General features: G+C 70.0%; 50 protein-coding genes and 2 tRNA genes (2 of these 52 only partly in view). 35 read left to right on the top strand and 17 right to left on the bottom strand.

Annotation, left to right across the window (positions count from 1 at the left end):
- The 4 genes in view from OV207_RS37285 to aroF are tightly spaced (each overlapping or abutting the next) and all read right to left on the bottom strand, a layout consistent with a single transcriptional unit that may run on beyond the window.
- Positions 1-431, bottom strand: the beginning of a protein-coding gene (locus tag OV207_RS37285) for a shikimate dehydrogenase (RefSeq protein ID WP_267559808.1). 820 nt of this gene lie to the left of the window's left edge; the window shows 431 of its 1,251 coding nt (coding positions 1-431); it begins with the start codon at positions 429-431; its stop codon lies off the left edge, out of view.
- Positions 428-1,027, bottom strand: a complete 600-nt coding sequence (locus tag OV207_RS37280; RefSeq protein ID WP_193430161.1) for a shikimate kinase — start codon at positions 1,025-1,027, stop codon at positions 428-430. Before OV207_RS37280 ends, OV207_RS37285 begins: the two co-directional genes overlap by 4 nt.
- Complete coding sequence (ubiE, locus tag OV207_RS37275; RefSeq protein ID WP_267559807.1) at positions 1,008-1,697, bottom strand: bifunctional demethylmenaquinone methyltransferase/2-methoxy-6-polyprenyl-1,4-benzoquinol methylase UbiE; 690 nt, start codon at positions 1,695-1,697, stop codon at positions 1,008-1,010. Before ubiE ends, OV207_RS37280 begins: the two co-directional genes overlap by 20 nt.
- Complete coding sequence (gene aroF, locus OV207_RS37270) at positions 1,694-2,590, bottom strand: 3-deoxy-7-phosphoheptulonate synthase (RefSeq protein WP_324291603.1); 897 nt, start codon at positions 2,588-2,590, stop codon at positions 1,694-1,696. The genes ubiE and aroF overlap by 4 nt, the downstream gene beginning before the upstream one ends.
- A 119-nt stretch (positions 2,591-2,709) precedes the next feature.
- On the opposite strand from aroF, the gene OV207_RS37265 reads away from it, so the two are divergent.
- From OV207_RS37265 to OV207_RS37235, 7 genes are all read left to right on the top strand, one after another.
- Positions 2,710-4,020, top strand: a complete 1,311-nt coding sequence (locus OV207_RS37265) for an isochorismate synthase (protein ID WP_324291602.1) — start codon at positions 2,710-2,712, stop codon at positions 4,018-4,020.
- Positions 4,004-5,773, top strand: coding sequence for a 2-succinyl-5-enolpyruvyl-6-hydroxy-3-cyclohexene-1-carboxylic-acid synthase (menD, locus tag OV207_RS37260; protein ID WP_193430158.1), 1,770 nt, complete (start codon positions 4,004-4,006; stop codon positions 5,771-5,773). The genes OV207_RS37265 and menD overlap by 17 nt, the downstream gene beginning before the upstream one ends.
- Positions 5,764-6,624, top strand: coding sequence for a 2-succinyl-6-hydroxy-2,4-cyclohexadiene-1-carboxylate synthase (menH, locus tag OV207_RS37255; RefSeq protein ID WP_267559805.1), 861 nt, complete (start codon positions 5,764-5,766; stop codon positions 6,622-6,624). Before menD ends, menH begins: the two co-directional genes overlap by 10 nt.
- Entirely contained in the window at positions 6,621-7,541 is a 921-nt protein-coding gene (locus OV207_RS37250) for a 1,4-dihydroxy-2-naphthoate polyprenyltransferase (RefSeq protein ID WP_267559804.1), read from the top strand. Before menH ends, OV207_RS37250 begins: the two co-directional genes overlap by 4 nt.
- Positions 7,542-7,550: 9 nt before the next feature.
- Positions 7,551-8,705, top strand: coding sequence for an o-succinylbenzoate synthase (menC, locus tag OV207_RS37245; protein WP_267559803.1), 1,155 nt, complete (start codon positions 7,551-7,553; stop codon positions 8,703-8,705).
- Positions 8,706-8,761: 56 nt separating this feature from the next.
- Positions 8,762-10,225, top strand: a complete 1,464-nt coding sequence (gene menE, locus OV207_RS37240; protein ID WP_267559802.1) for an o-succinylbenzoate--CoA ligase — start codon at positions 8,762-8,764, stop codon at positions 10,223-10,225.
- 193 nt (positions 10,226-10,418) lie between these two features.
- Entirely contained in the window at positions 10,419-11,657 is a 1,239-nt protein-coding gene (locus OV207_RS37235; RefSeq protein WP_227028031.1) for a cytochrome P450, read from the top strand.
- A 60-nt stretch (positions 11,658-11,717) separates the two neighbouring features.
- On the opposite strand, the gene OV207_RS37230 is transcribed toward OV207_RS37235, so the two are convergent.
- Positions 11,718-11,918 carry a hypothetical protein gene (locus tag OV207_RS37230; protein ID WP_193430152.1) on the bottom strand — a complete coding sequence of 67 codons (201 nt, stop codon included), beginning with the start codon at positions 11,916-11,918 and terminating at the stop codon, positions 11,718-11,720.
- A gap of 107 nt (positions 11,919-12,025) precedes the next feature.
- On the bottom strand, positions 12,026-12,820 hold the full coding sequence (locus OV207_RS37225; protein ID WP_193430151.1) for a class I SAM-dependent methyltransferase: 795 nt from the start codon (positions 12,818-12,820) through the stop codon (positions 12,026-12,028).
- A 426-nt stretch (positions 12,821-13,246) separates the two neighbouring features.
- Here OV207_RS37225 and OV207_RS37220 point away from each other — a divergent pair, with 426 nt between their 5' ends.
- Positions 13,247-14,920: a bifunctional 3-(3-hydroxy-phenyl)propionate/3-hydroxycinnamic acid hydroxylase gene (locus OV207_RS37220; RefSeq protein ID WP_324291601.1), complete on the top strand. Its 1,674-nt coding sequence runs from the start codon at positions 13,247-13,249 to the stop codon at positions 14,918-14,920.
- A 58-nt stretch (positions 14,921-14,978) separates the two neighbouring features.
- Here the strand turns inward: OV207_RS37220 and OV207_RS37215 are convergent, their stop codons facing one another.
- Entirely contained in the window at positions 14,979-15,725 is a 747-nt protein-coding gene (locus tag OV207_RS37215) for an iron-containing redox enzyme family protein (RefSeq protein ID WP_267559800.1), read from the bottom strand.
- Between the two features lie 13 nt (positions 15,726-15,738).
- Positions 15,739-17,889 (bottom strand): hypothetical protein, encoded by a 2,151-nt coding sequence (locus OV207_RS37210; RefSeq protein ID WP_267559799.1) that lies wholly within the window; start codon positions 17,887-17,889, stop codon positions 15,739-15,741.
- Between the two features lie 444 nt (positions 17,890-18,333).
- Between OV207_RS37210 and OV207_RS37205 the strand changes: the two genes are divergently transcribed.
- The 18 genes from OV207_RS37205 to rsmI all read left to right on the top strand — a co-directional run bounded on the left by OV207_RS37205 (position 18,334) and on the right by rsmI (position 35,081).
- Entirely contained in the window at positions 18,334-18,837 is a 504-nt protein-coding gene (locus tag OV207_RS37205; protein WP_227028030.1) for an ATP-binding protein, read from the top strand.
- Between the two features lie 177 nt (positions 18,838-19,014).
- Positions 19,015-20,310 carry an NADP-dependent isocitrate dehydrogenase gene (gene icd / locus OV207_RS37200; protein ID WP_193430146.1) on the top strand — a complete coding sequence of 432 codons (1,296 nt, stop codon included), beginning with the start codon at positions 19,015-19,017 and terminating at the stop codon, positions 20,308-20,310.
- A gap of 30 nt (positions 20,311-20,340) precedes the next feature.
- Complete coding sequence (gene mdh, locus OV207_RS37195) at positions 20,341-21,282, top strand: malate dehydrogenase (RefSeq protein ID WP_193430145.1); 942 nt, start codon at positions 20,341-20,343, stop codon at positions 21,280-21,282.
- Between the two features lie 233 nt (positions 21,283-21,515).
- Entirely contained in the window at positions 21,516-23,393 is a 1,878-nt protein-coding gene (gene sdhA / locus OV207_RS37190) for a succinate dehydrogenase flavoprotein subunit (protein WP_193430144.1), read from the top strand.
- A gap of 92 nt (positions 23,394-23,485) precedes the next feature.
- Entirely contained in the window at positions 23,486-24,292 is an 807-nt protein-coding gene (gene sdhB, locus OV207_RS37185; protein WP_267559796.1) for a succinate dehydrogenase iron-sulfur subunit, read from the top strand.
- Positions 24,293-24,581: 289 nt separating this feature from the next.
- Entirely contained in the window at positions 24,582-25,742 is a 1,161-nt protein-coding gene (gene sucC, locus OV207_RS37180; protein ID WP_193430142.1) for an ADP-forming succinate--CoA ligase subunit beta, read from the top strand.
- A 30-nt stretch (positions 25,743-25,772) separates the two neighbouring features.
- A complete protein-coding gene (gene sucD / locus OV207_RS37175) occupies positions 25,773-26,672 on the top strand; it encodes a succinate--CoA ligase subunit alpha (protein ID WP_120530930.1) in 900 nt (299 codons plus the stop codon).
- A gap of 38 nt (positions 26,673-26,710) precedes the next feature.
- Complete coding sequence (gene ndk, locus OV207_RS37170) at positions 26,711-27,136, top strand: nucleoside-diphosphate kinase (protein ID WP_267559795.1); 426 nt, start codon at positions 26,711-26,713, stop codon at positions 27,134-27,136.
- 196 nt (positions 27,137-27,332) lie between these two features.
- Positions 27,333-28,148, top strand: coding sequence for a siderophore-interacting protein (locus tag OV207_RS37165; RefSeq protein ID WP_267559794.1), 816 nt, complete (start codon positions 27,333-27,335; stop codon positions 28,146-28,148).
- An 88-nt stretch (positions 28,149-28,236) separates the two neighbouring features.
- Positions 28,237-29,367, top strand: coding sequence for a 23S rRNA (adenine(2503)-C(2))-methyltransferase RlmN (rlmN, locus tag OV207_RS37160; RefSeq protein ID WP_193430139.1), 1,131 nt, complete (start codon positions 28,237-28,239; stop codon positions 29,365-29,367).
- Positions 29,368-29,467: 100 nt separating this feature from the next.
- On the top strand, positions 29,468-29,728 hold the full coding sequence (gene rpsP / locus OV207_RS37155; protein WP_014397299.1) for a 30S ribosomal protein S16: 261 nt from the start codon (positions 29,468-29,470) through the stop codon (positions 29,726-29,728).
- A gap of 23 nt (positions 29,729-29,751) precedes the next feature.
- Positions 29,752-30,036, top strand: a complete 285-nt coding sequence (locus tag OV207_RS37150) for a KH domain-containing protein (protein ID WP_193430138.1) — start codon at positions 29,752-29,754, stop codon at positions 30,034-30,036.
- Entirely contained in the window at positions 30,033-30,578 is a 546-nt protein-coding gene (rimM, locus tag OV207_RS37145; protein WP_193430137.1) for a ribosome maturation factor RimM, read from the top strand. Before OV207_RS37150 ends, rimM begins: the two co-directional genes overlap by 4 nt.
- Positions 30,575-31,312 (top strand): tRNA (guanosine(37)-N1)-methyltransferase TrmD, encoded by a 738-nt coding sequence (trmD, locus tag OV207_RS37140; protein ID WP_193430136.1) that lies wholly within the window; start codon positions 30,575-30,577, stop codon positions 31,310-31,312. The genes rimM and trmD overlap by 4 nt, the downstream gene beginning before the upstream one ends.
- Before the next feature lie 117 nt (positions 31,313-31,429).
- Positions 31,430-31,828, top strand: a complete 399-nt coding sequence (gene rplS, locus OV207_RS37135; RefSeq protein ID WP_193430135.1) for a 50S ribosomal protein L19 — start codon at positions 31,430-31,432, stop codon at positions 31,826-31,828.
- A 101-nt stretch (positions 31,829-31,929) separates the two neighbouring features.
- Positions 31,930-33,834 carry an ATP-binding protein gene (locus OV207_RS37130; RefSeq protein ID WP_267559793.1) on the top strand — a complete coding sequence of 635 codons (1,905 nt, stop codon included), beginning with the start codon at positions 31,930-31,932 and terminating at the stop codon, positions 33,832-33,834.
- 37 nt (positions 33,835-33,871) lie between these two features.
- The gene (locus OV207_RS37125) at positions 33,872-34,237 is read left to right on the top strand and encodes a YraN family protein (protein ID WP_193430133.1); all 366 of its coding nucleotides are present in this window, start codon (positions 33,872-33,874) and stop codon (positions 34,235-34,237) included.
- A gap of 10 nt (positions 34,238-34,247) precedes the next feature.
- Positions 34,248-35,081 (top strand): 16S rRNA (cytidine(1402)-2'-O)-methyltransferase, encoded by an 834-nt coding sequence (rsmI, locus tag OV207_RS37120; RefSeq protein WP_193430132.1) that lies wholly within the window; start codon positions 34,248-34,250, stop codon positions 35,079-35,081.
- A gap of 27 nt (positions 35,082-35,108) precedes the next feature.
- On the opposite strand, the gene OV207_RS37115 is transcribed toward rsmI, so the two are convergent.
- The 5 genes from OV207_RS37115 to OV207_RS37095 form a co-directional block, all read right to left on the bottom strand.
- Entirely contained in the window at positions 35,109-36,386 is a 1,278-nt protein-coding gene (locus tag OV207_RS37115) for a hypothetical protein (protein ID WP_267559791.1), read from the bottom strand.
- Between the two features lie 80 nt (positions 36,387-36,466).
- Entirely contained in the window at positions 36,467-37,498 is a 1,032-nt protein-coding gene (locus tag OV207_RS37110; RefSeq protein ID WP_193430130.1) for a peptidoglycan DD-metalloendopeptidase family protein, read from the bottom strand.
- Between the two features lie 79 nt (positions 37,499-37,577).
- Entirely contained in the window at positions 37,578-39,002 is a 1,425-nt protein-coding gene (locus tag OV207_RS37105) for a sigma-54-dependent transcriptional regulator (protein WP_193430129.1), read from the bottom strand.
- 20 nt (positions 39,003-39,022) lie between these two features.
- Entirely contained in the window at positions 39,023-39,895 is an 873-nt protein-coding gene (gene encA, locus OV207_RS37100; RefSeq protein WP_193430128.1) for an encapsulin nanocompartment shell protein EncA, read from the bottom strand.
- 57 nt (positions 39,896-39,952) lie between these two features.
- Complete coding sequence (locus OV207_RS37095) at positions 39,953-40,453, bottom strand: ferritin (RefSeq protein ID WP_267559789.1); 501 nt, start codon at positions 40,451-40,453, stop codon at positions 39,953-39,955.
- A gap of 197 nt (positions 40,454-40,650) precedes the next feature.
- Between OV207_RS37095 and murJ the strand changes: the two genes are divergently transcribed.
- The 6 genes from murJ (at position 40,651) to OV207_RS37065 (ending at position 46,343) form a co-directional block, all read left to right on the top strand.
- Positions 40,651-42,285 carry a murein biosynthesis integral membrane protein MurJ gene (gene murJ / locus OV207_RS37090; protein WP_267559788.1) on the top strand — a complete coding sequence of 545 codons (1,635 nt, stop codon included), beginning with the start codon at positions 40,651-40,653 and terminating at the stop codon, positions 42,283-42,285.
- A gap of 353 nt (positions 42,286-42,638) precedes the next feature.
- Positions 42,639-42,848, top strand: coding sequence for a hypothetical protein (locus OV207_RS37085; RefSeq protein WP_267559786.1), 210 nt, complete (start codon positions 42,639-42,641; stop codon positions 42,846-42,848).
- Positions 42,836-44,530 (top strand): S1 RNA-binding domain-containing protein, encoded by a 1,695-nt coding sequence (locus tag OV207_RS37080; protein WP_267559785.1) that lies wholly within the window; start codon positions 42,836-42,838, stop codon positions 44,528-44,530. Before OV207_RS37085 ends, OV207_RS37080 begins: the two co-directional genes overlap by 13 nt.
- Before the next feature lie 102 nt (positions 44,531-44,632).
- Positions 44,633-44,706: transfer RNA gene (locus OV207_RS37075), tRNA-Met, on the top strand.
- Between the two features lie 81 nt (positions 44,707-44,787).
- Positions 44,788-44,861, top strand: a tRNA-Met gene (locus OV207_RS37070).
- Positions 44,862-45,128: 267 nt separating this feature from the next.
- Entirely contained in the window at positions 45,129-46,343 is a 1,215-nt protein-coding gene (locus tag OV207_RS37065) for an esterase/lipase family protein (protein ID WP_267559784.1), read from the top strand.
- 55 nt (positions 46,344-46,398) lie between these two features.
- Here OV207_RS37065 and OV207_RS37060 read toward each other — a convergent pair whose 3' ends face one another.
- From OV207_RS37060 to OV207_RS37045, 4 genes are all read right to left on the bottom strand, one after another.
- Entirely contained in the window at positions 46,399-47,463 is a 1,065-nt protein-coding gene (locus OV207_RS37060) for a patatin-like phospholipase family protein (protein WP_267559783.1), read from the bottom strand.
- Positions 47,464-47,522: 59 nt separating this feature from the next.
- A complete protein-coding gene (locus OV207_RS37055) occupies positions 47,523-47,723 on the bottom strand; it encodes a hypothetical protein (protein WP_267559782.1) in 201 nt (66 codons plus the stop codon).
- Positions 47,724-47,840: 117 nt separating this feature from the next.
- Entirely contained in the window at positions 47,841-48,572 is a 732-nt protein-coding gene (locus OV207_RS37050; RefSeq protein ID WP_267559781.1) for a 2OG-Fe(II) oxygenase, read from the bottom strand.
- 87 nt (positions 48,573-48,659) lie between these two features.
- Positions 48,660-49,784, bottom strand: coding sequence for a DNA topoisomerase IB (locus OV207_RS37045; protein ID WP_324291600.1), 1,125 nt, complete (start codon positions 49,782-49,784; stop codon positions 48,660-48,662).
- Between the two features lie 208 nt (positions 49,785-49,992).
- Here OV207_RS37045 and OV207_RS37040 point away from each other — a divergent pair, with 208 nt between their 5' ends.
- The 3 genes from OV207_RS37040 to OV207_RS37030 form a co-directional block, all read left to right on the top strand.
- Positions 49,993-50,871 carry a hypothetical protein gene (locus OV207_RS37040; protein ID WP_267559780.1) on the top strand — a complete coding sequence of 293 codons (879 nt, stop codon included), beginning with the start codon at positions 49,993-49,995 and terminating at the stop codon, positions 50,869-50,871.
- Between the two features lie 115 nt (positions 50,872-50,986).
- On the top strand, positions 50,987-53,146 hold the full coding sequence (locus OV207_RS37035; protein WP_267559779.1) for a flotillin family protein: 2,160 nt from the start codon (positions 50,987-50,989) through the stop codon (positions 53,144-53,146).
- Between the two features lie 61 nt (positions 53,147-53,207).
- Positions 53,208-57,462: the 5' portion of a DNA repair ATPase gene (locus OV207_RS37030; RefSeq protein ID WP_267559778.1), read on the top strand. Its footprint extends 1,286 nt past the window's final position; 4,255 of the gene's 5,541 nt are visible here — the first part of the coding sequence; its start codon is at positions 53,208-53,210; its stop codon lies off the right edge, out of view.

The following is a 57,462-nucleotide window of genomic DNA, read 5'->3' as shown; positions in this document are numbered from 1 at the left end:
TGGCGCTGCGTCTCCAGCAGCACGTCCAGGTCCGCCGGGACGTCCATGGGCTCCACGTGCTTCACCAGCGCATCCGTGGGGAGCGGGCGGGACCAGCGCCGCAGCGCCTCCGCCGTCGTCAGCGGCCCCTCCGCGTGGTGCGACGCGAGCAGGCGGCCCGGGGGGGCGTCCAGGTCGTTGGCGCGCTCCACGTCCTTGTCCACGCGCCACGCGGCCTCCACCCAGGCGCCAGGCAGCGGCTTGCCACGCTCGGAGACCAGCAGCGGCATCACGCGGGCCAGGGCCCCGGGGTCGATGGCGCCGGGGGCGTGCAGGTCGGTCCTCACCTCCAGCACGTCCGCGCCCCTTCGCAGGCCATCCCGGGCGAAGGCCAGGGCCTCCTCGCCGGTGAGGGTGGGGGGCAGGGTGATGATGCGCCGGGTGGCCCTCACGTGGACTCCTGGGCAAGACAGCCCCGGAGGAAGTCCGCCAGGGCAATGGTGGGAACGCGGGCGTGGAGGGCTTCGCGCTCGTGGAACATCGAGTGCAGCTCCTCCTCCAGCGACACGTCCGCGCGCAGGCGCGGGCGCGTGGTGTCCGCCGTCAGCCGCTCGCGGTACGTGTCGAAGCTGACCGGGACGACGAGCGTGAAGTGCTCCCGGAGCGCGTCCGGGTGGTGTGACAGGAAGCCGCCGCCCACCGCCACCACGCCGCCGCCGGGCAGCAGGCCCAGCGTCTCGCGCTCCGCGGCGCGGAAGGTGGTGGGGGACTCCGCGACCCAGGTGCGGAGCGGGCGCCCGTGACGGCGCTCCAGCTCCGCGTCCAGATCCAGCCCGGTGCGCCCCAGCAGGCGCGAGACGAGCGGAAGCAGGCGCGTCTTGCCCGCGGCGCGATGCCCGGCGAGCACCACGGTCTGCGCCTCCTCCGGACGGGGGCAGGGCCCCGGGGACGCGAGGGCCTGCTGGAGCACCGGCTGGAGCCGGGGGTCTACCGACGCGACGACCTGGGCGACGAGGAGGCGCCGGGCCTCAGCGGACGGTTCCGACATAGACGTAGGCGGTTCCAAACAGCAGGGGGTGGGCGGCGCGCTCGGAGTAGGCGCCGGCCTGGTCCATCAGGGAGAGGAAGCGCTCGCCCGCGGGGAAGGCCGCGGCGGTGCGAGGCAGGTACGCATACGCGGCGCGGTTGCCCGTCAGCAGCCCGCCGACCGCCGGCATGATGGTCTTGCTGTAGAAGCGGAACAGCGCGCCGTATGGGCCGGTGGGCTGGCCGAACTCCAGCACCACCACGCGGCCGCCCGGGCGCACCACGCGCGCCATCTCCTGCAGGCACTTCACCGGATCATCCACGTTGCGGATGCCGAAGGAGATGGACGCCACGTCGAAGCTGTTGTCCGGGAGGGTGAGCGCCATCGCGTCCTGCACCTGGAACTCCACCTCCAGGCCGGCCTTGGCCGCCTTGGCGGGCGCGCTCTCCAGCATCTCCGGGCAGAAGTCAGTGCCCACCACGCGGCCGGTGGGGCCCACCTTGCGCTTGAACGCCAGCGCCAGGTCACCCGTGCCGGTGGCGCAGTCGAGCACCTGGCTGCCTTCCTTCGCCTGGCTCAGCTTCACCGCCGTGCGCCGCCACAGCCGGTGCACGCCGAAGGAGAGGACTTCGTTCGTCACGTCGTAGCGCGTGGCGATGGAGGAGAACATCTGACGGACTTCGGTGCTCATCGCGCCCCCGCGATCTGTGCCGGACCCGCCGGCGTCCAAAGGTGACGGTCCACCGCGGCGAGCACGCCGGGCAGCCGCCGCATCAACGACGCAAAATCCTCGGGCGACAGCGCCTGCTGCCCGTCGCACAACGCCTGCTCCGGCTTCGCGTGGACCTCAATCAACAGCCCGTCCGCGCCCGCCGCCGCCGCCGCCAGCGACATGGGCGCGATGAGCGACGGAATCCCTGTCGCATGCGAAGGATCCACGATGACGGGCAGGTGCGACTTCTCCTTCGCCCACGCCACCGCGGCCAGGTCCAGCGTGTTGCGCATCGCGGTCTCGAAGGTGCGGATGCCGCGCTCGCACAGGATGACCTGCTCGTTGCCGCCCGCGAGGATGTACTCGGCGGCGTTGAGCCACTCCTGCACCGTGGCGGACAGCCCGCGCTTGAGCAGCACCGGCTTGCGCAGCCGGCCCAGCGCCCGCAGCAGCCCGAAGTTCTGCATGTTGCGCGCGCCCACCTGGAGGATGTCCGCGTGCTGCGCCATCAACGGCAGCTGCTCCGTCTCCATCACCTCGCTGATGATGGGCAGCCCGTGCCGCCGGCCCGCGTCCACCAGCAGCTTCAGCCCCGGCTCGCCCATGCCCTGGAACGCGTAGGGGCTGGTGCGGGGCTTGAACACGCCGCCGCGCAGCAGGTGGGCGCCCGCGTGGGCCACCGCCCGCGCTGAGAGCTCCAACTGCTCCGCGCCTTCCACGGCGCACGGCCCGGCCATCACCACGAAGCCCCGGCCTCCCACCTCCACGCCACCCACCCGGACCCGCGTGCCGTCAGGATGCGCCGACCGCAGGACGCGGTGTGCGCCCGGCTCACGCCGCGTGGCTGGGTCGTCTGCTTGCTGGCCTCCCACGGCGACTCCTTCGGTCGGTGGAGTTCAAGCGGTTTTGAACTCCTTGGTGCATGTATAGCCGAGATCGCTTAGAAGACAATCGAAGGTAATGGCTCGCGCAGCCTCCAGGAGAATTGCTGATGACGCCGCTCAGTCCCGCTGAGGGCCCGCATTGGGTCGCCGGGATGATGCCTCTGGCGGGGGTGGATCCGCTCGCGGGGGCCGGAAGCCTGGGCATTCCCTCCTTGTATTGGGAGCGCCCGGTGGCCCGTGAGGCGGCCGCGGGGTGGGGCGAGGCCGGGGTGCGCGAGGCGCAGGTGGCGGCGGAGCTTCCCTCGGTGCTGGGCGCGCTGGGGCACGAGAGCGTGCGGTGGTTGGGGCCCGTGCCCACCCGCATGCCCGGGCCCTGGTTCGGCGGCATGCGCTTCAGCCCTACGGGGCAGGTGGATGGTGCCTGGCGCTCGCATGGGCTCGCCCGCTGGACGTTGCCGGAGGTGCTGGTGTGGCGCGAGGACAATGCGCTGTACGTCGCGGCCTTCGCGTCCGAGGCGCAGGGTGGGGCGGACGCGGTGCGCTCGCGGCTGGCGCGCGTGCGCGCGTCCTTCCCGGAGGAGTACCGCCACGCGGCGGGCGCCCCGGTGGCGCTGCGCATGTCGTCGTCGCGGCGGGACTTCGAGGCGCTGGTGGACCGGGCGGTGGAGGCCATCCGCACGGGCCAGTTGCACAAGGTGGTGCTGGCGCGGGCGATGGACGCGGAGGGGCCGGAGCCCTTCGACGTGGTGGACGTGCTGGCGCGCCTGCGCGAGCAGAACCCCCGCTGCGCCACGTTCCTGTTCCGCGCGCCGGACGGGACGGGCTTCCTGGGCGCGACGCCGGAGACGCTGTGCCGGGTGGACGGGCGCGTGCTGGAGACGGAGGCGCTGGCGGGGTCCGCGGCACCGGGCGGCGAAGCGGTGCTGGATGCCAGTGACAAGGACCGGCGCGAACACGAGGCGGTGGTCCGCTACATCCTCCAGGCGCTGGAGCCGGTGGCGGCGAGCGTGTCCGCGGACGCGCAGCCGTCGGTGCTCGCGCTGAAGAACGTGATGCACCTGCGCACGGGCATCCGCGCGCGGCTGGGCGAAGGCGTGGACACCGCGCAGGTCGTCACCGCGCTGCACCCCACGCCGGCGGTGGGCGGCACGCCGAGGGAGCTGGCGCTGTCGTTCCTGGTGGAGCACGAGGCCCTGGACCGGGGCTGGTACGCGGGGCCGGTGGGGTGGGTGGGGCCGGGGCGGGCGCACCTGGTGGTGGCGCTGCGCTCGGCGCTGGTGCGCGGCGCGCATGCCCGGCTCTTCGTGGGCGCGGGCATCGTCGCGGGCTCCAGCGCGGAATCGGAGTGGCGGGAGACGGAGATGAAGAGTCTGGCCATGCTGCGCGCGCTCGGGGGCGGCGATGTCGTCGGACGCTAACCTCAACGTGTTGTGGGCGCGCGCCCTGCTGGAGGAACTGGTGCGCGGCGGGGTCCGGCACGCGGTGGTGTGCCCGGGGTCGCGCTCCTCGGCGCTGGCGCTCGCCTGCGTGCACACGCCGGGGCTGCGCACCTGGTCGGTCATCGACGAGCGCAGCGCGGGGTTCTTCGCGCTGGGCATGGCGAAGCAGTCGCGGCAGCCCGTGGTGGTGGTGGCGACCAGCGGTTCGGCGGGCGCGCACTTCTATCCAGCCATCATCGAAGCGGCCATGGCCCAGGTGCCGCTGGTGGTGCTGACCGCGGACCGGCCGCTGGAGCTGCAGGGCTGGGGCGCGCCGCAGACGGTGCCGCAGGCGCGCTTCTACGGTGAGTTCGCGCGGATGTTCGCGGACGTGGGCCTGCCCGAGTCGCACAGCGCGGCCATCGCGCACCTGCGGGCCACGGCCGCCCGCGCGGTGAGCACCGCCTGCCGCGCGCCCCGGGGCGCCGTGCAGCTCAACGTCCCGTTCCGCGAGCCGCTGGCGCCCGTCGCCCAGGACTTCGGCGTGGAGAAGCTGTCGGCGCTCGCGAGGGAAGGGCGCCCGGACGCGCCGCTCACCCGCATCCTGCCGCCGTCGCGGATGCCGGATGCGGCGGCGCTGGACATGGTGCGGGCGCGCATCGCCGCCACCGAACGCGGGGTCATCCTCTGCGGTCCGCGCGACGAGGACGACGGCTTCGCGGAGGCCATCACCGCGCTGAGCCAGGCGACCGGCTACCCGGTGCTGGCCGAAGCCGCCTCCCAGGCGCGCTATGGCGGCGGCCCGTTGACGGTGTCGCTCTACGACGCGCTCCTCCGGCACGAACCCTTCGCGCGGGCCCACGTCCCGGAACTCGTCCTGCGCTTCGGCGGCGGGCTGACGCCCAAGTCCCCGCAGCAGTGGATGGATGCGTCCAGCGCGGACGTCATCGTCTTCAGCGACGAGGGCGCGCTGTATGATCCGCCGCACCGGGCCTCCGTGGTGGTGGAGGGCTCCGCGGTGCTCGCGTGCCGCGCGCTGACGGCAGGTGTGGCGCGGGGCGCGGGCCGCTGGGCCCAGGGGTTCATGGCCGCGGAGCGCAAGGCCCGTCACGCGCTGGAGACCGCGCTCGCGGAGCGTCCGGACGCGCTGACCGAGCCCCGGCTGGCGCGCGAGGTGGTGGCGGCGCTGCCGGCCGGAGCGCTCTTCTTCGTGTCCAGCAGCATGCCCATCCGCGCGGTGGACGCCTTCGCGCAAGGGGGCGGGGTGCCGCTGCGCGTGCTGGCGAACCGGGGGGCCAACGGCATCGACGGCATCGTGTCCAGCGCGGCGGGCATGGCGGCGGCGGCGGGGCGGCCCGCGGTGCTTTTGTCCGGCGACCTGGCGCTCTTGCACGACCTGGGCGGACTGGTGACGGCGGCGCGGGCCCGGGTGCCCCTGACCATCGTCGTGGTGAACAACGACGGGGGCGGCATCTTCTCCTTCCTGCCGCTGGCGCAGTCCGCGAAGCCGGACGAGTTCGAGACCCTCTTCGGCACGCCGCACGGCGTGGACCTGTCGCACGCGGCGGCGCTCGCCGGCGCCCGGTTCCACCGCCCCACGACGCCCGCGGCCCTGCGCTCGGCGGTGCGCACGGGGCTGGAGGGTGGCTTCCACCTCGTGGAGGTCCAGGTCGACCGGGCCACCAACGTGGACGAGCATCGCAACCTCTTCGCGCGGATGGCCACCGCACTGGGAGAAGGACCATGGGTGTGAAGCTCGCGCATGACACCTGGGGCGAAGGCCCCCACACGCTGCTGGCGCTGCACGGCTTCACCGGCAGCGGCGCCTCGTTCGAACACCTGAAGCCGCTGCTTGGTCGCTCCGTGCGCTTGGTCGCGGTGGACCTGCCTGGCCACGGGCGCACGCCGCTGCCCGACAAGACGGGGCGCGACGGCTTCCTGGAGACGGTGGACGCGGTGGTCCAGCTCGCGCGCGAGCTGGGCGGCGGCGCGGACTCGGTGGACCTGCTCGGCTATTCGCAGGGCGCGCGGCTGGCGTTGGCCGCCTCGGTGCAGGCGCCGGAGTGCTTCGGGCGGCTCATCATGGAGAGTGGCTCGCCGGGCCTGCACCGCCGTCAGGAGCGCTCCGAACGGCGCGAAGCGGACGCGAAGCTCGCGGGCTTCATCCGGACGAAGGGCGTGGAGGCCTTCGTGGAGCGCTGGGAAGCGCTGCCGCTCTTCGACGGGCTGCGCCGCCTGCCCTCGCCGCAGCAGGACGCGCTGCGCGAGCGCCGCAAGGCGTGCACGGCCGCGGGGCTGGCCGGGGCGCTGGAGTGCCTGGGCCTGGGCGTGCAGCCGGACTACTGGCCGTCGCTGCACCGGCAGCGGCTGCCCACGCTGCTGCTCACCGGAGATCAGGACGCGAAGTTCACGAACCTGGCGCGGCGCATGGCGGCGGAGCTGCCGGTGGTGTGGCGCCACGCGTTCGCGGGCAGCGCGCATGCCCCGCACCTGGAGGCCCCGGAGGAGTACGTGCGGGAAGTGCTCTCGTTCCTCCAGACGCCCTGGTACGAAGCGCCGCAGTTCGAACCCGCCATCCTGGCGCGAGAGGCGTCCCACTCGTGAGCACCCTGGTTTCGAGTCACTCCGACGCCGCGCCTCCCCGGCCCACGGTGAAGACGTGGCTCATGGCCATGCGCCCGAAGACGCTGACGGCGGGCGCGGTGCCGGTGCTGGTGGCCACGGCGCTGGCGTACGGCGAAGGCGTGGGGCGCCTGCTGCCCGCGCTCGCGGCGCTCCTGGGCGCGGTGCTGATCCAGATCGGCACCAACTTCATCAACGACTACTACGACTTCAAGAAGGGCGCGGACACGGAGGAGCGCCTGGGCCCGAAGCGCGTGACGCAGAGCGGGCTCATCGCGCCGGCCACGGTGCTGATGGGCGGGCTCACGTGCTTCGCGCTGGCGACGCTGGTGGGCGTGTACCTGGTCGCGGTGGGCGGCTGGCCCATCGTGGCCATCGGCGTGATGTCGCTCCTGTGCGGCTACGCGTACACGGGAGGCCCGTACCCGCTGGGCTACCATGGGCTGGGCGACCTGTTCGTGCTGATCTTCTTCGGCGTCGTGGCGGTGACGGGCACGTACTACGTGCAGGCCGGCACGGTGGGCCCCGCGGCCTGGTGGGCGTCGCTGCCCGTGGGCGCCATCGGCACCTGTCTCATCGTGGTGAACAACCAGCGCGACGCGAGCACGGACGTGAAGGCCGGCAAGCGCACGGTGGTGGTCCGCTTCGGCGCGGGCTTCGGCCGGGCGGAGTACGTGCTGCTGTTGCTGGCCTCCTACGCCACGCCGTTCGTGTTGTTCGCCAAGGGGCTGACGAGCGGCTGGGTGTTCCTGCCGCTGTTGAGCCTGCCGCTGGTGGTGACGCCCCTGAAGCTGATGCTGAAGTCGGAAGGGGCGGCGCTCAACCCCGCGTTGGGGGCCACGGCGAAGCTGCAACTCGTCTTTGGACTGTTGTTCGCGCTGGGCCTGTTCCTGCGCTGAAGGAGCGTCATGCGCATCACCGAGGCGACGCTCACCCCCCTGCGACTCACGCTGGCCCGTCCCCTGAAGACGGCGAGGGGAAACTACGCCACGCGCGACGGCTTCATCGTGCGCCTGACGGACGAGGACGGCCGCATGGGGCAGGGCGAAGCGATGCCCCTGCCGGAGTTCGGCACGGAGTCGCTGGCCACCACGCAGCAGGTGCTGCGCGGCTGGCTGGACACCCTCAAGGGCCAGTCGCTGGATGACAGCATCGAGGGCATCGAGGCGACCCTCGCGCCCTCGCCCGGCGACGAGCTGCGCCCCCTGGGCGTGAAGATCCGCGCGTCGAACCTGGACGAGCACGTCCCCGCGGCGCAGCACGGCCTGGAGCTGGCGCTGTTGGATCTGCTGGCCCAGCGCAAGGGCGTCCCCCTGTGCTGGCTGCTCGCGGAGGAGGCGCGGCCAGAGGTGCTGGTGAGCGCGCTCTTGATCGCGGAGGAGCCCAAGGCCCTGGCCCAGGAGGCGCGGGAGGCGGTGGCGGAGGGCTTCCAGACGCTGAAGGTGAAGGTGGCGGGCCGTCCGCTGGACGAGGATGAGGCGCGCGTGCGCGCCGTCCGTGAAGCGGTGGGCCCCCGGGTGCGCCTGCGGCTGGATGCGAACGGTGGCTGGACCGAGCCCGAGGCCAACCGCGCCCTGGACCGCCTGGGCTGGTACGAGCTGGAGCTGGTGGAGCAGCCCACGCCGCCCGAGGACCTCCAGGCGCTGTGGCGGGTGCAGCGCCGCGCCCCGTGCATCATCGCCGCGGATGAGACGCTCGCCACGCCCGCGGCCGTGCGCGCGCTGCTGACGATGGACCTGGGCGGAGGGCCGGTGGTGGGCGCCGTGGTGATCAAGCCGATGGTGCTCGGGGGACTGCTGCCCTCCATGGTCGTGGCGCTGCGGGCGGCCCGGCTGGGCATGCACGCCTACGTCACCAGCTCCCTCGACGGCGTGGTGGCCCGGGCCGGCGCGGCGCACCTGGCCTCCGCGCTGCCGTCCGGGGAGCTGGCCTCCGGGCTCGCCGTGGGAAGGCTCTTCGCGGACGAACCGCTGGACCATCCCTATCGTCCACGGCACGGCCTGTTGCGCCTGCGCGACGTGCCCGGCCTGGGGCTGACGCCGGAGCTGCTCGAAGTCCCCTGAGGAAGCAGCGCCCCAGCGCTTCACGGGGCGCGTCTGGCGCCGCGGAGTTCCCGACGATGCGTGTCACCTGTCCCATCCACGAAGGCGCGCGGCGGCACCCGGACGCGGAGGCCCTGCGCTTCGAGGGGCGGGCCTGGACCTACGGCGCACTGGACGCGGAGGTGGCCCGCTGGACCGCCGCGCTGGAGTCACGAGGCCTGGGGCAGGGCGACCGCGTGGCGCTGCTGTCGACGAGCCACCCCGCGGTGGCCTTCCTCTTCTGGGCCCTGGGCCGCGTGGGCGCGGTGTTCGCCCCGCTCAACGCAAGGCTCACGGCCGCGGAGCTGCGGCCCCTGCTGGACGCCGTCACCCCCCGACTCACGCTCGCGCTCGAACCCCTCCGTGACCGGCTTCCCGGCGCGCAGCCGCTGGAGTCCCTGGCGGCGCATGCCTCCGGGGTCTCCGACTCGCTCCAGGCCTGGGAGGAGGACCTCCCCCGGGTCATCCTGTTCACCAGCGGGACGACGGGCCGTCCCAAGGGCGCCGTGCTCACGGAAGGCGCCTTCCGCGCGTCGTGCCGGGCCTCCTCCGCCAACCTGGGCGCGCACCCCGCGCCGCGCTGGCTGGGCACGCTGCCGCTGTTCCACGTCGGCGGCCTGGCCATGCTCACGCGCACCGCCTACGAGGGCGGCTGCCTGCTCCTGCACGAGCGCTTCGACGCGGAAGCCGTCAACCGCGCCATCGACACGGAAGGCGCCTCGCACGCGAGCTTCGTCGCCACCACGCTGGAGCGGGTGCTGGACGCAAGAGCGGACAGGAGCCTGCCGGACTCCTTCCGGTGCGCGTTGATTGGCGGCGGCCCCGTGCCCACGGCCCTCCTCACGAGGGCCCGCGCCGCGGGGCTGCGGGCCCTCCAGACCTACGGCCTCACCGAGGCCTGCTCCCAGGTCACCACCGAGCGCCCCGACGAAGCGGACGGCCGCACCGCGGGCCCGCCGCTGCCGGGCCTGGAGGTGCGCATCGTCGGGACGGACGGCGTGCCGCTCGACGTGGGCCAGGAGGGTGACGTGGAGGTGCGGGGCCCCACGCTGATGGCGGGCTACTGGAACCAGCCTGCGGCCACGCACGAGGCCCTCCGCGACGGCTGGTTGCGAACGCGGGACGTGGGGGTCCTGGACGCGCGCGGTCGCCTCACGCTGCTGTCGCGCCGCACGGACCTCATCGTGCGCGGAGGTGAGAACCTCTACCCGGCGGAGATCGAAGCCGTGCTCGCAAACCACCCCGCCATCGCGGAGTCCGCGGTCGTCGGCGTGCCGGAGCCCCACTGGGGGGAGGTCCCCGTGGCCTTCGTCGTCCTGCGCCCCGGCCACGCGCTGCCGGGGGACCTGGACGCGTGGTGCCGCCAGTCGCTCGCGCGCTTCAAGGTGCCCTCGCGTTTCGTCGTCCTTGAAACATTGCCACGCAACGCGATGAGCAAGGTGGAGCGCACCGTCCTGCGCCGCCAGGCGATGTCTCAACCGATGTATCAGGCAGGGTCTTGAATCACCCGCACGACCAGTCAAGTGGGTTTAGATAGACTCGCTGAGTCGACCTGTTGGGTCGGGTAGAGTCGTCCGCCGTGGGGGGCATCCTGGGAGGGAGCTCACGGTGAGCAACACGGCGGAAGCAGTGAAGGCAGCAGGGCAGTCAGGAAGCGTTGCACCCGAAACTCACGGAAATGGGGCGCCCGGCGCGATGAAGTGCCCCCATCTGGGCGCTCAATACAACCCGTTCTCGGGCCCACACGTCGAGGATCCGCATCCGTTCTACGCGGAGCTCCGGCGGGATGCGCCCGTCAGCTTCAACCCCATGTTGGGGATGTGGCTGGTCAGCCGCTATGAAGACATTTGTCATGTGTTGAAGGACCCCACGCGGTTCTCGTCGGCGGACATGGGCAACGTGGGCTCGGTGCTGGCCCCGGAGACCCTCGCGGTGCTCGCCGAGGGCTACCCGCTGGCGGACAGCCTGTTGAACTCGGATCCCCCCACGCACACCCGTCTGCGCAAGCTGATGGGGCGGGGCTTCTCCGCGCAGCGCATCGCCGCGCAGGAGGGCCCCATCCGGCAGGTCTCGCAGCAGCTCATCGACGCGTTCGTCCATGAGGGGCAGGCGGACCTGGTGACGCAGCTGGCGTATCCGCTGCCCGTCCGGGTCATCCTGGGCATGGTGGGCGTGCCCAAGGAGGACATGGCCGACATCAAGCACTGGTGCGACGACTTCTTCCGGATGATCTTCACGCGCGTCCCCGCGGAGGAGCAGCCGCCGCTCGCGCGAAGCTGGGTCACCTTCCAGCACTACGTCGCCCGGCTCATCGCCAGCCGGCGCAATGATCCGCACGACGACCTGGCCAGCTACCTGGTCACCACCGACGCGGACGGAGAGGCCCTGTCGCTGCCGGAGCTCATCATCGCCATCGCGGGCAGCCTGCTGGCGGCGGGGCATGAGACCACCACCGCGCTGCTCGCCCAGTGCTGGAAGCAGGCCCTGCTGCAGCCTGGCCTCTGGCAGCGGCTGCGCGAGGATCGCTCGCTGGTGCCGCACCTCATCGAGGAGACGCTGCGCTTCGACTCCGTCTCGCACGGGATGATCCGCACCGCCACGGAGGACGTGCAGCTCGCCGGCGTCGCGCTGCCCAAGGGCTCCCGGCTGCTGCTGCTCTACGCTTCGGGGAGCAGGGATCCGGCGCTGCTGGCGGACGGGGATCGCTTCGACATCTCCCGTCACCACCCGTCGCACCTGGGCTTCGGCCGGGGCATCCACTTCTGCATCGGCGCGCCGCTGGCCCGGCAGGAAGCGCTCATCGCGACGAACCTGCTGCTGGATCAGCTGCCGGACCTGAGCCTCGCGCCGAACCCGGACTTCGGGACGATGCAGAACCTCACCATCCGCGCCATCCAGCACCTGCCCGTGCGGTGGACCCCCCGGAACGGCTGAGCCACCCGGCGCTCCGGCCCCGCCCGTGAGCCCCACGGGCGGACCGGGGCGCCCCGGTGCTCAGCACTCCGAGGCGGGGTGGCCCCAGGGATTGGTGCGCGGGTACTGGCGCAGCAACGTGCAGAGGCGGTGCGCGGCGAGCATCGTCGCGGACTGCCGCGGCGGCTCGGCGTGCATCGCCGTCTGTCCCAACCGGGCCGCCTGAAGCGCCAGCGCGTGCTGGACTTCCGGAGACCAGCGCTTGAATTCGAGCCATTCCATGGGCTTGCTCCTCCTTGAGGGAGCGGCCATTGAACGCCCTTCAAACCTGGAAATCACGACGCCTCGCGTTGGCCCTGGGCGTCACTGACCGCCTGCCGACAGCCCACTCAGGCCTGCGACGGATTGGCGGGTCGGCCAATGAGCATCATCAGGCCGAAGGGGTTCCCTTCGTTGGTGAGCCGGTCGATGTCCCACACGTAGTCGTCGCTCAGGCCCTGGGTCAGCTCGCGCATCTCCTCGATGGAGTAGGTCCGCAGGCAGGACACCACGCCGTCGAACGCCGCGGCGATGGGGATGAGGGGCATCAGATAGGTGAGGGCCAGCCGGTCCATCCGCACGGGCCGGATGAAGGGCGTCGTCAGGGGCACGTTGATGAGGGCCGCCGCCGTCATCGCGATGGCCGGCCCGCGCCGCTCCACCAACTCCATGATGGCGATGCCCCGGCGCTGGGCCACGGCATCCGCCAGCACCTTGCGCGCGGCTTCCGGCGGCAGGTGGTGGAACGAATTGCACATGATCCGGAAGCCCTTGTACGTGGCCGGCACCGCCGTCGCGTCCACCGGCGTCGACACGTAGTCCACGCGGCCCGGGTTCGCCGCCTTCACCTTCTCGAAGGCGGACACCTCCGGATACAGGTCCGTCAGGAGCGCCGTCGCGGTGTATTTTTCCTGCGACTCCAGCATCTCCAGCAGCTTCGGCACCGGCCCCGCGCTGCCCGACGCCATGTCCAGCAGCTGCGTCTCACCCATCGCCGCCATCGCGCCCTTGAGCCGCCGCACGAACTCCACGTAGCGGTCATCCGAAAGGCTCCACACGTAGGCCAGGAAGTCCGTCACGCCACGGCGGAGGACCTTCGGGAACCACGGCTGATCCTCTAGCTCGAAAAGTTGCAGTCTGGGCATAATCGCTGGGCGCTCCAAGGGGCTCAGGGGGAGACGGCTTCCGCCACTGTCGCCCACTCCAGGGCGACGCACAAGAGGCGCCCGACGGGTGTATCAGCGCACATCCACCTGCCCCGGATTCAAATCCAGACACCGAATCCATGCCGCTGGTGCGTAACTTTGAAGCCTTGCAGGAATATACGCCCCCTGGGACGCGCCGCAGGGGGGCACGCGCGCCGTCGTATGGGCAGACATGCAAGGTTTTTGGGGGGGTGCGTTTTAAGAATAGGTGGAAGTACTGAGGGACCGGCGCCGACACGGCCGGGGAGTGGATCACCGCGGAACATTGAAACATCGATGTTTTCGCGGGGTTGCAAGGGTTTGGCAGTATCCTTAACTACGACCGAGGGGGGGCTTCGGTCGGCAGGTCGCTCGGTAGCACGGTTGATGGATCAGCTCGCACACAACGGGAGGGGAGTAATGGCTCCGGAATCTGTTGATGTGATCGTCGTCGGAAGCGGCCCGGTGGGTGCCATGGCGGCGAACCTGCTGGGGCAGTACGGGCTGCGCACCGTGGTCATCGAAAAGGAGACGGTCCCGCACACCCAGTCGCGCGCGATCAACGCGGACGACGAAGCGCAGCGCATCTTCCAGGCGGCCGGACTCACGGGCGAGCTGGGGCCGGGCTTCCACCCGTGCTTGAAGATGACGTACGTGGACGACGAGATGCGGGTGCTGGCGGAGGTGGACTTCACCCAGGTGGAGCGCCCCAACGGGCACTTCATCGGGTCGCTGTTCAGCCAGCCGCGCCTGGAGGCGTCGCTGACGCGCGGCATGGGGCGCTTCCCGAGCGTGTCGCTGTGGCGCGGCCACGAAGTCGAATCCTTCATGCAGGACGAGGACGGCGTGTCGGTGCGGGTGAAGGAGGCGGCCACGGGCCGCACCCTGACGCTGCGCGCGCGCTACCTGCTGGCGTGCGACGGCGCGAAGAGCAGCATCCGCCGGCGGCTGGGCCTCAAGCTGGAGGGCACCACGGCGCTCGCGCACGCGCTGGCCATCACCGTGGAGACGCCGTCGTCGGCGCCGGACTTCACCTACTACCCCTGCGGCCCGAAGCGCGTGGGCATCGTGACGCGCACCGCGCACGACGAGATGCGCTTCGACACGGTGGTGCGGCCCGGGCAGGACCTGGAGCACGTGCGCAGCCCCGAGTACGTGCGCGGCATCATCGCCCCGTACATCGACCCGGACTCGGTGCGGGTCAAGAGCGTCAACCTGTACGCCTACCACAGCCGCATGGCGGAGAAGTGGCGGGTGGGCCGGGTGTTCCTGCTCGGGGACGCGGCGCACCTGATGCCGCCCTTCCTGGGCCAGGGCGTGTGCTCCGGCCTGCGCGACGCGGCGAACCTGTCCTGGAAGATCGCGCACGTGCTCAACGGCGCGGCGGAAGCGTCGCTCCTGGACACCTACGAGGTGGAGCGTCGGCCGCACGCGGCGGAGATGATGCGGATGTCGGACGCGCTCGGGTCGATGCTGTCCTCGGGCGGCCCGCTCATGGCCCGCGCGCGCAACGCGTTCATCAACCTGCTGTACCGGATGCCCGTCACCGGCCCCTTCATCCGCGAGTACAAGATGAAGCCGAACCTCTTCCACGCGGAGGGGTTCCTCTTCGGCGGCAAGCGCGGCAAGTCCAAGCAGGCCGGCGAAGGCGCCTACTTCCCGCAGCCGCGCGTGGAGCACGGTGAGGAAGGGGAGCGTCCGCTCGACGACGTCATCGGGCAGCGCTTCGCGGTGCTGACGCGGCCGGGCGCGCCCGCCGACGTGCAGCAGGCCGCGAAGGCCCTGGCGGAGGACATCGGCGGTGTCTGGCTGTCGGTGGCGCCCGCGGCGCGCTCCGGCGCGGGGCGCGCCGGAGAGGTGGTGGACCTGGAGGGCAAGCTCGGCGAGTGGTTCGCCCAGCACGCGTCCGACCTGGTCGTCCTGCGGCCGGACCGGTACGTCTACGCGGCCACGAACCGCGCGGGCGTCGCGCAGGTCCATGCCGCGCTCAAGAAGGACGTCCGGCCCTTCAGCCGCCGAAGCAGCCGCGTGTCGCGCCGCATCACGTCCATCGGGGCCTGAGCGCCAGGCCCGCGCAGGGCCTGGAGCTCCACCGTCGGCGTCTTCAGCAACAGGGACTTCAGGCCGCGGCGGCCTGGAGCATCCGCTTCGCCTTCTCCATGCAGTCGCCGTAGAAGCGCAGGTAGATGTCCAACGCGCGGGCGCCCGTCTTGCCAATGGTGTCCGCGTGCTCGGGCTTCTGGCTCAGCAGCTTGTTGAGCATGACCTCGTTGAGAGCCGTGTGGCCCACGTCCAGCTCCACGTGCTCCTTGATGAACGTCAGCGAGTTCATCACGTCATCCCCGAGCACGCGCTTGCACTGCTCGATGAGGCGGGGCGCGAACACCACGGACAGGTTCTCGATCTCGTACTCGATGGCGACCTGCGCGCCCGGCATGGCACCGTTGATGGTGTCCTCGTGGATCTGCCGGTACTCCAGCATGGCCGGCGTCGGGGCCTGGGCGAGCAACTGCTCCGCGTCCAGCTTGGGCATGCGGCGCGCGTTCCACCCGGCCACCAGGCTCTTGGTGTCCGCCACCATCATCAGGTGGTGACCGGCCTCGTGCTTGGCGTGGGAGATGAGCTGCCGGCCGACCTCCTCCAGGCCCGCGACCTTCGTACAGGCCTCACCGGCGCGGCGGATCCATCCGTCCACGGGCTCCGTCATGTACACGCCCAGGGCACACAGCTGGATGAGGAACCCCTCCAGCAGGGCGGGATCCACCTTCTCGTCCAGCAGCGTCGTCACGTGGGGGCCGGACGCGAGGACGTGGCGGACGTCGGAGACGTGGGGGAGGTACTGGGTATCGACGAGGGGCTTGCTCATGGGGGGACAGTCCTCAACGGGAGTGGGCACCGCGGCGCCCGATGGTGAGTTCGCTGATGTGCTCCAGGAAGTCCGGAACGAGCTTCGAGGAGATGATCCACATGTAGGGATCCGGCCCGTCGTGCAGGCCGCACTCCTGCACGTAGCTGCCGCCTTCGTCCTCGCGCAGGTAGAGGAAGGAGGGACGGCGGCGCGCCAGGTACCAGTTCCGGGCCGCGTCCATCAAAGCCGAATAGGCGCGCGTCCCGTCCTCGACGAGCGAGAACATGCGCGTGTTGTCGAGCAGGCGGAAGAGGTTGGCGCCCAACTGCCCCAGCTCCATCACGGCGGCGGCGTAGGGGATGCCGTGGCGGCGGGCCACGAGGATGGAGCGCTCGCGCTCCATGCCGTAGCTCTTCCACTTCTGCGTGACGGGCGTCATGTCCAGCCGGTCCCGCGTCAGGTCCAGCGACTCCACATAGCAGTTGGGGAACTGGCGGGCGACGGTGGCGGCCAGCAGGCTCAGCTCACCGGCGGTGGCGGGGCCCACCTCGAACTCGCGGTGGTCGCGGCCGCTCAGCTCGTGGCTGAACGCCTTCATCTTCTGGATCTTCCGCGTGAACGCCAGGCCCGCGCCGGTCGCCATCTGGCGCTCCGCGTAGCGCACGTGCGCCTTGGCGATCCACGGGTTGAGGGCCTCCACGTAGGCAATCACCCAGTGGAAGTCCGGGTCGCTCTGCGGGTGCTCGAACGTGCGCAGGTAGATGTCGCGCATGATCTGCCCCGCCTCCTGCACCCCCGGCGGCGGCTTGCCGGGCCGCTTCGCCACCTGGTGGCCCAGCCACGCGTGGCGGTACGGCTTGGTGAAGGACAGCGTCGCTTCGATGCCGCGCTCGGACGGCCACACCGCCTGGCAGAACAGCTGCGGCACTTCCGCGGCGCGCTTGGCGAGCGTCGCGAAGTTGTGCTTCAGCTCCTCGAACTCCTCTGGGGAGCTGCCCCCCAGGCTGAAGAAGCCGGAGCGGTTGAACAGGTCCCAGAGCTGATCCACCAGGCCCTCGCTGGTGCGCGTCGCGGGGGACATCGTCTGCGACACGAAGCGCACCCAGCGCGCCTCGTCGGACGAATAGGGCAGCACGCTCAGGCCGCACAGCACGGTGCCGTCGGCGCGCACGCCGCTGACGTAGCGGATCTCCCCGCGCACGCTGACCAGCTGACCGTCGCCCAGCTCCAGCTCGATGAGCGGCGGCAGCAGCCCCGGGAACATCAGGTCCTGCGGCGTGCAGCGCACGCACAGGCCGGAGAAGGACAGGTCCAGCACCTCGCGTCGCAGCAGGCCCTGCTCGCGCCACAGCGGGTGGTGGAAGCGGGCGCGGATGCCCTCGGGGGCGGGGACGCGGCGGTGCCAGCGGTGACGGATGCGGAACAGCTGGGCGGGCAGGGTGGTGAAGAGGCGGTCGCCCTCGCCATGGCCCGTCTCCGCGCGCAGGCGGTAGGCGGAGTTGTAGCCGATGACGTCGATGTCGTACGCCGGGTCGCCCCAGTCCGGGGTGGGCTCCTCGGTGCGCCACTCCAACTGGCCGGAGGCGGCGTGGAAGCGCTCCAGCACCATGCGCACCACGCGGCCCTGGCGGCGCAGCACGCCCTTGTTCCCGGACGCGCAGATGGCGGAGAAGATGGAGCGGATCCGCTCCGGATCCACGATGGTGTCCTGCACGGGCAGCGCGGACGCGGCCGGCTCCGCCACGCCCCGGCGCAGCGCGTCCGCCAGGAACGCCAGGATCTCCCGGCCCTGCTCCAGCGTCACGCCCACCAGCTGCAGCCCCACCGGCGCGTGCGGCATGTCCGCGTCCGTGCGGATGAAGGCGCCGTTGAGCGGCCCGATGGTCGCCCCATTGAAGGACAGGTACACGGGGAACGTCCGCGCCTCGGACGTGTCCACCTGGGGCTCCCGCGGCGCCACCCACACCACCGTCGGGCTCAGCCGGGTCACTTCACCCAGCACCGCGTCGGGACTGCCCAGCGCGCAGGTGATGGCCGTGGGACCGGTGCCATGCAGCGAATAGCCCGAGTCATCCAGGGCCGCTTCAGCGGGAGGTAGGGGGATCACGTTGCGCAGCGCATCGCCACTGCCGAACTCGATTGCGTGCCGGAACTTCGCGGATGCCGGAATCCCTCCATCCATCGTCAGGACACCCCTTCTGCGGGCAGCGACACCAGTCATGGTCGGCGATGTTGCGAGCACAACACTCCCTCCCTGATTCAGTGAAGACGCTGACGGCTCTGGATTCTGGGACCGCATCATGGGGAATCTGTCCGTAACAGTCAAATCGAATTTATGCACCTGGACTGTTTTTCCTGCCCCTGGGTTGACTCACCCAGGGTCAAAACCGACCAAGGCGGGGTACGGGTTTTCCGAGGAGTAATGCGTACCCGGGAGGCACATCTTCATCGCCAAGATGGCGCATAACTGTAAGGCCCCAAAACAGAAACCGAGAAACGAACACTGTCCGACGGCCGTGCAATGGACGCCTGTCAGAGACGGCCGTTATGGTTTCTGCTCCAGGTCAAGGGTGGGGAGACGCGAATGAGCGCAGCGCTCGAGGCGAACGGGTCACCAGGGGGCGGGATGGCACCGTCTGGCGGGCTGGAGTCCGTGGATCTCCCGGACGTCTTCCAGGTGAACGTGGCGCAGTCCGCGCGCGACGCCCTGGGGCTGCTGGGGGCGACGCGGCGGCTGCACGGGGTGGAGGTCGCGCTGGAGCTGCCCGAGGACCCGGTGATGGCCCGGGTCAGCCGGCGCCGGCTGGAGCAGGTCTTCCTGCTGCTCATCGCCCACGCGGCGGACACGGCGACCCCCGAGGCCCGCACGGTGCGGGTGGTCGTGGAGCCCCCGGACGACTTCGGGGACGTGGGACCGCGCTTCCAGGTGGTGATGCCGGGCGTGGCCCTGTCCGAGCGGGAGGTGCGCTCGGTGGTGCTGTCCCCCCTGCGCGTGGGCACCACGCACCGGCGCCTGGCGCGGGCGCGGGAGCTGGTGGACGCCATGGGCGGCGAGCTGTCCGTGGAGCGGCTGGAGGCGGGAACCGGCGTGGTGATCCAGCTGCCCGCGCCCGGCCTCGCGAGCTTCTAGCCCGCGAAACCTGGGAAACGCGGCCCCGCCTTTTCCGGCCATTGGCTGCGATAAGCGCGGCGCACTTGCGGTGCGTCCAAACCCGGTGCCGCGCGGCCAAACTCCTTGACGACCGGGGGCGGGTTCCAGAGTATCCGCCGCCTCTCAATACCCGGTCCAACTCAGGAGTTTGCGTTCATGGCGCCTCCCTCTGGCGAGAAGATCACCCTGCAGAACGGCAAGTTGAACGTGCCGGCGAACCCGATCATCCCCTACATCGAGGGTGACGGCACTGGCCGTGACATCTGGAAGGCCTCGCAGGCCGTGTTCGATGCGGCGGTGGAGAAGGCGTACGGCGGCAAGAAGAAGATCTCCTGGCTGGAGGTCCTCGCCGGAGAGAAGTCCTTCAAGCAGGTCAACAACTGGCTGCCGGATGAGACGATCGAAGCCTTCCGCACGTACCTGGTCGGCATCAAGGGCCCGCTGACGACGCCGGTGGGCGGCGGCATCCGTTCGTTGAACGTGGCGCTGCGCCAGATGCTGGACCTGTACGTCTGCCTGCGGCCGGTGCGCTACTTCAAGGGCGTGCCCAGCCCGGTGAAGCAGCCGGAGAAGGTGGACATGGTCATCTTCCGTGAGAACACGGAAGACATCTACGCGGGCATCGAGTTCGAGGCCGGCACGGAGGCCGCCAAGAAGTTCCAGGCCTGGCTGCAGCAGGAGTTCCCCAAGGACGCGAAGAAGGTCCGCTTCCAGGAAGACGTCGGCTTCGGCATCAAGCCCGTGTCCAAGGAAGGCACGGAGCGCCTCGTGCGCGCCGCCATCCAGTACGCGGTGGACCTCAAGCGCAAGAGCGTGACGATCGTCCACAAGGGCAACATCATGAAGTACACCGAAGGCGCCTTCCGCAAGTGGGGCTACGACCTCGCGGCGAAGGAGTTCGGTGACAAGGTCTACACCTGGGATCAGTGGGAGGCGACCAAGGCCGCCAAGGGCGAGGACGCCGCCAACGCCGAGCAGAAGGCGGCCGTGGGCGCGGGGAAGATCCTGGTCAAGGACTCCATCGCGGACATCACCCTGCAGCAGGTGCTGACCCGTCCGGACGAGTTCGACGTCATCGCCACGCTGAACCTCAACGGCGACTACCTGTCGGACGCGCTCGCGGCGCAGGTGGGCGGCATCGGCATCGCGCCGGGCGGCAACATCAACTACGTCAGCGGCCACGCCATCTTCGAAGCGACGCATGGCACGGCCCCGAAGTACGCGGACCAGGACAAGGTGAACCCGGGTTCGGTCATCCTCTCCGGTGAGATGATGCTGCGCCACCTGGGCTGGCACGAGGCCGCGGACCTGATCATCAAGGGCATGGACCGCGCCATCGCCGCGCGCACCGTGACCTATGACTTCGCGCGCCTGATGAAGCTGGAGTCGCAGGGCACCGTGACCGAGGTGAAGTGCTCGGAGTTCGGTCAGGCCATCATCAAGCACATGTAGTCCCCACCCGGTAAGCAAGAGGGCGAAACCATGGCTCACAAGAAGAAGAAGATCGGCCTCATCGGCGGCGGTCAGATTGGCGGCAACCTGGCCCTGCTGGCGGTCCAGAAGCAGCTCGGCGACGTCGTGCTCTACGACATCCCGGCGGCCGAAGGTCTGGTCAAGGGCAAGGCGCTGGACATCAACCAGCTGTCCGCGGTGGACGGCCTGGACTGCCGCGTCACCGGCTCCACGGACTGGAAGGACGTGGCCGGCTCGGACGTGATCATCATCACGGCCGGCGTGCCCCGCAAGCCGGGCATGACCCGCGAGGACCTGCTCGACGTCAACCTGAAGATCATGCGGGACGTGGCGGGCAACATCAAGCAGCACGCCCCCAACGCCTTCGTGATCAACGTCGCGAACCCGCTGGACGCGATGGTGTACGCACTCCACAAGATCGCCGGCCTGCCGGACAACATGGTCGTGGGCATGGCGGGCGTGCTGGACACCAGCCGCTTCAAGTGCTTCGTGGCGGAGGCCCTGGGCTCCTCCATCCGTGACGTGGAGGCGCTGGTGCTCGGCGGCCACGGCGACGACATGGTGCCCCTCGTTCGCCACAGCACCGTGGGCGGCGTGCCGCTCACCCAGCTCATCGCCAAGGACAAGCTGGACGCCATCATCGACCGCACCCGCAAGGGCGGCGCGGAGCTGGTGGGCCTGTACAAGACGGGCAGCGCCTACTTCGGGCCGGCCGCCTCCTCCATCGCCATGGCGGAGAGCTTCCTGTTTGATCGCAAGCGCGTCCTGCCGGCCGCGGCCATGCTCAAGGGCCAGTACGGCATCAGCGACTTCTTCTTCGGCGTCCCCGTGCAGATCGGCGCGGGCGGCGTGGAGAAGGTCATCACCGTGGAGCTGAACGACGCGGAGAAGGCTGAACTGAAGAAGTCCTACGAGTCGGTGAAGCAGACGGTGGAGCTCGTCAAGCTGTAGCCTTCACGCATCGGTCGGTCGGGCCCGCCGGAATGCTGCCGGCGGGCCGCCGCCTGATGCCGCGAATGATCCGGGCTTATCGTCCGGCGCACCGTCGTTGCGGCGGTATTTTTCCAAGTTAACTAGCGTGTAGGACTCGCACGGGATGATCGGGCGCGGGTGGGCTGTCGCGAAGCGGCTTCAAGCGACCCACCGCAGGCAGGGCCCGGCATCTGGCAGTCAAGGAGACGATGATGGCGGCAGCAGCGCGATTCACGGTGGTGGGCGGCGGTCTCGCCGGGCTGATGACGACGATCAAGCTGGCGGAGGCGGGTCACCAGGTGGACGTGCTCTCGCTCGTCCCGGTCAAACGCTCGCACTCCGTCTGTGCCCAGGGCGGTATCAACGGCGCGGTGAACACGAAGGGTGAGGGTGACCACCCGGACATCCACGTGATGGACACGCTGCGCGGCGGCGACTTCCTCGCGGAGCAGACGTCCGTGAAGGGCATGTGCTACGCGGCGCCCGGCATCATCTACCTGTTGGATCGCATGGGCGTGACGTTCAACCGCACGCCGGAAGGGCTGCTCGACTTCCGCCGCTTCGGCGGCACCCTGCACAACCGCACCGCGTTCGCGGGCGCCACCACCGGCCAGCAGCTGCTGTACGCGCTGGACGAGCAGGTGCGCCGCTACGAGGCGGAGGGCAAGGTCACCAAGTACGAGTACTGGGAGTGGCTGGGCACGGTGAAGGACGGGAACGGCCGCTGCATCGGCAGCGTGGCCATGGACCTGCGCACCATGGAGATCCGCACCTTCCCGGCGGAGGCCGTGTGCCTCGCCACGGGCGGGCCGGGCATCGTCTTCGGACGCTCCACCAACTCCATCATCAACACCGGCACCGCCGCGGGCCGCGCGTACATGGAAGGCGCGCTGTACGCCAACGGCGAGTTCATCCAGGTGCACCCGACCTCCATCCCGGGCGAGGACAAGCTGCGCCTGATGAGCGAGTCGGTGCGCGGCGAGGGTGGCCGCGTCTGGGTGCCGCGCAAGAAGGGCGACGTGCGCGCCCCCCGGGACATCCCCGAGTCGGAGCGCTGGTACTTCCTGGAAGAGAAGTACCCCAAGTACAAGAACCTGGTGCCCCGCGACGTCGCGACGCGGGAGATCTTCATGGTCTGCCGCGACCTGGGCATGGGCCTGGGCGGGCGCGACGGCGTGTACCTGGACGTGACGCACATCCCGGCCAAGACGCTCGACGCGAAGATCAAGGGCGTCATGGAGATCTACGAGAAGTTCGTCGGGGATGATCCGCGCCACACGCCGATGGTCATCTTCCCGGGCATGCACTACTCCATGGGCGGCCTGCACGTCTCCTTCGAGGCGGATGCGAAGACGCAGACCCCCAAGGACGGCAGCCCGGTCAACCAGACCACGCGCATCCCCGGCCTGTACGCGGCGGGCGAGGCGGACTACGCCTTCCACGGCGCGAACCGCCTGGGCGCCAACTCGCTCCTGTCGTGCATCTACTCGGGCATGATCGGCGGCCCGGCGATGGCGTCCTTCGCCAAGGCGAACGAGGTCAGCGCGGCGGCGATGCCGGAGAAGTACTTCAACGACGCGAAGGCCTACTGGGTGGACCGCTTCGCCACCATCAAGGCCATGAACGGCGCGGAGAACCCGTACCAGCTCGCCAAGGAGCTGGGCGACGTGATGACGGAGAACTGCACCGTGGTGCGCTACAACGACCGCCTGAAGAAGACGGTGGAGCGCATCCGCGACCTGAAGGACCGCTGGAGCCGCGTCAACGTGCTGGACACGGGCGTCGTCGCCAACCGCGCGCTGTCCTACACCAACCAGGTCTGGAACATGCTGGAGCTGGGAGAGGTCATCGCCACCAGCGCGCTCATGCGCGACGAGAGCCGCGGCGCCCACTACAAGCCGGACTTCTCCCTGCCGGAGCCCAAGACGAAGGATCCGCGCCAGGATCCGACCTGGATGGAGCTGTGGAAGAAGCGCCACGAGAAGTGGGCGAAGACGACCATCGCCAGCTACGCGACCCAGGGCCCGGAGATTTCCTACCAGGACCTGCCGACGCCGGTGCTGGACCCCGAGCCGCGCTGGTACGCATAGGCGCGGGCAGGCGACTGTTTCTCGGACCCGCGTGCGGTACGGCGCGGGACTCCGCTACCTGATTTGGCAGTGAAGGGAAGGGCTCGAGCACCATGGACACCGCACAGGCCAGCGCCGTCAGCACCCAGACCATCACCTTCCGCATCTGGCGGCAGGTGGATCCGAACCAGCCGGGCCACTTCGAGGAGTTCAAGGTCCCCTATCGCAAGGGCGCCAACGTCATCTCCTGCCTGATGGAGATCCAGCGCAACCCCGTCACCACGGACGGCAAGAAGGTCGCCCCGGTCATCTGGGACGCCGCCTGCCTCGAAGAGGTGTGTGGCAGCTGCGCCATCAACATCAACGGCCGGGTGCGCATGGCGTGCTCCGCGCTGGTGGACAAGCTGGAGCAGCCCATCACCCTGGAGCCGATGAAGAAGTTCCCGGTGGTGCGCGACCTCACCGTGGACCGCGAGCGCATGTTCGACGCGCTCAAGCGCGTGAAGGGGTGGATCCCCGTCGACGGCACGTACAACCTGGGCCCCGGCCCGCGCCAGTCGCAGAAGGACCACTCCGTGATGTACGTGCTGTCCACGTGCATCACCTGCGGCAGCTGCCTGGAGGCGTGCCCCCAGGTGACGGTGGACAACGACTTCATCGGCGCCGCCGCCATCAGCCAGGCCCGCCTGTTCAACATGAACCCCACGGGCAAGCTCAACGCGGAGGAGCGCACGCGCGCCCTCATGGGCCCCGGTGGCATCCAGGACTGCGGCAAGTCACAGAACTGCGTGAAGGTCTGCCCGAAGGAGATCCCCCTCACCACCTCCATCGCGGTGATGAACCGTGAGGTGTCCAAGCTGATGATCAAGGACATCTTCTTCAAGGAAGAGGATCAGAAGGCGTCGAGCGGTCCGGGCTAGGTCCTCCCGCACGCTCCCCGTGCCTGCTCGCGGCCCCGTGTCGGCGTCCCTTCCCTGGGCCGCCGGGCGGGGCCGCGGTCATTTCCGGTGTGCGCCAGCGGGGCAGGGGGGCTGAAGGTCCGCTCATCTGCCCGGACACCGGGGGTTATGTCCGGGACGGAGTGTCCGTGCCGCTTCGACGCTGGAGGCCAAACGGCCTTGCCAAGCGTCGCTTTCTGCGCAATGAGGGCCGGCGTTGACCGCCCCGTCGGGGCCGTCCCCGTCTCCCCTCGTCCCACCCGGAGATTCGATGAAGATCCACGAGTACCAGGGCAAGGAACTCTTCCGGAAGTATGGCGTGCCCACGCCGCGCGGCATCCTCGCGCTCTCCCCCAACGAAGCGGAGGCCGCGGCGAAGACGCTGGCCACGCCGGTCGTCGTGGTGAAGTCGCAGATCCACGCGGGCGGCCGCGGCAAGGGCGGCGGCGTGAAGCTGGCCAAGAGCCCCGCGGAGGCCAAGGAGCTCGCCGCCCAGATGCTGGGCATGAAGCTCAAGACCATCCAGACCGGCCCGGAAGGGCAGACGGTCCACAAGGTCTACATCGAGGAAGGGCTCGCCATCGGCCAGGAGCTGTACCTGGGCGTGACGCTCGACCGCGCCACCAGCCGCATCACCTTCATGGCGTCCCGCGAGGGCGGCGTGGAGATTGAAGAAGTGGCCGAGCACCACCCGGAGAAGATCCTCCGCGAGTCGGTGGACCCGGCGGTGGGCTTCCTGGACTTCCAGGGCCGCAAGCTGGCCTTCGGGCTGGGCCTCACGGGCCCCACGGTGAACAAGTTCGTGCAGTTCTGCTCCGCGCTCTACCGGATGTTCATGGAGACGGACGCGGCGCTCGTGGAGGTCAACCCGCTGGTCATCCTGAAGGATGGCGGCGTGGTGGCGCTCGACGCGAAGGTCACCTTCGACGAGAACGCGCTCTACCGGCACAAGGACCTGCTGGAGTACCGCGACGTCGCGGAGGAGGAGCCCCGCGAGACGCAGGCCAAGGAGTTCGACCTGGCCTACATCGCGCTGGACGGCAACATCGGCTGCATGGTGAACGGCGCGGGCCTGGCCATGGCCACCATGGACACCATCAAGCTGGTGGGCGGCGCTCCGGCCAACTTCCTGGACGTGGGCGGTGGCGCGAACAAGGAGAAGGTGACGGCGGCCTTCAAGCTCATCCTCGCGGATCCCCAGGTCAAGGCGGTGCTCGTCAACATCTTCGGCGGCATCATGAAGTGCGACGTCATCGCCGAGGGCATCATCGCGGCGGCCAAGGAAGTGCAGCTCAAGATCCCGCTCGTCGTGCGGCTCGAGGGCACCAACGTGGAGAAGGGCAAGGACCTCCTCCGCAACTCCGGGCTCGCCATCACCCCCGCGGACAACCTGCGCCAGGCGGCTGAGAAGGCCGTGGCGGCGATCCAGTAGTCGTCGCGCACTCTTTCCTGAAGGAACGCCATGAGCATCCTCGTCAACGAGAATACGAAGGTCCTCGTCCAGGGCATCACCGGCTCGGCGGGCTCGTTCCACGCCAAGCAGATGTTGGAGTACGGGACGAAGCTGGTGGGCGGTGTCACGCCGGGCAAGGGCGGCACCGACTTCGAGGGCAAGGTCCCCGTGTTCAACTCGGTGGCCGACGCCGTGAAGCAGTCGGGCGCGAACACGTCCGTCATCTTCGTGCCGCCGCCCTTCGCCGCCGACTCCATCATGGAGGCCGCGGACGCGGGCATCTCCCTCATCATCACCATCACCGAGGGCATCCCCGTCAACGACATGATCCGCGCCAAGCGCTACCTGCAGGGCAAGTCGGTGCGCCTCATCGGCCCGAACTGCCCGGGCGTCATCACGCCCGGCGCGAAGTGCAAGATCGGCATCATGCCGGGCCACATCCACAAGCCGGGTCGCATTGGCGTGGTGTCGCGCTCCGGTACGCTGACCTATGAGGCCGTGCACCAGCTCACGCAGCTGGGCCTGGGCCAGTCCACGGCGGTGGGCATCGGCGGCGACCCCGTCAATGGCACCGACTTCGTGGACGTGCTGAAGCTCTTCAACGCGGATCCGGAGACGGACGCGGTGATCATGATTGGTGAGATCGGCGGCAGCGCCGAAGAGGCGGGCGCGGAGTACGTGGCCCGTGAGTTCACCAAGCCGATCGCCGGCTTCATCGCCGGTCAGTCCGCGCCCCCGGGCAAGCGCATGGGCCACGCGGGCGCCATCATCTCCGGCGGCAAGGGCACGGCCGGTGAGAAGATCAAGGCGATGGAGGCCGCGGGCATCCTGATGGCCGCGAGCCCCGCCGAGCTGGGCACCACGCTGCAGGAAGTCGTCAAGCGCGGCGCCCCCAAGAAGAACCGCTGAACCGTCATCCCCGCGAACACACACGAGGACTCAATTCCATGGCCATCGAGCGCACGCTGTCCATCATCAAGCCGGACGGGCTCAAGAAGCACGTCGTCGGGCAGATCATCTCCCGCTTCGAGGCGAAGGGCCTGACGCCCGTCGCCATCCGTCTGCAGCAGCTGTCGCAGAAGGAAGCGGAGGGCTTCTACGCGGTCCACAGCGCCCGGGGTTTCTTCAAGGACCTGGTCGCCTTCATGATCTCCGGCCCGGTGGTCCTGATGGTGCTGGAGGGTGAGAACGCCGTCCTCGCCAACCGCGACCTCATGGGCGCCACGGACCCGAAGAAGGCCGACAAGGGCACCATCCGCGCGGACTTCGCGGACAGCATCGACGCGAACACGGTGCACGGCTCGGACAGCCTGGAGAACGCGAAGAACGAGATCGCGTACTTCTTCCGCGAGACCGAGATCCAGAAGTACTAGTCGTCACGCAGCCTCCAGCCACCGCGCTGGACAGGACTCCGGCCCGGAGCCCGTGCCCCTCACAAGGCGCAGGCCCGGGCCGTCGTCTTTTCCCGCGCCCGCCCGCCCGCCCGTGGCTTCCACGGGCGTATCCGGTTGCCCTCCCGGGCGGTCCTTGCTACCGATAATGCAAGTCACTATCGGCAAGGAAGAACGCATGAGCGGTGGATCAGAGCGCGTGAGTCGTCGGGGGCCGTTCCCGGTGAAGTTGCGGTTGCTGGAGGTGCTTCGGGTGACGCAGCTGACGCCGCACATGGTGCGCGTGACGCTGGGCGGCCCGGAGCTGGAGGGCTTCACCACCCCCGGCGCGGACGACCACGTGAAGGTCTTCTTCGCGGAGCCCGGGGTGAAGAGGCCGAACATGCCGGTGGTGGGGCCCCATGGCCTGTCCATGCCGGAGGGGCTCGCGAAGCCCGCGTCGCGTGACTACACGCCGCGCCGCTTCGACCCCAAGGCGGGGGAGCTGGACCTGGACTTCGTGCTGCACGGCGAAGGCCCGGCGTGCCAGTGGGCCGTCCACACGAAGCCCGGCGACTTCCTGGGCATTGGCGGGCCGCGGAGCACCCACGACGTGGCGGGCGACTTCGACTGGTACCTGCTCGCGGGCGACCAGAGCGCGCTGCCGGCCATCGCCCGGCGGCTGGAGGAGCTGCCGGCGGGGGCCCGCGCGTTCGCCTTCATCGAGGTGGCGGACGCCTCCGAGGAGCAGCGCATCGACAGCCGCGCGGACGTGCAGCTCACCTGGCTGCACCGGGGAGGCGCGGAGGCGGGCACGACGCGGCTGCTGGAGGACGCGCTGCGGGCCTGGACCCAGCCTCCCGGGGAGGGGTTCGTGTTCGTGGCGGGCGAGGCGACGTCGCTCAAGCCCATCCGGGAACACCTGGTGGCCGAGCGCGGTCTCAACAAGGACTGGATGCGCGTGACGGGCTACTGGAAGCGTGGCGCCGCCGAGCACCACGACTCCAAGGGGTAGGCAGGGCAGGGGGCGTGCCCTCCTTTGACTTGCCGTGCCTTCTTGTGGGAAGCACGGCCCGTTGCCTTCCGTTAGGCCAGACTGAACGATGTCCGAGTCCACCGCCACCGTCCTGCCCGTCACCGAGCCCCTGCCCGCGCCCACGCCGGCGAAGCTGGTCGACGTGGCCAGTCTCTCCAAGGAGAAGCTCGCCCTGTTCCTGGGCGAGCAGCTGGGCGAGCGCCCGTTCCGCGCCGCGCAGCTCTACCGCTGGCTGCACCAGCGGGGGGCCACGACGTTCGATGAGATGACGGACCTGTCCAAGGGCCTGCGCGAGAAGCTCAAGGTCCAGGCGGAGATCGTCCCGCTGGTGAAGGACCTGGAGCAGCGCAGCGTCGACGGCACCATCAAGTACCGCTTCAAGACGCGCGACGGGCGCTTCATCGAGTCCGTCTACATGCCGTCGGAGGACCGCAAGACGCTCTGCGTGTCCACCCAGGTGGGCTGCGCCATGGCGTGCACCTTCTGCATGACGGGCACGCTGGGCCTCAAGCGCAACCTGACGCCCGGGGAGATCGTCGCCCAGGTGCACGCGGTGAACCGCGAGGTGCGGCGCAACGAGTCCCTGGAGACGCTCCGTCCGCTCACGAACCTGGTGTTCATGGGCATGGGCGAGCCGCTGCACAACTTCGAGAACCTCAAGACGGCGCTCGCCATCCTCCAGTCCCAGGACGGCCCCAACTTCAGCCACCGGCACATCACCGTCTCCACGGTGGGCCTGGTGCCCATGATCGAGCGCTTCGGTCAGGAGACGGACGTCAAGCTGGCCATCTCGCTCAACGCCAGCACGGACGAGCAGCGCAGCAAGACGATGCCGGTGAACCGCAAGTGGAACATCGCGGCGCTGCTGGACGCGTGCCGCAAGTTCCCGCTGCGCCAGGGCCGGCGCATCACCTTCGAGTACGTGCTGCTCAAGGGCTTCAACGACACCGACGAGGACGCGCACCGGCTGAGGGAGCTGCTGCGGGACATCCCGGCGAAGGTGAACCTGATCCCCTACAACGAGAACCCCGGCCTGGGGTTCCAGAGCACGGGCGAGGAGCGGGCGGAGGAGTTCCGCGCCATCCTCTCCGAGGCCCACGTCGCGGCGTACATCCGCAGGAACCGGGGCCGGGACATCGCCGGCGCCTGTGGGCAGCTCGCCAACCGGGGCGAAGCGGCCGCGGAAGCCCCGACGTGACATAAGCACCCGAGCTTCCTTGACAATCCAGATGTAGGGGCGCTAAGAGCGCCCCCCTCCGCCTGTTACTGTTGAAGTCACCTGTTCGCTGGAGCGTTCCATGGCCGTTGTCCTCCGTCTTGCCCGCGCGGGCGCCAAGAAGATGCCGTACTACCATGTGGTTGCCACCGACTCGCGCAGCCCGCGCGACGGCAAGTTCCTGGAGCAGGTCGGCTCCTACGACCCCAACCACAGCCCCGCGAAGGTGCAGTTCAACGAGGAGCGGCTGAACTACTGGCTCAAGAGCGGCGCGCTGCCCTCGGAGACGGTCGCGGACCTGATCAAGACGGCGAAGAAGCAGGCCCCGGCGACCACCGCCTGAGCTCGCCCCCGTCTGGACAAGACGTGGAGCCGCTGCTCACGTACCTGGCGAAGGCCCTGGTCGATCAACCGGACCAGGTCGCCCTGCGCATCTCCGAGGCGGATGGCGGCCAGCTCTATGAGCTGAAGGTCGCCCCCGAGGACGTCGGCAAGGTCATCGGTCGTGATGGGCGCACGGTGAACGCCCTCCGGACGCTGCTCAACGCCGCCGCCCAGAAGCAGGGCCAGAAGGTCCGCCTGGAGATTCTCGACGATCGCCGCGCCCCGGGTTCGCCCGCGGTACCGCCAGCTCCGGACGCCGCGCGGTGAGCGCGTCCACCTGTCTGGAGCTGGGCTATGTGGCCCGCGCGCACGGCCTGAAGGGCGAGGTGGCGGTCCGTAGCTTCGACCCCGCCTCGGAGACGCTCGGCACCGTCGAGCGTGTCCGCCTGCGTCTGCGCTCCGGTGAGGAGCGCGAGATGGTGGTGGAGTCCTTCCGCGGCGCGAACAAGGAGGACCTGCTGGGCTTCGAGGGCGTGGAGACGCGCGTCGCCGCCGAGGCCCTGGTGGGTTCGAAGGTGTTCGTCTACCGCGAGGACCTGGAGCCGCCCGAGGAGGGCGAGTTCTTCCAGGGCGACCTCGTGGGGCTCGCCGCCGTGGACGAGCAGGGCACGTCCCTGGGCACCGTGGAAGAGGTCTGGGCCACCGGCGAGGTGCCCAACCTGGTGATCCGCGCGAAGGGCCGTCCGGAGCTGGTGGTGCCCTTCGCGGACGAGTTCGTTCCGTCGGTGGACATCGCGGCGGGGCGCATCGTGATCCGCCCCCCTGAATACCTGGAGGTCGAGGGGCGCGACGACGGAGACGCGGGGTGAGCTACCCCGTGGAGATCCTCACGCTGTTCCCGGGGATGCTGTCCGGCTATCTGGGCGCGAGCATCCTCGGGAAGGCGCAGGAGAAGGGGCTCTTCCGCGTCACGCTCACCGACGTGCGCGACTTCGCCGTGGGCAAACACCACGTCACCGACGACTCGCCCTACGGCGGGGGCGCCGGCATGGTGATGAAGCCCGAACCGCTGGTGGCCGCCATCGAGGCCGCGCGGGCCCGCCTGCCCGGCGCGAAGGTGCTGCTCATGAGCCCCCGCGGCCCCGTCTTCACCCAGACCACCGCGCGCGAGCTGGTGCGGCACGAGGCCGGGCTGATCCTCGTCTGCGGCCGGTACGAGGGCGTGGACGAACGGGTGATGCCCTACCTGGACGGCGAGCTGTCCCTGGGCGACTTCGTGCTCACGGGCGGCGAGGTCGCGGCCATGGCGGTGGTGGACGCCGTGACGCGGCTGGTGCCGGGCGTGCTGGGCAACGAGGCCTCCTCCGTGGCGGAGAGCTTCGAGGAGGGCCTGCTCGAGTACCCGCACTACACCCGACCGCCTGTCTTCCGGGGCGTCGAGGTCCCGGCCGTCCTCCAGTCCGGCGATCACGCCAGGATCGCACGCTGGCGTCGCTGGAAGGCCATCAAGCTCACGCAGGCGCGGCGTCCCGATCTGTATTCGCGTCTGGAGTTCGGCAAGGCGGATCAGAAATTGCTCGCCAGGGGTGAGGAAGAGTTGTAACCCTGCGCGTCCTCGCGGAACCCTTCGAAGCGGGCTTGTCCGACACGGCAGTCTCTGCTAGTACGGCCCGCTCTTTCCACGCGCCCTGCGCGTCAAGTTCCGCTTTTTGGAGTCGTCATGCGCCGCAGCCTCATTCAGCACGTCGAAAACAAGTTCCTGCGCCAGGACCTCACCCAGTTCCGTACGGGTGATTCCGTTCGCGTCCACTGGAAGGTCAAGGAAGGCGAGAAGGAGCGCGTGCAGGCCTTCGAGGGCGTGGTCATCCGCAAGACCAAGGGCACCAACCGCGCCACGTTCACCGTGCGCAAGATGTCCTTCGGCGTCGGCGTGGAGCGCATCTTCCCCCTCCACAGCCCCCGCTACGAGAAGATCGAGGTCCTCACCCGCGGCGACGTGAACCGCAAGCGCCTCTTCTACCTCCGCGAGCTGAAGGGCAAGGCCTCTCGCGTCGACGTGCAGGTGGACCCGGAGCGCGCCGCGAAGAAGGCCGCCAAGCTCGCCGCAGCCCAGGGCTAGTAGGTCCCCAGAAACCCTCTCGCGGCCTTCGCGGCCGCGTGCGAGAAGGAGCGTCCGTCACTGGACGCTCCTTTTTTCGTTCGGGCTAGACTGCGCACGCCATGCACTTCGTCGAGGTTGCCATCCAAAACGTCCGCGGGTTTTCCCCCGCTGGCCGTTTCCCGTTGAAGACCGGGTACCTCATCCTCAAGCCGCCGACGGCGGACGTGTTGCCGCTGGCGGGCCTGTCGCTGTCGCTGCTGTTCTCGGATGGCCGCGGCGGTGACTCCAGCTTCGTGGGCTCGGGCGGCCGCTCCGGCAAGGCCGCGCTCACGTTCGTGGGCCAGGATGGGATGACGTACCGGGTGCTGCGCGAGCTGGGTGGATCCGGTTCGCTGCACCGGCTGAATCCCACCACCAGCCAGCCGGAGCTGATGTCGTCGGACACGGCGGAGATCAACCAGTACCTGCGGGGCCAGGCGGGCCTGCCGCCGCGCACCACGTTCGAACAGGTGTATTGCCTCCAGCTGGTGATGCTGCCGTCGCGTCGGCCTCGCAAGGCGTCCGCGCAGGTGGTCGCCGCGAGGGCCTCCGGCAGCACGCCGTCGTTGGCGACGGCCAGCGCGGTGCGGCCCGCGGAGGACATCCAGGCCGCCGAGGCGAAGGTGAAGGCGCTGGAGAAGGAGGTCGTCGTCTCCCGCGAGGTGGATCAGCTCCAGTTCAAAGTGGATGAGCTGTCGTCGCTCATCTTCGAGGCCGACTCGAAGCTCCGGGGTGGCGAGGGCCTCAAGGCCGCCATCGTGGAGGCGGAGGCGGCCTGGCGCGCGGCGCCTTCGCCGGAGTCGCTGGGCCTGCCCCAGGACATCCTCACGCGCGTGAAGCGGCACCCGAAGGCGGTGGCGCGGCGGGACGAGGCGCTGGCGCGGCTGGAGACGGATCGCGACCCGGAGCTGGAGGACGCGGCGTTGAAGGTGCCGCCGCTCACCCAGAACCGCTACTTCTGGGGCGGCCTGGGGTCGGGCGTGCTCTTCCTGGGGCTCAGCGTGGGCCTGGGCTTCAGCTCCGTGGGCGCGCCCATGTGGCGCTACCTGGCGCTGCTCAACATCCCGGCCTTCGGCACGGCCGCGCTGATGGCGCTGCGCTACGTGGACGACCTGCAGAAGGCCACCCGCCGGGGCACCAAGGACAACCGCAAGGGCGCGCGGGAGAAGAAGATCCTCGACGAGTTCGAGGTCGAGGACGCGCCGGTGCGCATGGCCATCAAGGCCCTGGACGTGGAGACGCTCGACGAGATCGCACCCGCGCTGGAGAAGAAGGACCTGCTGGGCATCCGCCTGGGCGAGCTGCAGACCCAACTGGAGGAGTTCGAGGCGTCCGCCGAGTACCAGGACGCCCTGCGCCAGGGGCAGGAGATGCGCGTGCAGCAGGAGGAGCTCAACGCGGAGCTGACCGCCAAGGGCACCTACGTGCGCGACCTGCGCGAGGTGGAGCGCGAGCTGGGCCGCCTGAAGGAGTCCATCGCGCTGGCAAAGGCGCCGCCCGTGCCGGTCGCGACGGCTCCCGGGCAGGCCCCGGTCCCGGTGGATCCGCTGGAGGATCCCTCTCCGGTGGTGCTGTCGCAGGCCGCGGACGTGCTCACGTCGGATTTGTTGTCGGTGCAGGCGCTCCTGAAGGACCGCTGCGTCCAGTACCTCACCGCGCTCACCGACCGGCGCTACCAGGGCGTGGAGTGGGACCGCGAGGGCAATGCCTTCGCGCTCACGCAGAACAGCCGCATCCCGGTGGGCGAGCTGCCTCCCAAGGACCTGGATCTCTACTACCTGGCGCTGCGCATGACGGTGGTGGAGAAGACGTGCGCCCGGGTGAAGCGGCCCTTCCTGCTGGACGACGTGCTCACCGGCGTGGACGAGGCGAAGCTGCCCCTGGTGGCGCGCATGCTCAAGCACCTGGGCACGCTGACGCAGGTCCTGCACGTCACCGCCCACCCCGGCTTCGCCCAGATGTCGGACGGCACCGTTAACGTGTAGCCGCTGCCGGAAGTGCTCTGCGGGCAGCGGGGGCGGGATGGGGACGAGGCGGGAGTCGGGGGACGCAGCGGAAGAGGAGGGTGTGCGCCTGCTGGAGTCGCAAGGCTTCCGGGTGAGGGCGCGCAACTGGACGTGCCGCTACGGTGAGCTGGACATCGTGGCGGAGCGCGAGGAAGTCATCGCCTTCGTGGAGGTGCGGATGCGCGCCTCGGCGGTGTGGGGAGACCCGGCGCACACGGTGTCCTTCGCCAAGCAGCGTCGGGTGGTGAAGGCCGCGCTGCACTATCTCTTCCAGAACGGCATCGACGGGCGCATGGTGCGCTTCGACGTCATCTCCGTCGTGGGCCGGGGCGAAGCCGCCCGGGTGGAACACATCCCCGCCGCCTTCGACGCCGGCATGTGAGGACCTGTCCTTGGCTGCAACGCTCTACCTCGTGGCCACGCCCATCGGGAACCTGGGGGATGTCACCGCCCGGGCCCTGGAAGTGCTGCGCACGGCGGGCTTCCTCGCGTGCGAGGACACCCGGCACTCACGCATCCTGTTGGATCACTTCGGCATCACCGGGAAGGACCTGGTGAGCCTGCCCGCCTTCGCGGAGGGCCAGCGCGCCGGGCGCATCCTGGACCGCATCGAAGCAGGGGAGGACTGCGCGCTCATCACCGACGCTGGCAGCCCTGGCATCAGCGACCCGGGCGAGAAGCTGGTGGCCGAAGCCCTGGAGCGCGGCCTGAAGGTGGAGCCGATTCCCGGGGCGACGGCCCTGGTGGCGGCGCTGAGCGCGTCGGGACTGCCCACGGGCCGCTTCCACTTCCTGGGCTTCCTGCCGCGCAAGGGACCGGAGCGCCGGGCCATGCTGGACGAGGTGGCGCCCCTGTCCGCCACCTGCGTGCTCTACGAGTCCCCGCGCCGCCTGGGAGAGACGCTGGCCGACCTCCAGGAGGCCTGGGGGGACCGGCGCGCGTGCGTGGCGCGGGAGCTGACCAAGCTGCACGAGGAGTTCGTCCGGGGCCCGCTGTCCGCCCTGGTGGCCCGCTACGCCGCCGAGGAGACCCGGGGCGAGGTGGTCATCGTGGTGGAGGGCCGCACCGGCGAGCAGCGCTGGAGCGAGGAAGAGGTGCGCCGTGCGCTGGAGTCCGGCCTGGAGCGGGGGGAGAAGCTCAAGCCCCTGAGCACCGAGCTGGCCCGCCGCGCGGGGTGGCCCGGCCAGGAGGTGTACCGGATGGGCCTGGGCCTGAAGCAGCGGTAGCGGCCGCTGCTCCAGGGGGCGCCGCTCCTAGAAGGCGAAGCTGGCGCCCAGGTCGAAGCGGAACGTGGTGCTCTGGATGGCCCGGAAGCGGCGGGACGCCAGGTCGTAGCGCCAGTCGAACGTGGGGTTCAGCTCCGGCGAGCCCGGGTTGGCGTCCACGGTGCCATCGCCGTTCAGGTCCTGACCGAGGGTCTCCGACGTGAGCAGGTGGTCCGTGTTGTAGAGGAAGTTGCCGGAGGCGCGGATGGTGAAGGCCTGCGCGGCGCGAGCGGTGACGCCGATCTGCCCACCCACCTGCAGGTAGTCCTCCGAGGTGAGCAGCTTGCGCAGCGCGGAGCTCAGCTCGTTGTAGTACCGGCCGCGGCCCACGTAGTTGCCCATCAGGCGCGCGTCCACCGTGAACTTCTGGGCCTTGGCCGCGCTCTCGAAGGGCACCAGCTCCACGCCGAAGAGGATGCCCGTCTGCGAGGGGGCCTGGATGCCCGTCTCCTGACGGCTCCATGGACCCTGGCCACAGTTGCCCGGGGCGCCCAGGTTGGACGGGTTCGGACCGGCCTGATCGCAGTTGGAATAGGCCTTCGGGCCGCGCACCGGGATGGTGTGGTAGGCCTTGAAGTACGGGTCCGCCGCGCCCATGCGTCGCGAGAAGGACGTGTAGAGCTGGTACTTGTGGACGCGGTCGCCCACGTTGCCACGGTCCCCATCCGGGTCGGTGGTGTCCACGCTCGGGTCGCGCTGCTTGGCGGTGGGCGCCTCGTAGTCGATGCCGATGATCCACGTGGGCTTCGTGCTGTCCTTCTCCTGGTTGAAGAAGGCGTACGCCAGCCCGAAGTGGATGTTGCCCATCCCGCCCCGGTAGCTCTCCTGCGGCATGCTGAAGAGCCGACCCACGCAGCCCTCCGACGAGTACGGAGAACCGTCCGCGTTGAAGCAGCTGTTGGTGATGCTGGAGTTGCTCTGGCCCGTGCCGGACACGAACTCCCAGCTCTCGTTCTGCTGGAAGACGATGGGCAGCTTGAAGTTGAACTCCAGGTCCTTCCAGAGGCCGAACGCGAGCGCCAGGTTCAGCCGCGCGTCCACGCCCTTGTACCAGAGCTCGTTGACCTCCCGGAGTTCCCCCCCGCTTCCGAGCTGCTCGCGGAGGATCTTCGCGCGCGTCTGCGTGCGCTCGAACCCCACGTCGAGGAAGAGATCGAACGGATCGTCATCCTCGAAGGAAGAAGCGATGCGGGTGATGTCCGCGGCGCTGGCGGCGAGCGGCGCACCCAGCGTCAGCGCGGCGATGACGGTTCGAAACCTGTGCATCCACAACCTCCGACGACCCACGGCCCAGGAGCCTGCCAGCTAGCCGTGCCGTCGGAGGAGTGTCAAGAAATGGGTGGGCGTTACTTGCCCGCCACGGACGTGCCCAGCAGTCCGTCCAGCCGCTGGACCTCGGCCTCGAAGGCGCCCTTCTGGGTGGCCGTCAGGGAGGCCCGGAAGGTCTTGTGCTGGTCGAAGGGGTCCAGGACCCGGTTCTCCCCCAGCATCAGCTGATAGTGCAGGTGGGGGGCGAAGGAGCGGCCCGTGTTGCCGCTCTGCGCCAGGACCTGGCCCGCCGACACGCGCATCCCGGGCTGGACCGACCGGGGCAGCTCCGCCAGGTGCAGGAAGAGGGCGCGGCGGCCCTTGCCCCCGGACTCCACCAACTCGATGCAGTTGCCGTTGCTGCCGAAGTTCCAGTTCTTGCGCTTGACGACGCCCGCGAAGGGCGCCCGGACGGTCGTGCCCACCGGCGCGCGGAAGTCCACGCCCTTGTGGCCCCGGCCGTCCCGCAGCAGGGAGGTGATCTGCTCGTAGCTGTCGATGGGCGAGTGCTCCATCCGCAGCTCCAGCTCGTCACCGTTCGGCACGTAGTAGCGGGCGGTTGTCTCGGGGCCGGACTGGAAGCGGTAGGCGCGGTGCGTCTGGCCCGTCTTGCCGGAGGTGAAGCGCACCGCGTACACCAGCGGCTCCTCGTTGGGCCGGCGCTGGAAGAGCACGTCCAGCGTGTCGCCCCGGAGGATCTCCCCGGGTACGCGCACCCACCACACCAGCGTGCGTGTCACCACCTGGGCCAGGGCGGGGCCCACCTCCGCGCCGGCGGCCTGGACGAGCGCCGTCTCCAGCGGGCCTTCAATGCGGATGGACGCGCGCTCCAGACCCGCGGCCTTCACCGGATCCATGGGCACGGGGGGCGCCGCGGGGGCCTGGGCCACGCTGCCCGCGTCCACGGCCAGCGCCGCCTGCGAGGCCGCGTCCATGGGAGCATCCGCCATGCGCTGTTTCCACCACCACACGCCGCCCGCGGCCGCGCCGAGGACGACGGAGACGGCAACCACCGGTCCGAAGGGATTGCGCTTCGGTGGTCCACCGAGGGTGGGAAGATTCGGCCGCATTCAAGCTCCCTGAGGGTGAGAAGGTACGCGGGGGCCGAAACCGCCGACGGAACGGCGATATTTCGGCGCGCCGGGGCTGCTACTCGTCCGGGCCGTCGTCCTGACCGTCCGGGGTGGTGTCACGCAGGCCGAACTCCTTCATCTTCGTCTGGAGCGACTTGCGGCTGATCTGCAGGAGGCGCGCGGCGCGGGTGACGTTGCCGCCCGTCTCATCCAGCTTCTTCACAATGAGGTCCCGCTCCAGCTCCGCGGCCTTCATGCGCACGATGTCCTTGAGGCCCACCTCGCCCACCGGGACGTCCAGCGTGCCCAGCGAGCCGCCCACCGAGGCCCCCGCCTGCACGCCCGCCCCGCCGCGCACCGGCTCCGGCAGGTCCTTCGCCGTGATGGACGGGCCGTCCGCGAAGAGCAGCACGCGCTCGATGAGGTTCTCCAGCTCGCGGATGTTGCCCGGCCACGCGTACGCCTGGAGCAGCGCCAGCGCGTCGTCGGCGATGCCCTCAATCTTCTTGTTGAGGCGCCGGTTGTACTTGTCCACGAAGTGCAGCGCGAGCATCGGGATGTCACCCCGGCGCTCGCGCAGGGCGGGCAGCACGATGGGCACCACGGCCAGCCGGTAGTACAGGTCCTTGCGGAAGCGGCCCGCTTCAATCTCCGCCTGGAGGTCGCGATTGGTGGCCGCCACCAGGCGCACGTTCACGCGCGTCGTCTTGATGCCGCCCACGCGCTCGAACTCGCCTTCCTGGAGCGCGCGCAGCAGCTTCACCTGCATCTCGACGGGGATCTCGCCGATCTCGTCCAGGAAGAGGGTGCCCTCGTCGGCCAGCTCGAAGCGGCCCGGCTTGGACGTGACGGCGCCGGTGAAGGCGCCCTTCTCGTAGCCGAACAGCTCGCTCTCCAGGAGCGTGGCGGGGATGGCGGCGCAGTTGATCTTGATGAACGGCTTGTCGCGGCGGCTGGAGGCCCCGTGCAGCGCGGTGGCGATGAGCTCCTTGCCCGTGCCGCTCTCGCCGGTGATCAGCACCGTGGAGGGCGTGTCCGCCACCTTGTCGATGATCTTGTAGACGTCTTGAATCGGCGGCGACTCGCCGATGATGGCGGACCTCGCCTTGTGGTCCGCGCGCACGGAGCGCTTGGCGCTCTCGTTCGTCTTGGCCGCCTTGGCCACGACGGAGGACAGCTCCACCTGGTCGAAGGGCTTGGTGATGTAGTCGAACGCGCCGGCCTTGATGGCCTCCACCGCGGAGTCCACGGTGCCGTGCGCGGTGATGATGATCACCGGCACGTCCGGGTTGGCGGCGCGCACGGCGGCGAGCACCTCCATGCCGCCCAGCTTGGGCATCACCAGGTCGGTGACGACGATGTCCGCGCCGTTCTTGTGGAACTCGGCGAGGCCCTGCTCGCCGTTCTCCGCGACGGTGACGTCGAACCCGTCGCGGCGCAGCAGGGCGGCCAGCACCTTGCGCAGGTTCGTCTCATCGTCGATGACCAGGACCTTCGCCATGGGGACCCGCGCTGGGAGGGCTATCGGCGCGCCGGGGGGGCCGCGGGGAGGGCGCCTTCGATGGTGCAGATGGCGTCCGGGTGCTTGATGCGCAGCAGCAGCGACTCCAGCACGCGGAAGGGGTGGTTCATCTTGCTGGCGCCCAGGTAGGCGGCGACCATGTCCATCGCCACGGCGAGGTCCATGTTCTCCCGGCCGGTGGACACCACCACGCCCGACTCACCGCGCAGGCGGTTGGACTGGTAGACGCCGTCGGAGGCGAGCTGGCGGATGGTCTCGATCTCCAGCACGCCCGTCTTCTCGTAGATGCGGTGCAGCTGCGAGTACAGCCGGGGCGACAGCACCACGGCGTACGGCCCGAAGTGGCCGGCCTCGTTGAGCTTGCGCGTGGCCTCCACGACGGTCTGGAACCCGCCGCCCGGCGCCGTCCAGTCACCCAGCGTGGCGGTGAGGCGGCCGTTGGCCGTCATCAGGCCCTCGTAGCCCAGGCGCTGATCCCCGTAGAAGATGAGCTCGTCCTCCTGCTGCGCGCACAGGGCGGCGGCCCCGGCGGCGGCGGACACGTCCAGCGGCATGTTGTGCGTGCGCGCCGCCTCGATGTCCCGCCAGTGCAGCAGGAAGTCCTTGTAGATGATGGGGATCGTCTTGAACTTGCGCACGTCGGTGAAGACCATCGCGGTCTCCTGTTCCCCGACGATGTCCACCGCGCCCGGGGACACGCCCTGGAACTCGTCGTACGCCACGGTCTGCACGCCGGCGCCCAGCGGCCCGTAGATGTCCAGGATGCGGCGGCCCACCAGCGACCGGCGCGCCACCTGGATCACCGTCTCGTTGAGGCGCGCCCACTCCTCTTCGCGCAGCGGGTTCTCGGCATGTCCAAGGAAGTCAGGCATCGGTGTCTCCGTGACGGGAGCGGGAGATGAGAAGGAAGTCAAAGGGGACAAGGGGGTTCAGCGACCGCTGCCAGAGCCGCCGCCACCACCACCACCACGTCGCAGGGTGCCCACGGTGAGGGGATGGCTGTTGGCGGAAGGCGGCGGCGCGGGAACGCCATAGATGAGGCGCTGGGGCGGCAGGGACGTGAGCGGCTCGGCCGTCGTGCGTCCCACGGCGGGCGGGGCCCGGACGGCCACCGTCGCCGGTTCAACGACACGCTCGGCCGGCAGGGCGGCTTCGGCGGCGACACCCCCCACGGCCTGCTGGAAGTGACCGGCGACGAACGGCCTGGCGAAGTGCGCGTCCTGGCCCTTGTCGAGCAGGCGCAGCATGTGCGTGGCCTCGGAGACGTGCTCCTTCTCCTCGGCCGCCAGGTGCAGGAAGAAGGCGCGGACCTCCGGGTTGGAGGAGTCCTCGGCGAAGGCTTCGTACTCGTTGATGGTTTCGAGTTCACGTGCCAGCACGGCGCGGATGCGCGCGACGTCGGACCGCTCGTTGTCGGACTTTCCGGCCATTGGGGCGGACCCTCGCAACCCGTGGGGGCACCGTCAAGTGAAACAGCGGCCGAAGGGTTTCCTGCTGCATGGCCCAGGACGCTGGACGTAGAGTCCGCGCCTTCGTGACCGTCCCCGCTCCCGCGCCGCCCCCGAAGCCCGACTCCCCGGCCACTGACCCGCCAGCCACCTCCGCGCGAGCGGGAGGCAGGGGCGCGATGCTGGTGGGCATCGGCATCCTGGCGTCGCGGCTCATGGGGCTCGTGCGCGAGCGGGTCTTCGCGCACTACCTGGGCAACGCGGAGGCCGCCGCCGTCTTCAAGGCCGCGCTGCGCATCCCCAACTTCCTGCAGAACCTCTTCGGGGAGGGCGTGCTGTCGGGCTCCTTCATCCCCGTGTACGCCCAGCTGCTGGGCAAGAAGGACGCGGAGGAGTCGGACAAGGTCGCGGGCGCGGTGTTCGGCCTGCTGGCGCTGGCCACCAGCGTGATGGTGGCGTTGGGCATGCTGGCCACGCCGCTGTTCGTGGACCTCATCGCGCCCGGCTTCGAGGGGGGCGAGCGCGACCTGGCCATCCGGCTGGTGCGCATCCTGTTCCCCGGCACGGGCTTCCTGGTGCTGAGCGCGTGGTGCCTGGGCATCCTCAACAGTCACCGGCGCTTCCTCCTGTCCTACCTGGCGCCGGTGGTGTGGAACGTTGTCATCATCGCCACGCTGCTGGCGGTGGGCGGCCGGTACGCGCAAGGGGGCCGCGCCGCGGAAGAGGCGCTGACGGAGTGGCTGGCCTACGGCGTGGTGCTGGGCAGCTTCCTCCAGTTCGCCGTGCAGGTGCCCACGGTGCTGCGCCTGCTGGGCCGCTTCCGCCCGGCGCTGTCGCTGGCGAGCGCCTCCGTGCGCCAGGTGCTGAAGAACTTCGGCCCGGTGGTGCTGGGGCGCGGCGTGGTCCAGTTCAGCGCGTGGGTGGACACCGCGTTCGCGTCCCTCATCTCCAACCGCGCCCTGTCCTCGCTGCTCTACGCGCAGACCATCTACCTCATCCCGGTGAGCCTCTTCGGCATGGCGGTGTCGGCCGCGGAGCTGCCGGAGATGGCGCGCGCCACCGGGGAAGGGGAGGCGGAGGCGCACGCGAAGCTGCGCTCGCGCATCGACGCGGGGTCCCGGCGGATCGCCTTCTGGGTGGTGCCCTCCGCCGCGGCGCTGCTCTTCCTGGGCGACCTCGTGGGCGGCGCGCTGCTGCAGACGGGCCGCTTCAGCGCGGCGGACTCGCGCTACCTCTGGTACCTGCTGATGGGCGCGGCGGTGGGGCTGGTGGCCTCCACGGTGGGCCGCCTCTATGCCTCCGCCTTCTACGCGCTGAAGGATCCGAAGACGCCCCTGCGCTACGCGGTGGTGCGGGTGGGCCTGGGCACCGTCTTCGCGTACTTCCTGGCGCTGTGGCTGCCGGAGCGGCTGGGCGTGCCCCGGGAAATGGGCGCGGTCTTCCTCACCCTGTCGAGCGGCATCGTGGCCTGGGTGGAGACGACGCTGCTGCGCCGCAAGCTCCAGCAGCGCGTGGGGCCGGCGGGCCTGCCGGCGGGGCTCCTGCCCCGGCTGTGGGGCGCGGCGGCCGTGGGCGGGGTGGTGGCGCTGGGCGTCAAGCAGGGCCTCACCTCCCTCCTGGGCCCCATGCCCGGGGTGGGGGCCCAGTGGGGAGGCGGGGTGCTCGTGCCGCCGGACCTGCACCCCGTCCTGGGGCTGGTGGCGGTGGCCGTGCCCTTCGGGCTCGTCTATTTCGCGCTGTCCGCGGCCCTGGGCGTCCCGGAGGCGGGGGCCGTCTTCCGAAAGGTGGGCCGGAAGCTGAAGATCCTCCGGTAGACGCGGCGCGGCGCCCGGTGGGACGGCTGCCCTCCAGGCGATGTTGGGAAACCCAACGGAATGCAGGACAGGCCCCTTTGGGTTGCGGTAGGAGGCCCATTGTGAGGGGGAGGTCGGTATGCGGCTTCCTCCCGACATGGCGCGCGTGTAGAGTGCGCCGCCTTTTTCAAGAGGCCCTGACTTCACGGGAGTCCGGGGTCGAAATCGTCAACGGAAGGTCTCGGCAGTGAGCGACGAGAAGAGCGGCGGTAATTCGGGCGGTCCTGGCGGTTTCGGTCCCAAGAAGCCGAAGGCCACGTTTGGCGACGTGATGCTGGGCATCCCTTCGGGGGGCCAGGGCAACGAGCGCGGCGGTGGCCGTGGCGGCGGAGGCCGCGACGAGCAGCGCGGTCCGGGACGGGAGCGTGGGGCGCGCGATGCACAGTCGCCGCAGCCTCGTCCCCAGGGCGGCGATGCGGGTGCACCTCGTGGTGGACGCCCCGGCGGTGGTGGCGGAGGCGGTGAGCGGCGGGGAGGCAGCGGCGGCGGTGAGCGCCGTGCGTCCGGCCCCATGGTGGTCGTGAAGCGGGCCTCCGGCTCCATCGAGACGCGCGCGCTGGAGGGCGACAAGCCCACGGACGCGACCGCGACGGCGGAGCAGACGGGCGCGGAGGCGCAGGCCTCCGCGGCCACGCCGACGCCCGCCCCGACGCCGCGTCCGGTGACGCCGGCGCCGTCCAGCCCCCTCTACGAGGAGGTCCAGGAGTCCGAGTCCTTCGCCGACATGTTCGAGGCGCAGGTCAAGGACGGCGGGGCTCCCGGCCGGCGCGGCGTGCGCCTGGGCGAGAAGGTCTCCGGCACCATCTTCCAGTTGGGCGCGGACACCGCGTTCGTGTCGCTGGACGGCTCCGGCAAGTCCGAGGCGATGATCGAGCTGCGCGAGCTCAAGGACGACGAGGGCATCCTGCGCTTCGGCGTGGGTGACCGCCTGGACGCGCACGTGGTGGAGATGGGTGCCCGCGGCATCCTGCTCAGCCGCGCGCTGGCCAAGGGCAACGCGTCCATGGCGATGCTGGCCGAGGCCCGCGCCTCCGGCATGCCGGTGGAAGGCATGGTGCTCAGCGTCAACAAGGGCGGCGTGGAAGTCGCCATCGGCGACATGCGCGCCTTCTGCCCCATCAGCCAACTGGACATCCGCTTCGTGGAGAAGCCGGATCAGTTCATCGGCGAGAAGCTCCAGTTCCGCGTCACCGAGGTCCGGGACCGCAACGTGGTGCTGTCGCGCCGGTCGCTGCTGGAGGACGAGCAGCGCAAGCTGGCGACGGAGACGCGCAAGAACCTGGCCGTGGGCAAGACGGTCAAGGGCAAGGTCTCCGGCGTGCGCGACTTCGGCGTGTTCGTGGACCTGGGCGGCGTGGAGGGCATGATCCCCGTCTCCGAGCTGTCCTACACGCGCGTGGGCCACCCCAGCGAAGTCGTGAAGCAGGGCGACGACGTGGAGGTGGAGATCCTCCGCATGGAGGAGGGCCAGCCGAACTCCTCCGACAAGGCGAAGCAGAAGGAGCGCATCACGCTGTCCCTGCGCTCCAGCCAGGAGGATCCGTTCAAGAAGGCGCTGGAGGAGCTGCACGAAGGCGACCGCCTGCAGGGCAAGGTCGTCCGGCTGCAGCCGTTCGGCGCGTTCGTGGAGCTGCGCCCGGGCGTGGATGGCCTGGTGCACATCTCCGCGCTGAGCGACCGCCGCATCGCGCACCCGCGTGACGCGGTGAAGGAAGGCGAAGTCATCTGGGTGTCCATCGAGAAGATCGACCCCAACGACAAGCGCATCGGCCTGCGCCGCATCTCCGAGGAGGAGGCGCAGCGTCCTCCCGAGGAGCGTCCGGCGAAGGCGGCCTCCGAAGCGAAGCCCGCGCAGGCCGCGGCGCCGCGCCCCAAGGTGGGCGACGTCGTCGTCGGCAAGGTGGACCGGCTGGAGCCCTACGGCGTGTTCCTCGCGTTCCCGGGCGGCAAGGGCCTCATCCCGGCCAGCGAGACGGGCACCGACCGCGGCACGGACATGCGCAAGCACTTCTCCATCGGGCAGGAGCTGAAGGCGGCGATCATCGACATGGATCCCGCCGGGAAGATCCGCCTGTCCATCCCTGGCGCCATCCGCGCCGAGGAGCGCGCCGAGGTCGAGGCGTGGCAGAAGACGCAGAAGCCGGTGGGCTCGGGCAAGAAGGGCTTCGGCACCTTCGCGGACCTGCTGAGCAAGCTGGGCAAGTAGGACGTCACTCGCGCTCGGCGCTCCTTCGCTTCAAAGCGGTGGGGCGCCGAGAATAGAGTTGACGGTCGCGAGAGGCGGATGTACTTACCCTCTCGTTCTCGCCGCGGGGTGGAGCAGCCTGGTAGCTCGTCGGGCTCATAACCCGAAGGTCGCAGGTTCAAATCCTGCCCCCGCAACTTGAAAAGCCAGGGGTCTGGTTGAAATGAAAGACCAGACCCCTGGTGTTCAGACTCAGAAGCAAAAGCGCAGCACGGTGACGCGGGGTGGAGCAGCCTGGTAGCTCGTCGGGCTCATAACCCGAAGGTCGCAGGTTCAAATCCTGCCCCCGCAACTCTGGAGAGGGCCCCAGTCGAAAGACTGGGGCCCTTTCTGTTTTCAGCGTCTGGCTTTTTGAGCCGCGCCCCATCGGGCCCGTGAGCCTTCGGGCCCAGGCCGCGCTCCCTGTCACACCTCCGGACATCCACGCCTTCGTGGGCACGACCCCGCGGTCGCTCATGGTGGCGGCCCGCCGGGCCTGCGTTTGACGTGCGACCTACTCGCCGGTAGGTTACGGTCGGGTAGGTTGTTGCCGGGCGGCGTTACCAGGGGTGTGCCAGCCATGACGAGCCAGTCCCTTCGCGGTGCGCGGAAGAACGCGGATGCCTTGCGCGGTGCCAGCCGCCTCGCGGTGCAGGCCACCCAGGGGGTGATGGGCATCGTGCAGGAGATGCACTGCACCATCGCCAGTGGACCCGCGATCCTGGGCAGGCCCCTGGAGCGGCCCGTGCGCGCCTTGACGGGGCTCCTCTACGCGACACTTCAGGGCGTCACGCGGCAGGTCGGCGCCGGGCTTGACGCCGTGATCTCCCAACTGGAGCCATGGCTGGGCGACAGCGTGCCCGGGCCGCAGCGGGAGGCGGTGGTCGCCGCGCTGAACGGCGTGCTGGGGGATGCGCTCGACGAAGGCGGCAACCCGCTCGCGATCCCGATGGCATTTCGGATCCACGGCCGGCCGCTGCCCCTGGCGCCGGAGGCCCTGCGTGCCGCGCTGCCGACGGCCGGGAGCAGGTTGCTCGTGCTGGTGCACGGCTCCTCGATGAACGATGCGCAGTGGAACCGGCTCGGGCACGACCATGGTGCGGCGCTCGCGCGCGACCTCGGGTACACGCCCGTCTACCTGCACTACAACAGCGGGCTGCACGTCTCCCGCAACGGTCGTGCGTTCGCGGAGTTGCTGGAGCAGCTCGTGGCCGCGTGGCCCGTGCCGCTGGAGGACCTGACGCTCGTCGGCCACAGCATGGGGGGCCTCGTGTCCCGCAGCGCGTGCCTCGCCGCGGAGGCGGGGGGCCATGTCTGGCGGCACCGGCTGCGCAGGCTCGTGTGCCTGGGCACCCCGCACCACGGCTCACCCCTTGAGCGTGGGGGGAGCTGGATCGACGTGCTGCTGGGCATCAGTCCCTACAGTGCTCCCTTCGCGCGCCTCGGGCGGATCCGCGGGGCGGGCGTGACGGACCTGCGGTTCGGGTACGTGCTCGATGAGCATTGGGAGGGGCGGGAGCGCTTCGGATGGGGTGGGGATGTCCGGCGCCAGCTCGCCTTGCCCTCTGGGGTGGAGTGCTACGCGGTCGCCGCGACTTCCGCGCAGGTGCTGGCGGAGCGGTTGCCCGGAGACGGACTGGTCCCCGTGGACAGTGCGCTGGGCCGGCACCTCCAGCCGGAACTCACGCTGCGCTTTCCCGAAGCGAATCAGCGGATCATCCTGCGCGCGAACCACCTGGACCTGCTCAACCACCCTGAGGTCTACGACGCGCTCCGCTCGTGGCTGTCGGCCTGAGGGCGGGGGGAGCCCCAGGGTGACGCGCTTCTCCCGGCGCTCGCCCGGAGCACGGTCACAGCGGCTGGACGTGCTCCGCGATGCGACCCGAGGCGATGAGCTCGCGCAGCTCATCACCCAGGCGCTCGCCTTCTGTGAGCACCTGCTTCCACGCCCGGATGCGCTCGTCGTCCTTCATCCGGGTGAAGTCAGCGCGGTCGGGGATGCGCCTTCCGGGCAGTCGGTCCAGGTGTCTGGGCGAGGGGGCGATGATCAGCGCACGGCGGAAGTTGAGCGGGCCCGCGCGGCGCCACTTGAGGGACTTGTCGAACCAGCCGGGCACGACGTACGGGTAGAAGTGCGGGTAGAGCACCAACCCGTCGCCCGCGCCGTAGTCCACGTCCAGGTGGTAGTCGACGACGCCCCCATCCCGGTACGTGCCGGGAGGTGCTCCCGGAATGTCGTGGACGCCCGCGATGACCAGGGGAATGGAGGCGGAGGCGAGCAGGGCAGGGCGCAGGTTGTCGCGCGTCAGGGGACGGTGCGCCGACGGCAGGTCCTTGAGTCCGGCGAACGGGCTGGTGTCCCCGGCGGTGTGGAAGAGCACGCGCTGCATCTGGAGCCCGAGCGTCCGGCGGCTCACCGCGTTGGCCAGCGCCCCGAGCACGAAGCCCGTGAGCTGCGCCCTGGGCTGCTCCACCGCGAGCAGCCCCTTGCACCGCGTCGTCACCACGTGCAGCCGCGCCCACGGGTGCGTGAGGATCTCCTCCGCGCCGTCAGGTCCCAGGAGCACTTCGAGGATGCGGGCACTCGTCTCGCTGACGAGCGACGGTGGCGGCTTGGGTGGGTAGCGCTGATCCAGGTACGCGTCCGCGAACCGCTTCATCGCGGCCACCGGATCCTTCTGCGCCAGACATGCCAGCCGCCAGCTCCCGATGGAGCTGCCGATGAGGTGGAGCGGACGGGTGCGCGGTTGCTGGAGCAGCTCCCCGAACAACACCCGGTCGATTCCCTCCAGCGCCAGCCACTTCGGTCCCCCCGAAGCACCGGGGAGGATGTCCACGTCCTCCGCGCGCAGACCGCGTTCGCGGAGGATGCGGAGGGCATCGGGACCGGCCAGCAGGGTCAGGCTTTGGCTCATCGCGGGCGCGGAACCTAGCAAACCCGGGCCTGGGGACCGTCGCGAGAATGGCCCCGTGCTCAGGGCTCGTCGTCGGGGGACTGTGGCTCCAGGGGATGGAACGTCACCATCCGGTGGCCATCCGCTTCCGGTTCGCTGCGCACCCCATCCAATTCCTCCGGATTCCGGGGCGCGCGTTCGGAAAAGTTGTCGTTCTCGAGGTGGCGCTGGCGCTGCTCGCTGGTGCCGCCGTAGCCCTCCTGCAGCTTCTTTCCAGCCATGTCCGTGCTCCCTCGCAAGGGGTGAACACGAAAAGTCGTGCCGGTGCGCGATGGGCGCAAGCGAAGTCCGGCCCGAACGCCCGGATGCCCCCGGTACAGGCCGCCGGGGCGGGCCTGCTACTCCTCCAAAGTCCCCACGGAAGGGGCTGCCCCGTCGCGCTCACGCTGGGCCGCCAGGTAGGCGGAGAAGCCCGCCTTGGACTGGATGCGGAACACCGGGAGGCGCGCGAGCACGTCGTCCGCGAAGGCGTACTGCTCGCAAACGAGGCTCGCTCGCAACGCGCCCTCTGGCCCGCCGGTGAAGGCCTGCACCTCGTGCTGGAGGTCACCCCGGAAGTGCACCAGCAGGCCAGGCCGGGGCCGCACCTCACCCCGGGGCTGGTTGTCGCGAAGCAGCCGCAGCGCGCCGCCACGGACCCCGGGCGGCACGCGGAGGTAGAGCACGCTGACGTGTTCGGGCGTCGCGTCCGGGACGCCGCTGGGCTCCTGCAACGTCGCGTCGATGTGCCGTCCCACCGGCGTGCCCGCGTCCAGCAACAGCAGGTTCAGGTAGAACGCATTGGGACGGGGCCGCGCGTCGGGGCCGCGAAACCAGCGCTGCGTCCACGGCAGCAGGCCCCGGGCGCTGTCGTCGTCGAGGATGCGGCGCAGGTAGCCCGACAGGAACGGGAAGCGCGCCTCCAGCGTCGCGCGGCCGTCCCGCGTGAAGATGAACGCGAAGCCCCGGCTCGCGCGGAAGGTGCCCATCAGCGGGCTGCGCGCGACGAAGCGGGAGCCGAGCAGGGCGTCCCCCAGGGCCTCCAACTCGGCGCGCGGCAGGGCGTCTCGGTGGGTGACGTACTCGGGCACGGGCGCAACGCTAGCCCCTTCCCGGAGGCGCGAGAATGGCCTCGCTCCGCTCGCCTCCCTGCCGGGCGGTCCCTGGCTCCCGGCCTGCTACGCCGAGGCCTGCCTGGAGCCCCGCTTCTTCCGGTCCAGCATGTGGAGCAGCGCCTTCTCCGAGCAGTGCATGCCTTCGCCCGCCTGCGCCGCCAGCTCGTCCACGGAGCTGAAGTAGCGGTCCACCACCTGGCCCCGCTCGAAGAGCGCGAGCACCGGCGGGTAGATGTACGAGGCCCTGGCGACGGCGGGCGTGTTGCCCAGGTGTTCGGAGGCTTCGCGCACCGCGGCCACCATCGTCTTCTTGAGGGCGGTCTTCTTCACCCGTCCGCTGTCGCCTCCGTTCTTCACGTGCTCGCGGGCCCGCGCCAGGGCGCACGCGCAGATGAGCGTTCCGGCCCAGGTGCGGAAGTCCTTGGCGCTGTACTCCGGCCCCATCACCTGCTGGATGTATTCGTTGAGGTGCCGGCGCCGCACGTCCACCGCCGCGCCGTCGTCCACGACGAACTTGAAGACGTCGCGCCCGCGCACCTTCAGCAGCTGTCGCACCAGCGTGGCCACCCGGCGATCCTTCAGCTCCCGGTGCTGGCGCACGCCGGACTTGCCCGGGTAGTCGAACACCACCGTGTCGCCCGTCACCTTCACGTGGCGCGCCCTCAACGTGGCGAGCCCGAAGCTGCCGTGCTCGTCCGCGTAGCGCTGGCTGCCCGGCCGGATGAAGCACGTCCCCAGGATGCGCAGCATCCCCGCGAGCACCCGCTCCCGGCCCAGTCCCCGCTTGCGCAGATCCCTGCTCACCTGCCGCCGCATCTTCGGCAGCGCCCGCGCGAAGCCCACGATGCGCTGGAACTTCGCGTCCTGCTGCTTCTGGGTGTGCGCCTCGCTGTAGCGGTACTGCCAGCGGCCCGCGCCATCCCGCCCCACCGCCTGGAGTCGCGCGGACGCCCTCTTCGCGATGGCGACCTCCGTCCACGCCGGGGGCAGCTTCAGGGCCTCGATGCGCTCCCGCTCCGCCTGGGACACGGCGCGACCGTTCGCGTCCACGTACCGGAAGCCCCGCTTCATCGTCCCCAACCGGCGGATCCCCTCCCGGCGCAGGCGCTCCAACTGCGTCAGCCCCCTGGCGGCCCGGCGGCTCGGTGAAGGCGTCTCGGTTTCCAGGACCGCGAGGTTGGAGGGCATCACGACCTTCCCAGGGGCCGGGGGCTCCAGGGCACCTGGAGGCCCGGGCTCACCCTGTAGTGCGCAGCCCGAGCCAGGGCGGCAATCCCGAGCGCTCCCTGGCTGCATGCCCCCCAGGCAGGTCGAAAAGCCCCAGGCGGCATTTTCGGATGGCAGTGCAGTCGTTTACACTCCCTTGCGACTCCAAACTCCAAAGTATTCCCGAGGCATGACGACCTTCCTCGACGCCCTGGTGGCGTTCCCGACCGCGATCTTCACCATCCTCCTGGGGGTGGTGCTGGCCTATTGGCTGTGCGTGATCATCGGCGCGGCGGGCATCGACATGCTGGACGGCGACGTCCACGTGGACCTGGAGAGCGGCGCCAAGGCGGTGGGCGGCGCCTTCGAAGGGGGGGCCAAGGCGATCAGCGGCTCCTTCGAGGGCGGCGCCAAGGCGGTGGGCGGCGCCTTCGAGGGCGGCGCCAAGGCCACGTCGGGGCTGCTGGAGGGCGGCGCGAAGGCCGTGGCGGGACACGGCCACGCCGGACATTCGCACCTGCACGACGCGGAGGCCGCCACGGGCCTGCTCGCGGCGCTGGGCTTCGGCGGCATCCCCATCACGGTGTCGGTGAGCCTGGTCGTGTTCCTGTCCTGGTCGCTGTCGCTGCTGTCCGGCCAGGTGACGCACGAGGCGCTCTCCATGCTCCCCTCGTGGCTGGTCAGCACGGGCCTGGGCCTGGGGTGCTTCGCGGTAGGCACGACGGTGGCCGGCTTCGCGGTGCGCCCCCTGCGGCCCGTCTTCATCGCCAAGCGCGCCCCGGGGCGCGAGGCCCTGATGGGCCGCGTGTGCAACATCTCCAGTGGCAGCGTCACGGCGCGTGACGGCCACGCGACCTTCAACGACGGGGCCGCCGGCCTCATCCTCAACGTCGTCTGTGAGAAGCCCAACCAGCTCAAGCGCGGCGAGCCGGCGTTGATCCTCGGCTACGACGCGGAGCGCGGTGTCTACGAGGTGGAGCCGGTGGACTGGCTCCTGCCCCAGGAAATGGAGCAGCTTCGCGATCCGCTCAAGGCAGCGGCCGTCGCGAGAGCCCGCTCGCATCGATGAACATTGGCGTCCTCCGGACCTTCCGGACGGGCGCGACAATCGGCACCGGGTGGCTTTAGCGGGGGACCCCGAGTGCTTGGAACAAGGCCCGCCCAACGGACTTCACAGGAAGGCCATGGATCCCATCAGCCTGGCAGCAATCGTCGGTGGCGGCATCATCATCCTCTTCGGCATCTTCGTCAGCGTGGCGAAGTTCTACCGCCAGGTGGATCAGGGCAAGGTGCTCATCGTCAACACGATGAAGACCGAGCCCACGGTGACGTTCACCGGCGCCGTCGTCCTCCCCATCGTCCACCGCGCGGAGGTGATGGACATCTCGCTGAAGACGGTTGAAATCGACCGTCGCGGCAAGGAAGGCCTCATCTGCCAGGACAACATCCGGGCGGACATCAAGGTCACCTTCTTCGTGCGCGTGAACAAGACCCGCGAGGACGTGCTCAAGGTCGCCCAGTCCATCGGCTGCGTGCGCGCCAGCGACCAGGAGACGCTGGAGAACCTCTTCGAGGCCAAGTTCTCCGAAGCCCTCAAGACGGTGGGCAAGAGCTTCGACTTCGAGCAGCTCTACACCAAGCGCGATGAGATCAAGGACAAGGTCGTGGAGACCATTGGCCGCGACCTCAACGGCTACATGCTGGAGGACTGCGCCATCGACTTCCTCGAGCAGACCCCGGTGGAGATGCTCGACAAGGACAACATCCTGGACGCCCAGGGCATCCGGAAGATCACCCAGCTGACCACCGAGCAGAACGTCTTCACCAACGAGCTGCGCCAGTCCGAGCGCATGGCGGTGACGAAGCGGGACGTGGAAGCCGACGAGGCCATCTTCGCCCTGCAGCGTCAGCGCGAAGAGGCCGCCGCCAAGCAGCGCCGGGAGATCGACATCATCCAGGCGCGTGAGACGGCCGAGGCCGACCGCGTGAAGAGCGAGGAGTTCGCCAAGGCGCAGCTCGCGCGCATCAAGGCGGAAGAAGAGATCGCCATCAACGAGGAGAACAAGACGCGCCAGGTGCAGGTGGCGCAGAAGAACCGCGAGCGCGTGGTGGGCGTGGAGACCGAGCGCGTGGAGAAGGACCGCGCCCTGGAAGCCATCAACCGCGAGCGCGAGACGGAGATGCAGCGCATCTCCAAGGAGAAGGCGCTGGAGGGGGAGAAGAAGGCCATCGCCGACGTGGTGCGCGCCCGCATCGCGGTGGAGAAGACCGTCGCCCAGGAAGAGGAGAACATCAAGGACCTGCGCGTGACGTCGGAGGCGAAGCGCAACAAGGACGCGCTCATCATCGCCGCCCAGGGCCACGCGGAAGAGGCGTCCGTCAAGGACATCACCGCCGCGGACGCCAGCGCGAAGATCGCCATCTTCCTCGCCAAGGAGAAGCTGACCCTGGCCGAGGCGGACCTGGAGGCCGCGGACAAGTCGGCCAAGGCGAAGATGCGCCTGGCCGAGGGCATCCAGGCCGAGTCCGCCGCCGAGGGGCTCGCCAACGTGCGCGTGCGTGAAGCCGACGCCGTCGCCACGGAGAAGCTGGGCATGGCGCAGGTGCGCGTGAAGGAGGCCGAGGCCTCCGTCATCCAGAAGCAGGGCCAGGCGCAGGCCTCCGCCACGCGCGAGAAGCTGCTCGCCGAGGCGTCCGGCCTGGAAGAGAAGGGCATGGCCCACGCCCGCGTGCAGGAGGCGGAAGCCGGCGCCATCCACAAGCGCGGCGAGGCCGAGGCGTTCGCCATGCGCGAGAAGCTGCTCGCCGAGGCCGCCGCCATCCAGGAGAAGCTGATGGCCGAGGCGCGGGGCCTGTCGGAGAAGGCCACGGCGATGAAGGCCCTGGACGGCGTGGGTCGCGAGCACGAGGAGTACCGCCTGCGCCTCAACAAGGAGCGCGACGTGGAGCTGGCGGCCATCAACGTGCGCAAGGACATCGCGCAGGCGCAGGCCCAGGTGCTGGGTCAGGCCTTCAGCAACGCGAAGTTCCAGATCGTCGGTGGCGACGGGAAGTTCTTCGAGAACTTCATCAAGGCCGTCTCCTTCGGCAGCTCCGTGGACGGCGCGCTGGACCACAGCGAGGCGCTGAAGAAGACGCTCGGCGGCTACCTCAACGGTGAGAAGGACCTGCCGGCGGACCTGAAGGAGATCCTCTCCAAGCCGGGCCTCAGCAACGACGCGCAGAACCTGGCCGTCGCCGCGCTGCTCAACCGGATGTCCCTCAGCCCCACCGCCTCCACCGCCGCCGGCATCAAGGCGCTGGTGCAGACGGAGGCCTCGGCCCTCCTCGAGAAGCAGGGCTAGGGCCTCACGGCCCCGTCCTCCGGCGCATCCGCGACCCGCATCCCTTTTTCGGTGAACATCCATGGCAACTGACAGCGGCAAGACCCCGGGCACCTCCGTGCCCGGGGGCGAGGCGACGCTGGAGGGCGGCAGCTACGAGGTCATCCGTGCGCGCCTCCACTCCCAGGCGGACGCACTGGCGACCCGCGCCAACGACCTCAACGGGCGGCGCAAGGCGCTGTTCGGTGGCACGGAACTCACCGTCATCGGCAACGAGCGGGTGCGCACGGAGAACAACTGCGTCCCGCGCGACATCGTCAGCGTCGGGAAGTACCTCCTCTTCGGCTACAACGTCTTCATCGGCCTGAAGAAGGAGACGGTCGTCTCGGACGTCTTCTCGCTGCACCGCTTCGAGAAGACGGCCGAGGGCTTCGACCTGTCCGCCGTGCCCCCCACGGAGGCCGGCGGCTTCCTCGCGGACCCCCGGTTCGTGAAGGACTTCGGTGAGCTGTACAAGTACTACAAGGACGCGAAGCTGTTGCAGCTGCGCCGGCGGGACTCGCGCCTGCTGGCGGTGTTCCAGACGGGCCTGTCCGCGCGCGACCTCAAGGTCTTCCGCTTCAACGTGGACGTGGAGGGCCACGCCACCTACGTGGACAACCAGGGTGAGCGCGACCACGTCTACCCGCCGTCTCACGACTTCGAGTGGACGGTGGCCACGCGCGAGCAGTACGTGCTGGGCCAGCACCCGCACGTCAACGTGCTGGACCAGGTGTTCGTGGAGACGGTGAAGGGCGACCTCACCATCAAGGTGGAGGACAACACCGCCACGGGCCTGGGCATCTACAGCGAGCCGGTGGACGACCCGGACCAGGCGCTGGACGACGCGGAGTTCGCCTGGACACAGGTAGGCGGCCTCATCCTGCTGCGCGTGCTGCCGTTCCGGGAGAAGGCGCACCGCTACCTAGTCTTCAACGCGCGCACCCAGCACGTGGTGCGCATCGACGCCATCGGGCAGTCCTGCGTGCGGCTTCCGGAGGACCAGGGCATCGTCTTCCCGGGCGGCTACTACCTCCAGACGGGCGACTACAAGGTCTTCGACGGCGCGTCGGAGCAGATGGAGTTCCACCAGGCGGTGCGCTCGCCCAACGGCGAGGACGTGCTCTACGTCTTCCACCGCCGGGACGAGGGCAGCTACGTGCTGTTCCCGTACAACCTGGTGCGCAAGGAGGTGCAGACGCCGCTGGTCGCCAGCGGCATGAGTCTCTTCGCGGACGGTGGGCTGGTGGTGTTCCGCTCCACGTCGCACGAGCCCACGCGCGTGCACCCCATGCAGGTGTGGCAGACGCCGTTCGTCTCCGACGAGCACGCGGCCCAGCTGCCCCCCGCGCCCGGCTACCTGGGCAAGGTGGGGAACGCGGAGCTGGTGCGCGGCATCAGCGACGCGCTGACGCTGCCGCGCGTGGCGAAGACGGACAAGCCCACCCGCCGCACCTACGAGGACCTGGTGTCCGCGGCCACGCGGGCGCTGGACGCGTACTACTGGCTGAACCACGCGGAGGTCGGGCTCCAGGAGCCCATTGAGCTCTTGCGGCGCACCTCCGAGCTCATCATCGATGAGTTCGAGAAGGTCCTCGCGATGCGCAAGCGCGCGGAGGAGTCGCTCGCGCAGGCGGTGACGGCGCAGGACACGCTGCTGCTCCAGTCGCAGCCGGAGGGGCTCACCGACGCGGAGGGCTACATGCGGGCGCTGGCGGAGCTGCGCCGGCACCGCGGGCACCTCATCACCCTGAAGGACGTCCGCTACATGGACCTGGGGCGCGTGGACGCCCTGGAGCAGGCGGTGGTGGCCGCGTCCGACGCCGTGAGCACCGCGTGCGTGGACTTCCTCCAGAAGGGGGAGGCGCTGCAGCCGCTGGCGGCCCGGCTGGATGGCCTGCTGGAGCGGCTGGAGCCGGTGACGACGACGGCGGAGCTGGCGCCGCTCGTGGAGGACGTGGAGCGCACCGGCCAGGGCCTGGAGGTGCTGGGCGAGGTGGTGGGCGGACTCCAGGTGGGCGACCCGCTGGCGCGCGCCCGCATCCTGGAGGGTATCTCCGAGCTGTTCAGCCGCCTCAACCGCGTGCGCGCGGGGCTCCAGGCGCGGCGCAAGGAGCTGAGCAGCCGGGAGAAGCGCGCGGAGTTCGGCGCGCAGTTCAAGCTGCTGGGCCAGAGCATCGAGAACGCGCTGTCCCAGGCGGACGCGCCGGAGAAGTGCGACGAGGCGCTGTCGCGCCTCACCGTGATGCTGGAGGAACTGGAGGGCCGCTTCGGCGAGTTCGACGAGTTCCTGGGGCAGATCACCACGAAGCGCGAGGAGCTGCTGGAGGCCTTCGGCGCGCGCAAGCAGTCGCTGGTGGACGAGCGCCAGCGCCGCGCCTCCGGCCTCTTCAGCGCCGCGGAGCGCATCCTCCAGGGCGTGCAGCGGCGGGCCAAGGGCTTCAAGGCGGACGACGAGCTCAACGCCTACTTCGCGTCCGACGCGATGATCCTCAAGCTGCGGCAACTGGCCGAGCAGCTCCTGGCGCTGCAGGACAGCGTGCGCTCGGACGAGGTGATGTCGCGGGTGAAGTCCGCCAAGCAGGACGCCCTGCGCGCCCTGCGCGACCGGCAGGATCTGTTCGAGGGCGGCGAGGGGCTCATCAAGCTGGGGCCCTACCGCTTCCACGTCAACACCCAGCCCCTGGACCTGACGCTGGTGCCGCGCGACGGCGCGCTGTACCTGCAGCTCACCGGCTCCGACTACACGCAGAAGCTGGAGGACCCGGAGCTGCTCAAGTACCGCGAGCTCTGGGAGCAGCACCTCGTCTCCGAGACCCGCGACGTCTACCGCGCGGAGTACCTGGCCGCGGCCCTGCTGATGGACGCGGAGGAGGGCAGGGGCGGCCTGACGCTCGCGGCGCTGTACGAGGGCGGCGCGCAGGGCCAGCTGCTGGAGCGCGTGCGGGCGTACTCCGCGGACCGCTTCGACGAGGGCTACGAGCGCGGCGTGCACGACGCGGACGCGGTGACGCTGCTGGAGAAGCTGCTCCCGCTGCACCAGGGGGCGGGCCTGCTGCGCTTCGCCCCGGTGCCGCGCGCCTGGGCCGCGCTCTACTGGGCGTTCGACGCGGATGAGACGCTCCGGGGCGTGTTCCACCGGCGCGCGCAGAGCCTGGGGCGGCTGCGCCAGGCGTTCGACACGTCGTCGGACCTGGTGGCGCTGGGGGACGAGCTGGGTGAACAGGTGCTCGCCTTCCTCAAGGGCCACGGGCTCGCGGCGTCACCGGCGGAAGGGCGGCAGGCGGGCCGCTACCTCGTGGAGGAGCTGGCGGTGGAGCACCCGCGCTTCACCACCAGCCGCGAGGCCCTGGCGGTGAAGGACGCCTTCCTCGCGCACCTGGACCGGCACGGCTCGCGCACCGCGTTCGACGAGGACCTGCGCGGCCTGGAGAAGAACCTGCCGGAGCGCCTGCGCATCGCGCGGGCGTGGGTGGACGCGTTCCTCGCGAAGCGCGAGGGGGGCGCGGGCGACGCGGCCTACGTGTCGCTGGAGGCGGCGGTGGTGCTCATCACCGAGCGCAAGCTGGACCGCGAGACGGCGGGCGCCATCACGTCCTCGGAGGCCACGGGCCTGCTGGGCAGCCACCCGCGCGTGCAGGACCGGAAGCTGCCCTTGCGCCTGGACGAGTTCCTGTCCCGGCTGGGCGAGTTCCGTCAGGTGCGCGTGCCCGCCTATTTGGCGTACCGCGCGTACCTGCGCGACCTGCTGGACAAGGAGCGGCGCAAGCTGCGGCTGGAGGAGCTGACGCCCAAGGTGCTCACGAGCTTCGTGCGCAACCGGCTCATCGACGAGGTGTACCTGCCGCTCATCGGCGCGAACCTGGCCAAGCAACTGGGCGCGGCGGGCGAGGGCAAGCGCACGGACCGCATGGGCATGCTGCTGCTCATGTCGCCCCCGGGCTACGGCAAGACGACGCTGATGGAGTACGTGGCCAGCCGCCTGGGCCTCACCTTCGTCAAGGTGAACGGGCCGGCGCTGGGCCACTCCGTGAAGTCGTTGGATCCGTCGGAGGCGCCCAACGCCACCGCGCGGCAGGAGGTGGAGCGCATCAACCTGTCCTTCGAGATGGGCAACAACGTGATGCTCTACCTCGACGACATCCAGCACACGGATCCGGAGCTGCTCCAGAAGTTCATCTCCCTGTGCGACGGCCAGCGCCGCGTGGAGGGTGTCTGGAATGGCCAGACGCGCACGTATGACCTGCGCGGCAAGAAGTTCTGCGTGGTGATGGCGGGCAATCCGTACACGGAGACGG

The sequence above is a fragment of the Corallococcus sp. BB11-1 genome (assembly GCF_026626625.1).
GTDB classification, from domain to species: Bacteria; Myxococcota; Myxococcia; order Myxococcales; family Myxococcaceae; genus Corallococcus; species Corallococcus soli.
This window is presented reverse-complemented; position numbering and strand designations above follow the sequence as displayed.

Coding starts and splice junctions, on each gene's coding strand:
- OV207_RS37280 (WP_193430161.1), bottom strand. CDS start 1,027: ATGTCGGAACCGTCCGCTGAGGCCCGGCGCCTCCTCGTCGCCCAGGTC.
- ubiE (WP_267559807.1), bottom strand. CDS start 1,697: ATGAGCACCGAAGTCCGTCAGATGTTCTCCTCCATCGCCACGCGCTAC.
- OV207_RS37265 (WP_324291602.1), top strand. CDS start 2,710: ATGACGCCGCTCAGTCCCGCTGAGGGCCCGCATTGGGTCGCCGGGATG.
- menD (WP_193430158.1), top strand. CDS start 4,004: ATGTCGTCGGACGCTAACCTCAACGTGTTGTGGGCGCGCGCCCTGCTG.
- menH (WP_267559805.1), top strand. CDS start 5,764: ATGGGTGTGAAGCTCGCGCATGACACCTGGGGCGAAGGCCCCCACACG.
- menC (WP_267559803.1), top strand. CDS start 7,551: ATGCGCATCACCGAGGCGACGCTCACCCCCCTGCGACTCACGCTGGCC.
- menE (WP_267559802.1), top strand. CDS start 8,762: ATGCGTGTCACCTGTCCCATCCACGAAGGCGCGCGGCGGCACCCGGAC.
- OV207_RS37235 (WP_227028031.1), top strand. CDS start 10,419: ATGAAGTGCCCCCATCTGGGCGCTCAATACAACCCGTTCTCGGGCCCA.
- OV207_RS37230 (WP_193430152.1), bottom strand. CDS start 11,918: ATGGAATGGCTCGAATTCAAGCGCTGGTCTCCGGAAGTCCAGCACGCG.
- OV207_RS37225 (WP_193430151.1), bottom strand. CDS start 12,820: ATGCCCAGACTGCAACTTTTCGAGCTAGAGGATCAGCCGTGGTTCCCG.
- OV207_RS37220 (WP_324291601.1), top strand. CDS start 13,247: ATGGATCAGCTCGCACACAACGGGAGGGGAGTAATGGCTCCGGAATCT.
- OV207_RS37215 (WP_267559800.1), bottom strand. CDS start 15,725: ATGAGCAAGCCCCTCGTCGATACCCAGTACCTCCCCCACGTCTCCGAC.
- OV207_RS37210 (WP_267559799.1), bottom strand. CDS start 17,889: ATGGATGGAGGGATTCCGGCATCCGCGAAGTTCCGGCACGCAATCGAG.
- OV207_RS37205 (WP_227028030.1), top strand. CDS start 18,334: ATGGCACCGTCTGGCGGGCTGGAGTCCGTGGATCTCCCGGACGTCTTC.
- icd (WP_193430146.1), top strand. CDS start 19,015: ATGGCGCCTCCCTCTGGCGAGAAGATCACCCTGCAGAACGGCAAGTTG.
- mdh (WP_193430145.1), top strand. CDS start 20,341: ATGGCTCACAAGAAGAAGAAGATCGGCCTCATCGGCGGCGGTCAGATT.
- sdhA (WP_193430144.1), top strand. CDS start 21,516: ATGGCGGCAGCAGCGCGATTCACGGTGGTGGGCGGCGGTCTCGCCGGG.
- sdhB (WP_267559796.1), top strand. CDS start 23,486: ATGGACACCGCACAGGCCAGCGCCGTCAGCACCCAGACCATCACCTTC.
- sucC (WP_193430142.1), top strand. CDS start 24,582: ATGAAGATCCACGAGTACCAGGGCAAGGAACTCTTCCGGAAGTATGGC.
- sucD (WP_120530930.1), top strand. CDS start 25,773: ATGAGCATCCTCGTCAACGAGAATACGAAGGTCCTCGTCCAGGGCATC.
- ndk (WP_267559795.1), top strand. CDS start 26,711: ATGGCCATCGAGCGCACGCTGTCCATCATCAAGCCGGACGGGCTCAAG.
- OV207_RS37165 (WP_267559794.1), top strand. CDS start 27,333: ATGAGCGGTGGATCAGAGCGCGTGAGTCGTCGGGGGCCGTTCCCGGTG.
- rlmN (WP_193430139.1), top strand. CDS start 28,237: ATGTCCGAGTCCACCGCCACCGTCCTGCCCGTCACCGAGCCCCTGCCC.
- rpsP (WP_014397299.1), top strand. CDS start 29,468: ATGGCCGTTGTCCTCCGTCTTGCCCGCGCGGGCGCCAAGAAGATGCCG.
- rplS (WP_193430135.1), top strand. CDS start 31,430: ATGCGCCGCAGCCTCATTCAGCACGTCGAAAACAAGTTCCTGCGCCAG.
- OV207_RS37130 (WP_267559793.1), top strand. CDS start 31,930: ATGCACTTCGTCGAGGTTGCCATCCAAAACGTCCGCGGGTTTTCCCCC.
- OV207_RS37125 (WP_193430133.1), top strand. CDS start 33,872: ATGGGGACGAGGCGGGAGTCGGGGGACGCAGCGGAAGAGGAGGGTGTG.
- OV207_RS37115 (WP_267559791.1), bottom strand. CDS start 36,386: ATGCACAGGTTTCGAACCGTCATCGCCGCGCTGACGCTGGGTGCGCCG.
- OV207_RS37110 (WP_193430130.1), bottom strand. CDS start 37,498: ATGCGGCCGAATCTTCCCACCCTCGGTGGACCACCGAAGCGCAATCCC.
- OV207_RS37105 (WP_193430129.1), bottom strand. CDS start 39,002: ATGGCGAAGGTCCTGGTCATCGACGATGAGACGAACCTGCGCAAGGTG.
- encA (WP_193430128.1), bottom strand. CDS start 39,895: ATGCCTGACTTCCTTGGACATGCCGAGAACCCGCTGCGCGAAGAGGAG.
- OV207_RS37095 (WP_267559789.1), bottom strand. CDS start 40,453: ATGGCCGGAAAGTCCGACAACGAGCGGTCCGACGTCGCGCGCATCCGC.
- murJ (WP_267559788.1), top strand. CDS start 40,651: ATGCTGGTGGGCATCGGCATCCTGGCGTCGCGGCTCATGGGGCTCGTG.
- OV207_RS37080 (WP_267559785.1), top strand. CDS start 42,836: ATGGTGGTCGTGAAGCGGGCCTCCGGCTCCATCGAGACGCGCGCGCTG.
- OV207_RS37065 (WP_267559784.1), top strand. CDS start 45,129: ATGACGAGCCAGTCCCTTCGCGGTGCGCGGAAGAACGCGGATGCCTTG.
- OV207_RS37060 (WP_267559783.1), bottom strand. CDS start 47,463: ATGAGCCAAAGCCTGACCCTGCTGGCCGGTCCCGATGCCCTCCGCATC.
- OV207_RS37055 (WP_267559782.1), bottom strand. CDS start 47,723: ATGGCTGGAAAGAAGCTGCAGGAGGGCTACGGCGGCACCAGCGAGCAG.
- OV207_RS37045 (WP_324291600.1), bottom strand. CDS start 49,784: ATGCCCTCCAACCTCGCGGTCCTGGAAACCGAGACGCCTTCACCGAGC.
- OV207_RS37040 (WP_267559780.1), top strand. CDS start 49,993: ATGACGACCTTCCTCGACGCCCTGGTGGCGTTCCCGACCGCGATCTTC.
- OV207_RS37035 (WP_267559779.1), top strand. CDS start 50,987: ATGGATCCCATCAGCCTGGCAGCAATCGTCGGTGGCGGCATCATCATC.